Here is a 54820-nt window from a genome sequence, read left to right as displayed (position 1 = left end):
ATTTCTCTTGCGGGGCGTCGCATTCGGGGCAGCGCCAGTCGGCGGGAAGATTGGCGAAGGCGACGCCCGGCGGAATCTGCCAGACGGGATCGCCCTCGGCCGGATCATAGACATGCCAGCACACGCCGCATTCCATGCGCGCGTCCGGGGCGATATCGCGAAGCGTTTCGTCGCTCATGTGAAATAGGCCTCGTGAATCTCGCGCAGACGTTCCGCCGAATCGTGGAAATCCTCGTCGGCGGCGCAGGCCGCGGCGGGCGTGTCGCCGATCTCCAACGTGTCGAGGATGATCGTACCCATGGCGTTGAAGAATTGCACCGACCACACATTGCGGGCGCCGGTCGCGGTGATCTTGGCGGAGCCATAGCCGCGCGATATGAGCTGCACGGGTCCATTGCCGAGCGTGAGCTGCAAATGCTCCATGTCGATCTCCGACACGGGCAGCAGCGAGAAATTGATGACATGCGCCGGATCGCCGGCTTTATGCGCGCGCATACGGGCGTCGATCTCGGCCAGCATGGGCATCACATTCATCGCGCCTTCCGGCTCCGCGCCTATGGCGATGCTCTCGGCGGTGATTTCCGCTGCGCGCTCGACGACATGGGGAATGGCGGCGATCTCGAGATAATCGGCGGTGAGCCGTCCCTCGGCGTCGGTGAAGCGCACGCGCCACAGGCCCGCCATGGAGGCCTCGAGAATTTGCGCGGTGACGCCGTCGGGGAGGGCGGCGACGCCGCTCACCTCGCCCTCGCCGAGCACCTGGCCGATGAGCTCGCGCTCTTTCGCCTCATAATCGGTTATGTCGAAGAGCTTGCTCGGCGCATCGGCGCGTTGCGCGGCGAGCGCATCGGCGAGCTGCGGCAGCAGAGCCGCCGCGCGGGGGCATTCGGCGACGGCCTGCTCGCCGGTCGCGGTCGCGAGAAAAGCGATGACGCTGCGCTTGGTCTCCGCCTCGGCGTCATAGCCGATCGGCATGACCGTCATCGCTTCGTCGGCGCCGTCGGGCGAAACCCAGAATCCGGCTTTCATGAGCTCGTCTCCCCTTCCGTGAAGGTGATGCGCACGCGCGGCTCTTTCGCCGGCGCGGCCTGCAATTGCAGCAGCGCCTCGATCCGCGAGAGATATTCGGACCAGTCATAGACTTTCGGCAGCACGCCGAGAGTCTCGCTTCCATAGGTCACGACGAGGCTCGGATAGACGCAGACGCTGAAGCGTCCTTCCAGCGCCTTCTCGGCTGTGGGCGCGATGATGGCGGCGCGCAGCCTTCCGGCGAAGGCTTTGACCAGCTGTGGAAAGATGATCGCCACGTCATGGGTCTCGCTGCGCTGGTCCGGATCGCCGCCGAAGAAGAGCAGCGTATGCGCGCTCGCGGCGGGCGGCGCGGCCAGAAAAGCGTCGATATTGGTCTCGTCCAGCAGAGCGACGCCGGATTTTTCGCTCAGCGCCAGCTGCAACGACCCGGACATGCGGTCCTCCCATTTTATTTTTGCCGAGGAGGCCGCAATCGCCATGCCATGGGCGGCCCGCGAAGGCGACGAGCTAGGCGACTGAGTCGAAAGAAGCTTTCCAGCTGGAGCCAAAGATTCGACGAGCTATATCTGGAAGATAGCTTATCATTCTGGATAGAGGACTTCCAGCGCCGTCACTTCCGCAGGAATTCCGGCAGCTGCGGCTCGCGATCGACCAGATCGGCGAAAAGGTGATCGACATTCTCGCCGGCGAGGGCCTTTTCCACCGCATCCAGAGCGTCGTCGATCTGCGCGGCCTCGAGCGGGTCCAGCACGCGGACGGCCGTGCCGACATGGACCAGCACCTTGGTCCCGGCGGGTTGCGCGCCGACCAGCGCCATGGAGACGCTCTGCCGTTCGCCGCGCCGCTCGCATAGCGCTTCGAAAGCGTCGCCTTCGACGACGGTCATGGGAAAGCCGACGCACATGCTCGCGATTCCCTCAGCGCCAGGACGACGCGCGCCAGGGCTTGAACCAGATGCCTACGGCGACGACCATAGCGCCCCAACCGAGCGCCATCGCCATGGCGAGCAGATGATCCGGCTCGGTGAAAATATGGGCGATGTCATAGGCGAGATCGTTGGGATGCGCGCCCGGATGCGCCATGGCCGTCGCCGGAAGCAGAAAAGCGGCGGCCGCAGCCGCAAAACGGATCGCCTTCATGGTCTCGTCTCCTCATCGGCGGCGCCGAGGCGCCTCTCATAGGCACTGTGGTCTAGGTCATGCCCCAGCAGGCGCTGGAAGCTCTGCGCGCTCTCCGCGCGCGGGCGGAACTCGACGCCCCATTCTGTCAGAGTCGCGACCGCTGCGTCGAGCGCCGGCTCGATCGCGGCGACGACCGGAGGCGTCAGCGGGCCGCCCCAATCCTCGAGGTCCTGCGGCTGGCAGCCGATCAGCGCGAGGCGCGAGGGATAGCGGCCGAGCAGATCAGCCGCGGAGAGCACCTCCTGGAAGCCGGTCTGATGCAGGCTCATCTTCTTCGCGCCCATGAAGCGCGGCACTTCTGCGTCGCGCACAACGCGCAAGGTCGCGGGCTCGAGGCCGTAATCTATGGCGTCGAAGACGAGCAGCTGGTCGCAAGCCTCGACGAATTGCACCAAATAGAGCCCCTGTGTGCCGCCGTCGAGCACCGTCACCTGCGGGCCGGTCTCATAGCGAGCGTGGAACTCTTCGACGGCGCGGACGCCGAAGCCTTCGTCCGCCCAGAGAATATTGCCTATGCCGAGAATGAGAGTGCGCATGGCGTCTCCTCGGTTGTCGCTCGCCCCGTCGCTGCGCGGCGGCTCACTTGTCCGCCTCGTCGCGGAACACGCGCTCGCCGGAGATCATCGAGGAGATGAGGCTCTGGCGGGAGACGATATCCTCGCGCACGGCGGTGTAGATGTGGATGATCACGAAGAGAATGACGCCCCACATGGCGAGATGATGCCAAGTATGGACGTCCTGGCTGTTCGGCCAGATCGCGAACACCCAGCCGAACAGCTTGTACTGCCAGCTGTCGCGGCCGGCGCCCTCGGAGTAGAGCGCGAAACCCGTCACCACCAGAAAGGCCAAGTTGAGCATGAAGAGATGCATCACCAGATGGCCGAGCGGGTTATGGCCGATGTATTTCTTCGGCTGCTTCACCAGAAAGGCGTACCAGCCGGCCTCGTAGAGCACGCCCGACAGCCATTTGCGGTCCCACACCGGCAGATAGAAAATCTGCTTGGCGTGCTCATTGCCGACGAAAGCCCAATAGATGCGCAGCAGCAGCGCCACGGCGAGCACATAGCCCGCCGAGAAATGCGCGAAGCGAATATAGCCCATCAGGAACTGCGAGCTCGCTTCGCCGGGCGTCGAAGGCAATGGCGAGGCGATGAAATAGCCCGTCGTCGCCAGCACGACGATCGCCGCCGCATTGATCCAGTGCCAGAGCCGCACCGGCGCCTCATAGACATAGACGCTCTGCAGCTCGGCGGCTTTTTCGCCGTGAGCGTCGAGCACGCCATGGATTTGCGTCGCCTCGGTCATGACCTCGCCTCCTCAGCGAACCTTGACTTGCGTCATCTCCTGACCGTCCTCGCTCATCACGTGAGTCGAGCAGGCGAGGCAGGGGTCGAAGGAATGGATCGTGCGCAGAATCTCGAGCGGCTTCTGCGGATCGGCCAGCGGCGTGTCCATCAGCGAGGCCTCGAAGGCGCCGATATTGCCCTTGGGATCGCGCGGGCTGCCGTTCCAGGTCGTCGGCACGACGCACTGGTAATTCTCGATCTTGCCGTCTTTCACCTTGATCCAATGGGCGAGCGCGCCGCGCGGCGCCTCGGTGAAGCCGAAGCCCTTGGCCTCCTTCGGCCAGGCCTGCGGGTTCCATTTGTCGATATTGGCGGTGGAGGAATCGCCAGCCTTGATATTGGCGATCAGCTTGTTCTGGAAGTGCTCCATCTTGCGCACGGCCCATTGCGCCTCCAGCGCGCGCGCCGCCGTGCGGCCGAGCGTCGAGAACAGCGCCGTCACCGGCACGCCGAGCTTCTTTAAAAACTCGTCGGTCGGCTCCTTGAATTCCGCCTTGCCCTGGGCGTAGCCGACGATATAGCGCGCCAGCGGCCCCACCTCGACGGCGTTGCCGCGCCAGCGCGGCGCCTTGATCCAGGAATATTTGCCGGCTTCGTCCAGCTCCTGAATATTGGTCGGCGTGCCCTTGGCGTTGGGGCCGAGCTTGTAATTGGGCTCGGTGACGCCGTCCCAGGGATGCAGCCCCTTGGTCTCGTCTGGATATTTGTACCAGGAGTGGGTGACGAACTCCTGGATCTGCTCGGGGTCGGTGTGATCGACGGGGAAAATCTCTTTCAGATTGCCGTTGAGGATCACGCCGCGCGGCAGGCCGAGATTGCCGGGAGAAAAGTCATTGGCGTGCTCGGGAATATCGCCATAGGCCATGACGTTCTTGCCCGAGAGGCCGCCGCCATAGAGCCAGTCCTTGTAGAAGGAGCCGATGGCGAGCACATCCGGCACATAGACTTTCTCGACGAAATCGATCGACTGCTGAATGATCGAGGTGACGTCGTTGAGGCGCTCCATATTGATCGCGCCGACTGCGCCGGTTCCGTCGACATTGATCGCGCAGGGCACGCCGCCGACCAGCCAGTTGGGATGCGGATTCTTGCCGCCGAAGATCGTCTGGACCTTCACGATCTCCTTCTGGAAATCGAGCGCCTCGAGATAATGGGCGACGGCCATGAGGTTCGCTTCCGGCGGAAGCTTATAGGCCGCATGGCCCCAATAGCCGTTCTTGAACGGCCCGAGCTGTCCCGACTCGACGAATTTTTTCAGGCGGATCTGCAGATCCTTGAAATAGCCGGGCGAGGACAGCGGCCAATCGGAGATGGACTGCGCCAGCGCCGAGGTCGCCTTGGGATCGGCGGAGAGCGCCGAGACCACATCGACCCAATCGAGCGCATGAAGATGATAGAAATGCACGAGATGATCGTGCACCTGCAGCGCCAGCTGCATCATATTGCGGATGGAGTTGGCGTTCTCGGGGATGGTGATGCCGAGCGCGTTCTCCACCGCGCGCACCGAGGTGAGCGCATGCGTGCCGGTGCAGACGCCGCAGATGCGCTGCGTGAAGGCCCAGGCGTCGCGCGGATCGCGGCCCTTCAAGATGACCTCGATGCCGCGCCACATTGTGCCGGTCGAGACCGCGTTGCGGATCACATTGTTCTTGTCGACATTGACCTCGACGCGGAGGTGTCCCTCGATGCGCGTGACCGGATCGACGACGATGCGCTTGCCGGAATTGTCGAGATTGAAGCCGTTCGGCGTCTGAATGCCCATGATCGCGTTTCCTCGGCGTATTTTGTTTGTCCCGGTCGATCGGCAGAAGCTTCCCTCATCCGTAAGGAGCGGCCGAAGGCCGCGTCTCGAAGGACGAGGGAAGCGTCACGCGCTCCCTCTGGAGTGCTTCGAGACGCCCGCTGCGCGGGCTCCTCAGCATGAGGGCGCGGGGGGCGCCTGCTCAAATCACCCTTCGTGCTTGGTCGTGATGCGCTTCACCGCGGTGACGCCCGCATGGACGGCGACAGCGCCGCCCACGACGGCCGCGGCCGCGAGGCCCACCTCATCGGCGTTATGCTCTATGCCGAACTGGTTGATCTTGGTCAGCCGGTCGTAGAAGGAGCCCTTGTCCCAGAAATCCTCTTCCGAGCAGCCGATGCAGCCATGGCCGGACTGGATGGGGAAGGAGACGCCGCCGTTCCAGCGCACGGTGGAGCAGGCGTTATAGGTGGTCGGACCCTTGCAGCCCATTTTGTAGAGGCAATGGCCCTTGCGCGCCGCCTCATCGTCCCATTCCTCGACGAATTGGCCGGCGTCGAAATGCGGGCGGCGGTAGCATTTGTCGTGGATGCGCTGCGAATAGAACATTTTCGGCCGGCCCTGACGGTCGAGCTCCGGCAGCCTGCCGAAAGTGGTGACGAAGGTGACGACGCCGGTCATCACCTCGGCGATGGGCGGGCAGCCCGGCACTTTGATGATCGGCTTGTCCTTGATGACCTTGTCGATCGGCGTCGCCTGCGTCGGATTGGGCTTGGCCGCCTGCACGCAGCCCCAGGAGGCGCAGGCGCCCCAGGCGATGATCGCCATGGCGTCCTCGGCCATCCATTTCAGCTTCTCGACGAAGGGCTTGCCGCCGTCGATGCAGAACATGCCGCCTTCGTTCAGCGGCGGATTGCCCTCGACGGCCAAAATATACTTGCCCTTGTACTTTTCCTTGGTCTCTTCCAGTATCGCCTCGGCCTGATGTCCGGCCGCCGCCATGATCGTGTCGTCATAGTCGAGCGAGATCATCGACAGCACGACGTCTTTGGCGAGCGGATGCGCCGAGCGGATGAAGCTCTCCGAGCAGCAGGTGCATTCGAGCCCATGCATCCAGATCACCGGAATGCGCGGCTTGGTCTCCAGCGCCTGCGCCATTTGCACGGCGGCGCTCTGGCCGAGGCCGAGGCTCGCCGCGGTGAGCGAGCAGAATTTGGTGAAGCTGCGGCGCGTGACGCCCTGACGGCGAATGACGTCGTAGAAGGTTTCGATGGCGGCCATTTCCTTCCCCACCCTTGTGCAATGCGGCATTCGCGCGACGGCGCCGCTTGGGGAAAGAACGGCAAGATGCGGGCCAGCGCGAGGGTAAGGAGAATCTTTCCAGGCTCTCAGGCGATTGCCGAAAATCTCTTCGCTCGCGGAGGGCGCTATGAGGAGAAGCGACTTTCCAGTCGCGGAAAGCGTCTAGACAGTCAATGCGCCGTGCAGACCATGCAGGGATCGAAGGAGCGCACGATATGCTGCACCGCGACATTGGTTGCGCCGTCTTCGCCCACAGAAAGGCCCGCTAGCGCCTGCTCCAGCGGGCCGGGATTGCCGGCGGCGTCGCGCGGCGAGAAATTCCAGGTCGTCGGCGCGATGATCTGATAGCGCTCGATCTGCCCGTCGCGGAAGCTCGCCCAATGGCCGAGCGTCCCGCGCGCCGCCTCGACGAAGCCGACGAAGGCGCCGTCGGCGAGCGGCGCGTCGGGCGCGCAGTAGGGCTCGCTCGGCGTCAGCGCGCGGGTCCAATCCTCCATCGCCTCGATGAGCAGCGCGATCTCCAGGACGCGCGCGACGATGCGGGCGAGGACAGTGGAGCCGCCGCCCGCGAGCAGGTCGCGGATCAGCGGATGGCCGGCGACCGCCTGGCGCGCCAGCGCGCCCACCTCTACAGCGCGGCCTTCGAGCCGCGGCGCCTTGGCGAAACTATAGGCCCCCTCGCGGTGAATATCCGGCAGCGTGTCGGAAAGGGCGGGATCGGCGGCGGTGTCGCGCATATAGGCGTGCGAGACATCCTCCTCGATATGATCTAGCGGCGGTGCGCGCAGCCCGCCCGTCTTCGTGTCGAGGAGACCGGCGGGGAAGCGATGGCCCTCCGGCCCGAGATAGGCTCCGGCGGAGAGCAGCAGGCCGGGACCGCGTCCCATCTCCGCGAGGCGAAGATCGCGGGCGATGCGGAGGAATGCGGAAAAATCGCCGGCGGAGCTGTCCGCGAAGCGATCGAGTTCCTCGGTCGAGGAGAGGGCGGTCACGGCCTCGAGCGGCGCGGCGAAGAGTGTGCGCTCGAGGAAAGTACGAAAATCCGCGAGCAGGGCGCGCAGCCGCATCTCATCGCCGAGCGCCAGCGCCCGCGTGACGCCGCCGGCGCGGAAGGCGAGGCTGTGCGGCCATTTGCCGGCGATCAGCCCCATCGTCTCCAATAGGCGCGCGCGCGCCGGCAGCGCCTCGCGCAGCGCCGCGCCGGAGACCGCCTTGAAGCGCGCCTCGGCGGCGGCACGCCAGGGCAGTCCGGCATAGGCGGCGCGGGCGAAATCCGGCATGAAGAAAACGTAGAAATGCGTCAGATGGTCGGCGATATTCTCCGCCGCATGGGCGATATTGGTGGCCAGAAGCCCATTGGGCGCGGGCGCGATCGGCTGGGCGGCGCGCAGCACGGCGGCGGCGGCCAGAGATTGCGAGACCGAGCATATGCCGCAGATGCGCGGCGCGATCGCCAGCGCGTCGGCGGCGGGACGGCCGAGCAGCAATTGCTCGAAACCGCGATAGAGCGAGGCCGAGACGCGCGCCTCGCGCACCACGCCATTCTCGACATCGAGCGTCACCTCGAGATCGCCCTCGACGCGATTGAACGGCCCGACGACGATGCGGCTCATGTTTTTTTCTTCTCGGTCCCAAGTTTCTTCTCGGCGCTTGGCGTCGGCGCGCGGGCGACGCGGTCGCTGCGGGCGTTCTCGCGCACGCGTTTGGGCGTCGCCGATTTGGAGAGGGCGGCGAGCGCCACGAACCAGGCTTTCGGCATATCGAGCGGCAGGCCGACCGGAATGCCGCCGATCTTGGGCGTGCGATGGAAGCCGCGCGTCGCCTCGAAGCCCGGCGAGGTGCAGGCGATGCAGGTCGAGCCCGCCTGCGTGCAGGAGCCGCCGCCGTTCCAGGAGCGCTGATTGCAGTCGCCCACCGCCTGCGTCGCCTTGCAGCCCAAATGCTCCATCAGGCAGCCGCGCTCGGAGACATCCTCGGCGCTGGCCTTGAACTCGTAGAATTCATTGCGGCTGCAGCCGTGATGGGCGAGATGGTCGGCGAAAATGCGCGGCCGGCCGTAATCATCCATATCGGCCTGCGTGAAACGGCCGAGCGAGAGCGCGAGCAGCGTCTCCATGATCCAGCCCGGATGCGGCGCGCAGCCGGAGACATTGACGACCGGCAGCCCTTTGACCGAGCGATAATCCGGCCCCAGCGCCCCGCCGATGTCGACGCCCGAATATTGCAGCCCGCTGGCGTCGGTGGGGTCTGGCGCGCCGGCCGGCACGCCGCCGAAAGCGGCGCAGCTGCCCACCGCCACGCAATAATCGGCGCGCGGCGCCAGAGCGCGCGCCCAATCCAACATGCTGCGGCCGGTGCCGGAGAGCTTGTTGAAAAGGCCGGTGCCCTCCGGCCCATGCAGGATAGAGCCCTCTATGCAGAGCGCGCCGAGCTTCTGCTCGCCGCGCTCGACGCGGGCGAGAATGGCGCGGGCTTCCTCGCCCGTCTCCTCGCTGACGCTCGGATGCCAGAGGAGACGTATGCCGAAGCCGCGCAGCTCCTCGAACCAGCCGGAAGCGCCGCGCTCCAGCGTCGCCATCGTGCAGCCGCCGCAGCTGCCGGCCTGCAGCCAGAGCAGAGTGAAATCGTCGTGCGCCTTGGTCATCTCACGCCGATTGTAGAACAATCGGCGAGTACGCCCAAATCTCTCAAAATTGCGCGTGCAGCCGCAGGCCGAAGACATTGATCGGCCCACGCGCGGCATTATGCGCGGGATTGCCGATGAACTGATAGTCGAGCGTCAGCTCGACTCCGTCGCGAACATTGTATTTGTAATAGGTCTCCAGCACTTTTTCGCCGGCGTAGGAGAGCCTGCCGTCGCCGATATAGACGCTGGTTCCGCCGAGGCCGAAATAGCTCACGCGCGGGCCGGCGAGGCCGGAGAACACCATGGCGCCGCCGATCTCGTCCTTGTCGCGGCCCCACAGCGCGCCGGCGGCCGTGAAGCCGGTCGAGAGCGAGCGGTCTATATCGGTGTAGTCCACCGTCTCGAAGCGCCCGTCGGACATGCTGGCGCGCAGGAAAAAGCCGATCTCCTTAGAGAGCTGCTGCTGCACATTGACGCCGCCGCCGACCTTCACATGGCGCTTGCGAATCCATGGATTGTTGACGTCCGGCGGAAAATTGCCGGTGAGATAGGCGAAGTCGATGGCGTCCTGCACCTTGGCGAGATTGCCATTGTCGGCGAAGGCCAGGAATTTGATCACGCCCGGCTGCTCGAAAAGATCGTAGCGCGCCTCGAATTCGGCGACGCCCATGAATTGGCGGCCGATCTGCGGTTCGATAGAGGGACCGTTGGGAATCTCGGAGAGCTGGAACAGGCCGCCGCGCGCGGTCCACCAATCCTGCTTCCACTCCAACGCCGCGCCATAGGTATAGCCCCAGGAATCGGCGGCGTAGTCGAAGGCGCCGAGCGTGTTGACGCCGAAATTCAAGAAGCCCGTCGTCGGATCATGGGCGTATTTGTTGTCGTCGAAAATATCGGGCACGCTGAACTTGCCGATGGTGAGGATCAGACGATCCTTGTCCACCTTGCCCGACAGCTGGTTCTGCGTCGATTCCAGCACCTCGTTATAGGAGCCGGTTTCCGGGTCCTCGACTTTCTCGCCGCCGTCGAGCCCGATGATCTGGCGCAGGAAATAGCGCTGGAAGCGCATATAGGGCGCGGCGCGTCCGACCTTGGCGACGGCTCCGTTCACATAAGAGGCGGCGCCGACGGAATTGGCGAGGCCATAGCCGAGATCGACCTCGGGATTGAGATAGACGGCGGCGCCTTTCCAAAGGCGCAGTCCCATGAAGAGATTGCTCGTCGAGCCGGCGTCCGCGAGGCCTTTGGGCGGGAAGCTGCGCGCGCCGGTATAGAGCGCCGGGAATTTGGGATAGCCCTGCACGACGGCGGTCGTCTGACCGTGGAAGCTGTAGAGCTCCTCGCCGTTCTTATCGTCTTTCTTTTCCGTCTTTTCCTTGTCTTTCGCCTTCGCCGCGCGCTCGCCTTTCTCGCCGCGCTTTTTCGCTTTCTCGTCGTGGCCCGCGGCGTCCTCGCTCTTCGCTGCGTCGGACGCCTTTTCGTCTTCGGTTTCCGCGCCTCCGCGCGCCTCGTCCTGCGGATCGAATCGGTAATTCAGGCCGAGCCGCAGCACATGCGCCGCGCTGCGCTGGCGCGCGCCGAATTGGAAAGAGAAATTATTGTCGTAGACGCGGCGCTGCGATTGCTGATCGACGTAGAGATATTCGAGCCGCGCGGAAAAATGATCGTCGAGCGCCTGCTCTATGCCGGCGCCGACCGCGAATTTCATGCGCGCGGAGGTCGAGACCGGCGCGAAGAAAAGTCCGAGCGGCCCGGCGCCATAGAAGATGAGATTGGAGGCGCCGCGCCAGCCGCCGGCCGCGACGCCGCCGGTGGCGTAGACGAGCCTGCTGTCGAAGGCGTAGCCGAGGCGTCCGCGAATGCTGGCGAAATAATCGCCGTTCTCGTCCGATGTCAGCCCATAGCCGGCGACGCCGAGCGCGCCATAGGCGGCGGGCGCCGGAAAAATCCCGGTGGAGGCGCGGCGCAGGCCGAGAAAATTCAGATCGGTCTCGAGGCCGTAGACCCAAGGGCCGCGCTGCCAGTCATAGCCGATCTGCGCGCCGAAGCTCGCCCCGGCGCGATCGCGATCGGGCGCCGCGAGGTCGAAGGCGCGGCTGGTGAAGCCGCTGCCCGCCTCCAGCGTTCCGCCGCTCGCAATGGGAATGGCGCCGCCGGCGTTCAGTCCGATATGCAGTCCTGCCCAGGTGAAGGCGGGAGGAGGAGCGGAGCTGGTCTTGGACGGCTTGTCGGCCGCTCGCGCAGGGCTCGAGAGGATCAGCGTCGCCAAAAGGGCGAGTCGTATGGGCTTCATCGGCTCGTCGTCGATCTTTTCCGCGATTCGCATATTGTCAGAGATTCATGTCGCACGCGCGAAAGGGCATACGAGCGAGACCCTTACATTCGAGCCGCATGACGCTTTGATGACGCCGCCGGCGTCGGCGGAATGCCGTCGCGCGCCGCAAGGCGCGCGACGAAATGAAATGCGCGTCTTCGGCGACTCTGCGCATCCTCGTCCTCGGCGCGGCCGAGCGCTTCGGTCCCCTTTTCCCAGAGGCAGACGGGCCGATGAGAGGCCGGATCGATCGTCCAGGCGGCGCGCGGCTGCGTGCGCCGTCCGTCGAGGCGCAGATTTCCGAGGCGCAAATTCCGAAGGTCATTCGGCGCCGCGACGGCGACGAATGCGCTCGCGCGACGCGCGGGGAGATGCGGATAGGGGCGGGGGAAAATCTTCATCGCTCTCGTCCTTCTGGCCGGTGTGGCGGCCGAAGGCGTGAGCGGCGAGCAGAGCCTCAGGCTCGAACGGCGCCTCTCACGCGGTCCTCGCGGCCGCGGGCTTTCGTGTGAGGCGCGACGCGCGCAGACGAGGCTGCGGCGGCGACGCCGAGGCTGTGACTGCCGAGGCTACTGCCCATGAGTCCTTCGCGAGTGTGGTTGACGCCGCGCGACTCGAAAGTCGCGCCGACGCTCTTGGTTTTGATGCGCGGGATTTCGCTTGTCAACGATAAATGGCTTGTCGACGATAAACGGATTACAACAAGGCCAGATGCGATCGGAACGGCTCTCGGCGACGCTTTCGTCATCTGGCTCGCTTCTTGCCATGCTCTGCTCACGAAGGCGCATCGTGCGGCGTGAGCGGCCGTTCGCCGAAACCCGAGGGAGAGCGAAAACGTGCTTTCGAAGGTGGCGAAATTCGACGAAATGGGCGGCGTCGACGGCGCGACGCGTATTCCATATGAAAAGCTCGCCAAATGGCTCACCTCGGTGGAGCCCGAGTTTCTCGCCTCCCGCCGGGCGCAGGCGGAGCTGCTGTTTCGGCGCATCGGCATCACCTTCGCCGTCTATGGCTCGCAAGAGGCGACCGAGCGGCTCATTCCCTTCGACATTCTGCCGCGCATCATCGCCCGCGCCGAATGGGCGCAGCTCGAGAAGGGCCTGATTCAACGGGTGAAGGCGCTCAATCTATTCTTGGCCGATCTCTACGGCCCCGGCGAGATTTTGAAAGCGGGCGTGGTTCCCTCCGAGCTCGTCTATCGCAATCCCGCCTTTCGGCCGGAGATGGCGGGACGCCGCGTGCCGCACGACATCTTCGTGCATATCGCCGGCATAGACATCATCCGCACCGACGACGACGGCTTCTATGTGCTGGAGGACAACGCCCGCACGCCGTCGGGCGTCTCCTACATGCTGGAGAATCGCGAGGTGATGATGCGGCTGCTGCCGGATCTCTTCGCGCAGCACCGCGTCGCGCCGATCGAGAATTATCCCGATCAACTGCTGGCCACTCTGCGCTCCGCCGCGCCGCGCGGGGCGGGGGCCGATCCAGTGAGCGTGCTGCTGACGCCCGGCCAATATAATTCCGCCTTCTACGAGCATTCGTTCCTGGCCGACAAGCTCGGCATAGAGCTGGTCGAAGGGCGCGATCTCTTCGTCAAGGACGATATCGTCTATATGCGCACCACGGAGGGGCCGCGCCGCGTCGATGTGATCTACCGCCGTATAGATGATGATTTCCTCGATCCTTTGGCCTTCCGCCCCGATTCCGCTCTGGGCGTCGCCGGCCTGATGGGCGCCTATCATGCAGGCAATGTGACGCTCGCCAATGCAGTCGGCACGGGCGTGGCCGATGACAAGGCCATTTACACCTATATGCCGGAGGTGATCCGCTTCTATCTCGGCGAGGAGCCGCTGCTGAAGAATGTCCCCACCTGGCGCTGCCGCGAGAAGGAGGCTCTGGCCTATGTGCTCGACCATTTGGGCGAGCTGGTGGTGAAAGAGGTCAATGGCTCGGGCGGCTATGGAATGCTGGTCGGCCCTCACGCCACAAAGGCGCAGATCGCGGAATTCGCGGCCAAGCTCGCCGATAATCCCACCAATTTCATCGCCCAGCCGACGCTCGCCCTCTCCACCTGCCCGGTTTCGGTGGCGAGCGGCGTCGCGCCGCGCCACGTCGATCTCAGGCCCTTCGTGCTCTATGGGCCCAATGGCGCGAGCGTGGTGCCCGGCGGCTTGACGCGCGTCGCCATGAAGGAGAATTCTCTCGTCGTGAATTCGAGCCAGGGCGGCGGGACCAAGGACACATGGATCATCGACGATGCGCCGCTCGCGCGCGCATGACGAATTCGAAATAAGAACAGCGCGCCGAACCGACGGGATCTCATGCTCTCACGCACCGCCGACAACCTCTTCTGGCTGGCCCGATATATGGAACGCGCAGATTTCCTCGCGCGAATTTTGCAAGCGTCCAGGCGTCTCGCCACTCTGCCCCGCGCCTATGGCGGCGTGGAGACCGAATGGGAGAGCGCGCTGCTCTCCTCCGGCGCGGCGCCCGCCTTTCATGCGGCGGGGCTGACGGTCGACGAGGCCAATGTCACGCAATTTCTGGCCTTCTCGCCCGATAATCCGAGCTCGATCCGCAATTGCATCGAGCTCGCCCGCATCAACGCCCGCGCCGTGCGCACTGCGCTCACCGTGGAGATGTGGGAGGCGATCAACGGCGCCTTCCTCGAGCTCGAGGCCTTCGAGCGCGCGAGCCGCTCCGCCGAGGAGGTGACGCGCTTCCTCGATTTCGTGAAACAGGTCTCCGCCGCTTACGACGGCGGAGCGCATAGAACAATGCTGCGCAACGACGCCTATTGGTTCTCGCGCGTCGGCCTCTATCTCGAGCGCGCCGACAACACCGCGCGCCTTCTGGACGTGAAATATCATGTGCTGCTGCCGGAGACCGAGGCGGTCGGCGGCTCGCTCGACTATTTCCAATGGACTGCGATATTGCGCGCCGTCTCCGCGCACACCGCCTATCATTGGGTCTATCGCGACAGCCTCAAGCCCTGGCTCGTCGCCGATCTCCTGATCCTGCGGCCGGAAATGCCGCGCTCGCTCATCGCCTGCTATGAGAGCGTCGTGCAAAATCTCGATCGTCTCGGCAAATCGCATGGCAAGCAGGGCCCGGCGCAGCGCCACGCCCGCGCCGTCTTCGGCCAGCTCGAACATGCGACGATCGAGAGCGTCTTCCATAATGGGCTGCATGATTTCATTCAGAGCTTCATCGCCGACAATCATCGGCTGGGGACGCTGGTCTCGGAGCAATATCTTTTCTAATATGTCGTCGCTTCGAAGCTCCCCCTCGCGGTGAAAGATGCACATAAGAGTAAGGCGCGAGACGATTTTTCGCTACGCCGAGCCGGTCAAGGCGGCGATTCAGAAATTGGCGCTGACGCCGCGCAACTATGACGGGCAGCATGTCCTCGACTGGCGCATCGATGTCGATCGCGACTGCCGCCTGCGCGCATGCGAGGACGCTTTCGGCAATGTGGCGCACAGCATTTATGTCGACGGACCGCTGGAGGCGCTGACGACCGTGGTCGAGGGCTCGGTCGAGACCTTCGACACGGCCGGCGTCGCGCGCGGCGCGATCGAGCGTTTCCCGCCGGAGCTCTATCTGCGCGAGACGCCGCTGACCGAGGCGGATCAGGCGATCTGCGATTTTGCGCTGGCGGCCGCGCGTCCGTCCGACACGCTGTCCAAGCTCCATGCGCTGGTCGGCGCTCTGCACGAGGCTCTCGTCGTGGAGGAGGGGGCGGCGAGCGGCGCCGCGGCCGCGGCCGATGTTTTCGCGCGCCGTCGCGGCGCGGCGCAGGATTTGGCGCATGTCTTCATCGCCGGCGCGCGCAGTCTCGACATCCCCGCGCGCTATGTCTCCGGCTACGCCCTGCGTCCCGACGCCGGCGCCGCCATCCATGCTTGGGCGGAAGCGCATGTGGCGGGGCTCGGCTGGGTGGGCTTCGATTCGACGCGCGGCGCCTCGCCGGACGAGAGCTATGTGCGCGTCGCCGTCGCGCTGGATCATCTCGGCGCGGCTCCCGTTCGCGCCGCTCATTCCGGCGGTGGCGAGGAGACGATGGAGGTCGAGGTGAGCGTCGCCCGCGCGCAGGGCCAGTTCCAGAGCCAGTCCTGAGCCGGGGCGGGCGGCGACGGCTTCGGTCTTTCGGCTGTCATTTTCGGGTTGACAGCGGGGACGCAAATTCCCCATATGCGCCCTGCTTCATCGGCCCTCTCGCGGGGCCGTCGCTCGCGGGGCCTTTCTTCGGGGTCCATCGAGAAGCTGGGGGAATGTCCCGAGCGGCAAAGGGGGCGGACTGTAAATCCGCTGGCTATGCCTTCGTAGGTTCGAGTCCTACTTCCCCCACCATTCGACAGCCTGCCGCTCTCCAGCCTGCCTCCGCGGCGAAGAAAAAGCTCACGCCGCGCTCGCCGGCTCCGCCCATTTTTCGTCGCCGCCTTCCAGCATCCGCCGCAGCTCCGCCGCCGGCGCCGGGCGGCTGAACAGAAAGCCCTGCATCTGCGTGCAGCCTTCCTCGCGCAGGCGCGCCAGTTGCTCGGGCGTTTCCACGCCCTCGGCCACGGTCGCGACGCCGAGGCACTGCCCGATTCCCGCCACCGCGCGCACGATCGCCCCGCACTCGTGATTTTCCGGCAGCTCCTTCACGAAGGAGCGGTCGATCTTGATCTTGTCGAAGGGGAAGGAGCGCAGATAGCTGAGGCTCGAATAGCCGGTGCCGAAATCATCCATCGATATGCATACGCCGAGGGCGCGCAATTGATGCAGAACGGCGAGATTGGCGTGATTTTCGGCGAGCAGCACCGATTCTGTGATCTCGAGCTCGAGCCGCTGCGGCGCGAGCCCGCTCGTCGCCAGCGCCGAGAGAACCGACTGCACCAGCGAGCGCGAGCGAAATTGCGCCGGAGAGAGATTGACGCAGACGCCGATCGGCTCCGGCCAGCTCGCCGCCTCGCGGCACGCCTCGCGCAGCACCCATTCGCCGATCGGCGTGATGAGGCCGGTCTCCTCGGCGAGCGGGATGAAGTCATTGGGGGACACGAGCCCGCGAACGGGATGGAACCAGCGCAGCAGCGCCTCCGAGGCGACGATGCGATTGGCCCCTATGTCGACGAGCGGCTGATAATAGATCTGGAACTCGCCGGCCGGGAGCGCATGGCGCAAATCCGCCTCCAGCGTGCGCCGCACGAGGATGGAGGCGGCCATCTCCGGCTCGAAGAAGCGATGCAGGCCGCGCCCGTCGGCCTTGGCGCGATAAAGAGCGATGTCGGCGTTTTTGAGCAATATGTCGGCGTCGCAGCTGTCGATGGGCGCGACCGAAATGCCGACGCTGGCGCCGACCGCCACCGCATGGCCGTCGATCTCGTAGAGGACGCTCACCTCATTGACGATGCGCTCGGCGAGCCGATCTGCCTCCGCCGCGCCGGCGCCGAGCTGAACGATGGCGAATTCGTCGCCTCCGACGCGCGCCACCATATCGCCCGGCGCCAGAGTGAGGCGCAGGCGCTCGGCGACGGCGACGAGCAGCCGGTCGCCGATCGGATGGCCGAAGGCGTCGTTGACATCCTTGAAGCCGTCGAGATCGAGATAGAGCACGGCGAGGCGATCCTCGCCGCCCTCGAGCCGTTGCAGGCCCTCGGTCAGCCGCGCGCGGAACAGCACGCGATTGGCTAATCCGGTCAGCGGATCGTGATGGGCGAGATGGGCGATGCGGGCGGCCTGCTCGCGCTGCTCGGTGACGTCGACGATGGCCAGCAAGATAGCGGAGCGATCGTCGAAGCTGATCTCGCGCGCGTAATTCTGCACTTTGATCATGCGTCCGTCCGCCGTGCGATTGGCCCAAATGCGGTCCGAGGGCCGGCGAAGGGCCGGATTCTCATGGGCGATCGTCACCGCCGGCCATTCCTCCTCCGCATAGAGATCGAACAAGGTCGAGCCGAGAAACTGCTCGCGCTCATAGCCGTAATGGGCCACCGCCGCGTCATTGACGGCGATGATGCGCAGGCTCTGCGGATCATGCACCCACATGGGCATGGGATTGCTCTCGAAGAGCAGGCGGAAGGAGGCTTCGCGCGCCTTCAGCGGAGTCACGTCGGTGAGCGTGACGCCGATCAGATCGCCCATGGGCGCGGCGGCGAGCCGAAGATGCGACGCCTCGCCCTCGGCCGAGCGATGCGAGACCTCGAATGTGTCGGGAATCGCCGAAAGGAAAATGGCCGAGAGCCGTTCGAATGTCCCGTCCGTCATCCAGGTCGGCGCGATCTCGCCGAGCCGCCGCCATTGCAGATCGCGCTCCGCGCCGCCGAAGAGGCGGCTGGCGCTGGCGTTGAGGCTCACAATGACGAAATCGATTATGTCGCGGCCGGCGTGGACGGCGGCGAGCGTCGTGAGCCCGTCGTCGGTCGCGCGATAAATGGCGTCGACGAGATCATATTTCGCGGCGCGCTCGCGCGCGAACACCAGGAACAGCGAGTCGCCCCAATGGCTCGACAGCGGGAAGGCGACGATCTCGCTGGTCCGCACCAGCCCGTCGCGAATGCTGCGCGCGATCGTCGCCGCCGGCGTTCCGCGCGTCGCGGCCGTCGCCAGCGCCTCGCCTATGGGATCGCGGTAATTGCGCTCGAGTCCGTCCAGCCGCAGGCCGCGCAGCGACGCGCCGAGCCATGCCTCGAAGGCGCCGCCGCCATAGAGAAATTCGAAAGCGCCGTCCGCCGCGCGTCCGGCCAGCGCCACATCGTCGGCGAGACGGCCGAGGCTGCCGAGCGCGATCTGCTCATAAGGCGGCAGGCCGCCCGTCGGAGCCTCGACCTGCCATTGGAAGCACAGCTCGTCCACATCGCGAAATTCGGTGACGACGCCATATTGGGTGGCGATCTCATACATGGCTAGGCTCAACTCCGCAGGCCTTCGGCGCAGGTGAAATTGACCGGAAGCTTTGAAAAAACAGTAAAATTTTCAATGATTTAATGGGAAGCGCGTCATTTGTCGGTCATAAATCCGACGAAGCCTTTGATCAGACAGCGGAAAATTTGTGATCGGCGCGTTTCGTCGTGCGATTTCGCTTCCCATGATTTTCATAACTCGCGATCCGGCATAGGCTATAAAGCCTCTTTCGTCCGAAAGGCGGGCGGAGAGCGACGATCGAACGGACCAAATGTCATCCAATCGCAAAGCAGCTACGCCGAAGGAGGCTCCACAGGAGCCGTTCAAGCGCGCCGTCGCCGGCGCGATGCGCGCCATGGCCAAGCGCTCGGAGCTGGAAGTGTCCTTCTCGCCGGAGCGCGCCATGCTGCTCGGCGGCGACGACAAGGCCAAGGCGCGCCTGCCGGAGCCGCCGCGCAAGCTCACCGCCCATGACGCCGCCATCGTGCGCGGCCACGCCGATTCCATCGCCCTGCGCCTCGCCTGCCACGATGAGGCGATTCACCGCCGCGCGCAGCCGCAATCGCCCGACGCCCGCGCCGCCTTCGACGCGTTGGAGCAAGCGCGCGTCGAATCGATCGGCTCGCGCCGCATGGACGGCGTCGCCGCCAATATCGGCGCCATGCTGGACGATCGCTTTCAGCGCGCGCGCTTCTCCGAGATCGAGACCCGCGAGGACGCGCCGCTCGAGGACGCTCTCGCGCTCATCGCGCGCGAGCGGCTCACCGGCATCGCTCCGCCGCCTCATGGCCAGAAGGTCGTCGACCTCTGGCGGCCCTGGATCGAGGAGCGCGCCGGCGAGGATCTTGACAGGCTGTCGAGCGCGCTCGAGAATCAGCGCGGCTTCGCGCAGCTCGCGCATCGGCTGCTCGCGTCGCTCGAGCTCGAGGGCGAGAGCGCCGGCGGCGAGGAGGACGCCGAGGAGCCGAGCGAGGACCAGCCGCAAAATCCCGACGAGGCCGAGGGCGAGGAGACGGAGGAGGAGAAGCAGTCCGGCTCCTCCGAGATGGACACGGCCTCGGCCTCCGAGGAAGCGCTCGAGAAGGGCGAGAGCGAGGCCGCCGAAATTCTCGACAGCGAGATGCTGGAGGAGATCGAATCCGGCGACGTGGACGAGGCGATGGAGACGCGCCGCCCGCAGGTCTCCTCCGCCGATCGCTCCGGCGGCGAATACCGAGCCTACACCACGCGCTACGACGAGACGGTGAAGGCGGAGGATTTGTGCGACGCCGAGGAGCTGGATCGCCTGCGCTCCTATCTCGACAAGCAGCTCTCGCATCTCTCCTCTGTCGTCGGCCGGCTCGCCAATCGCTTGCAGCGCCGGCTGATGGCGCAGCAGAATCGCGCCTGGGAGTTCGATCTCGAGGAGGGGATGCTCGATCCGGCGCGCCTGCCGCGCGTCGTCATCGATCCGCAGCAGCCGCTCTCCTTCAAGCGCGAGAAGGACACGAATTTCCGCGACACGGTGGTCACTCTGCTGCTCGACAATTCCGGCTCCATGCGCGGCCGGCCGATCACAGTGGCGGCGACCTGCGCCGATATTCTCGCCCGCACGCTGGAGCGCTGCGGCGTGAAGGTGGAGATTTTGGGCTTCACCACCAAGGCCTGGAAGGGCGGGCAGTCGCGCGAGACCTGGATCGCCGACGGCAAGCCGCCGAACCCCGGCCGCCTCAACGACATACGCCACATCGTCTACAAGGCCGCCGACGCGCCCTGGCGGCGCGCGCGCCGCAATCTCGGCCTGATGATGCGCGAGGGCCTCTTGAAGGAGAATATCGACGGGGAGGCGCTCGACTGGGCGCATCGCCGTCTCATGGCGCGGCAGGAGCAGCGGCGCATATTGATGATGATCTCCGACGGCGCGCCGGTCGACGATTCTACGCTCTCGGTCAATCCGGGCAATTATCTCGAGCGCCATTTGCGCCATATCATTCAGGAGATCGAGACCAAATCGCCGGTCGAGCTGATCGCCATCGGCATCGGCCATGACGTGACGCGCTATTACCGCCGCGCCGTGACCATTGTGGACGCGGAGGAATTGGGCGGCGCGATGACGGAGAAGCTCGCCGAGCTGTTCAGCGAGAACGCCGCTCCCGCTCCGGCGCGCGCGCCGCAACGCGCGGCGCCGCGACCGCGCGTGCTCGCCGCGGCTCCTTGAGAGGGGACGAGGCGCCCTCTCCCTCTCCCTCTCCCTCTCCCTCCGCCGCTGCGGGAGAGGGAAGGTGGCGACGTTACGCGAAACGTCGATGAAGCGTGAAATCTGGTCCCTCTTCCGCGCAGCGTGGGCGGGCTGGAAAGGGGGCGCCGCTCGCCGCCGAACGGCTCTCGTAATTCACCGAATGGTGAATAAGTTTAATGCGCGTTAATTTTGTCACCAGCGCTCGACCGCGCCGAAAACGACTCGGCGGGGAACCTTCAGGGCGGCTGTTGCATTGATATTTCGGCGCGACCGTCGGGTGCGCGTGCAGTGACGATCGAACGTTCGAGCGATCGACCGTCCGGGAGTGACGAAGGAGTTGCGTATGATTTCCCTTGGCAAAGTTCGAAATGCGGGATTGCCCGCGGCGTCTCACGAGCCGCTCGACGTCCAGAGGGTTCTCTGCGTCGCCGCGATCTTCTCGCTGGCCTCCCTTCCCCTGCTGCTCAGCGTCGCTTTGTCGATCTGGGGCTGACACGCCCGGAGCGATCGCCGGCGCGCGGCTGGGGGGGGGCCGGCGCCGGCGAGGGCGGCCGAAACAGGAAAGACCCCACGCTCTTCCCAGAGCGCGGGGTCTATTTGTCTTTGCGCCGGATCGTCTTTGCGCCCGAAGAGACCGAGCCCTTAAAGGTCCGTTTCCCGTGGCGTCGAGATCAGGCGGTCGCTGTGGCCAGCTTCTTGACGATCTCGCGCTTCAGCGCGCGGGCGTCGTCGGAGAGCTCCGTGTCGCGCGCCTTGACGAGGAAGCCGTCCAGGCCGCCGCGATGCTCGACCGAGCGCAGCGCCGCCGCCGAGACGCGAAGGCGGACGGAGCGCGCCAGCGCGTCCGAGGCCAGCGTCACATTGACCAGATTGGGCAGAAAGCGGGTGCGCGTCTTGCGATTGGAGTGGCTGACGAGATTGCCCGTCTGCACGCCTTTGCCGGTCAGTTCGCAACGGCGGGACATTGTCTTTTTCCTTTCGATCGGCGCGGAGCGCGGGGGCCCGCGCCATTCGATGGCCGTATGATATGAAATTCGCGCAAAGGCTCCACGCCCCGGGAGGCAGGCCCTTGGTTGGGCGGTCTTATAGAGGCAGGGGCGGCGAAAGGTCAACAGGGGATATCGCCACGATGGCGTTGCTGTGAAGCTTCGGCGAACCTGCGAACCATCAATGCAGCGAGCGCGTCGGCGGCGCCTGCGGGGTCGGCGGCGGCTCGCTCTGGACCATCAGCGGGCTCGCCTGATGATGCACCAGCCGCCACGCGCCATCGACGAGCCGGAAGCTGTTGGTGGCGACGAGCGCCGCCTGGCCGACCATCTCGATGCAGACGATGCGTCCCTCGGAGCCGCAGAGCAGCGCCCGCTCGCTGCGGCGCAGAACCGGGTCCTGCATGGGGTTGCGCAAAATCTCGCGAAAGGAGGCCAGCACCTGCTCGCGCCCGAAGATCGGCGGCCAGCCGGGATGGATGCAGCAGATTTCCTCATCGCCCCAGATCGCCGCCATCCCGTCCGGGTCTGCGGCGACGAAGGCTCGATAATAAGCGGCGTTGGCCGCGAGTAGAGACGCCTCGTCCGACATGGGCGCGAAGAATGCGCCCAGCTCGAGCCGATGGCAATAAGGGATGACGAGGAAACGCATCGCGAAAGCCGTCGCGCGTCGCAGCGGCGCCCTTGACGCCGCCGGGCGCCGCCCGATTTTCCCCAGCGGAGCCGCATCCGCGGTCAATGGGGGGCAATGGATCATGAAAATCGGCGGCTTTGCGATCGTCCTGCTCGCCGGCGCGCTCGCCGCCGCTCCCGCCGAGGCCAAGCGCGCCTCCCGCCAGCCACAGGCCTATGCGCAGCCGGCCGTCCCCGCCTATGCCGCTCCCGCTTATGCCGTCCCCGCGGCGCCCGCTCGCCCCGCGCCGGTCTGGGGCGCCGACGGCTATCGCTTCGATCCGCCGGGCGCCGGCTCCGCCTTCGCGCCCTCGCCTTTCGGCTATTGAGCCCACGCCCTCGCGCTTCCGCTGTCGCGCGTCGGGACAATAGGCTGGACATTCGCCCCGTTCTGCGGTCTATGCGTCTCGCCATTCGAGACCGGGGCTCCGCTCGCGCCCGCCGTCCCGGTATCACCGAAAAGCTTCTCCAAGCTCGGCGTTACGCGGCGCTGCGCATTCGCGCGCCGGAACGCGTGAGGAACGGACAGAAAGGTTAGGAATTTCCCATGGCCGCCAAATCGATCCTTCATATGTTGAGCACGCTGAAGCATATGAGCCCGTTCGACGTCAACATGGCGATCGACGCGGGCTTCGACGTGGCGATTCCTTATACGAATGTCACTCTCGACGAGGTGACGGCGCTGGTGCAGGACGCGATGTTCTCCCGCGCGCCCTCGGCCGCCCTGCGCACCGGAATTTTCTTCGCCGGCCGTGACGCCGTGCTCGCGCTCGACATGCTGGACGCCGCCGAGAAGGCGTTGCTGAAGCCCTTCGAAATTTCGCTCTTCGCCGATCCTTACGGCTCCTTCACCACCGCCGGCGCCATGGTCGCCTTCGTCGAGAAGGTGCTGCGCGAGAAGAAGGGCCGCGAGCTGAAGGGCGCCAAGATCGTCGTCTATGGCGCGACCGGCGTCGTCGGCTATTCCTCCGCCGTCATCGCCGCGCTCGAGGGCGCCGAGGTGACGATCGTCGGCTATAGCGGCCTCGAGCGCGTGACGACGCAGGCCGAGGAGATCGAGAAGCGCTTCGGCGTGAAGGTGACGCCCGCCGACGGCAGCAAGGCCGAGCAGGTGCGCGCCCTCCTCGTCGAGCATGAGATCGCGCTCTGCGCGGCCCGCGCCGGCGTGCAGGTTCTGTCCGCGGAAGATCTCGCCGCCGCCAAATCGCTGCTCATCGCCGCGGACGTCAACGCCGTGCCGCCGCTCGGCGTCGAGGGCGTCAAGCTGCACGACAAGGGCGTCGAACTGCCGTCGGGCGCGCTCGGCATCGGCGCGCTCGCCATCGGCGACATCAAATACGGAACGGAGGCCGGTCTCTTCCGGCAGATGACCACTTCCGACAAGCCGCTGCGTCTCGACTTCCGCCACGCTTTCGCGCTGGCGCGCAGCCTGCTCTGAGCCGCTCGAATCTGGATCGGGTCTCGTCCCGACGGTTTCGTCCCGACTTGCCGCCGTCATGCGAAAATGATTGATGACGGCGGCGCGTCTTCCCTCGCTCGGATTCCCCCAGCGATATGCCATGAGGAAAAGAAAATGGCCGTGATCAACAAGCTTTTGGTCGGTGAGTCGCTCGTTGGCGAAGGCAATGAGGTCGCCCACATCGACCTGCTGATCGGACCGCGCGGCAGCGCCGCCGAGACCGCCTTCGCCAATGCGCTGGTCAACAACAAGGACGGCTTCACCACGCTGCTCGCCGTCGTTGCGCCGAACCTGCTGGCCAAGCCGAACACGATCCTCTTCAACAAGGTCACCATCAAAAACGCCAAGCAGGCCGTTCAGATGTTCGGACCGGCCCAGGCCGGCGTCGCCAAGGCCGTCGCCGATTCGGTCGCCGAAGGCGTGATCCCGGTCGCCGAGGCCGACGACCTGTTCATCTCGGTCGGCGTGTTCATCCATTGGGAAGCGAACGACGACAAGAAGATCCAGGAGTACAACTATCAGGCCACCAAGGAAGCCATCGCGCGCGCCGTCAAGGGCGAGCCGAAGGCCGCCGAAGTCGTCGCCAAGCGCAACGACGTGAAGCATCCTTTCGGCGCCAACTGACGGCTTCGACCGGATCATTTATCGTCGGGGGAGCCGTTCGCGGCTCCCCTTTTGCTTTTTGAGAGCGCGCGCAGAATTCCCTCTCTCCCGCGTGCGGGAAGAGGGGCTCGGGGCGCGAGCCGGAAACGGAAAGGCTCATGGCCAGCGTCATCGGCTTCGACATAGGCGGCGCGCATCTGAAAGCGGCGCGCGCCAGCGACGGGCGGATCGTCGAGGTGCTGCTGCTGCCCTGCAATCCGCATTATGGCCTCGCGCGGCTCGAGGGCGCGATAGAGGAGGCCGTCGCGCGGCTCGGCGCGGCCGATCGTTTCGCCGTCACTATGACGGCCGAGCTCTCCGACGCTTTCGAGACGCGCGCCGCCGGCGTCACGACCATCGCCTCGGCGGTCGCCCGGCGGGTGAAGGGCGCGCAGACGCTGTTCTACGCCGGGGAGGCCGGCCTGCTCCCCTTCGACGCGCTTCGCGGCGCCGAGCAGGCGATCGCCTCCGCCAATTGGCGGGCGAGCGCGGAGCTGGTGGCGCGGCGCATTCCCGAGGCGCTGTTCATCGACATGGGCTCGACGACCACTGATCTCGTCCCCATTCGCGGCGGCCGCGTCACCGCGATCGGCGGCGGCGACGCCGCGCGTCTCGCCAATGGCGAGCTGCTCTACACGGGCCTGTCGCGCGGCGATCCGCTGGCCGGCGTGACCCTCGCGCCCATGGCCGGCCGCTGGACCCCGCCGGCGCGCGAAAGCTTCGCCACAATGGCGGATGTGCGCCGCGTGACCGGCGATCTCGCCGCGGAGGACGCCGAGCCGACCGCCGACGGGCGCGGCAAGAGCGTCGCCGAGTCGATCGCGCGCCTCGCCCGTCTCGCCGGCCGCGACGCCGCCGAGGCGACGCCGGCGCAATGGCGCGCCTTCGCGGATTTTCTCGCCCGCGCGCAGATGCGCTCGATCGAGGATCAGATCGCGCTGCTGCGCTCGCGCGCGGCGGTGGCGGAAGACGCGCCCGTCGTCGGGGCCGGCGTCGGCCGAGCGCTCATCGCGCGTCTCGCCGGGGCGGAGGGCCGCGCCTATCGCGACATCGCCGATCTCATCGATGCGACGCCGGACGTCGTGCGAGAGGCCGCCGATTGCGCGCCGGCCTGCGCGGTAGCGCTGCTCGCCTCCGGTTGAGCGCGTTCTATTGCGCAGCGGCGGTGCGCGCGAGCAAGGCGCGCACGCGCGTCGTCAGCTCCTCGAGCGTGAAGGGCTTGCGCAGAACTTCTATGTTCGATGCGGGATCGAGGCTGTCGAGCGATTTCCCGGCATAGCCGGTGATGAGCAGTATGGGGAGATCGGGACGCGCGGCGCGGGCGGCTTCGGCGAGCTGGCGTCCGCTGACGCCCGGCAGGCCGACATCCGTCACCAGAAGGCGCAATTTCTCATCCGATTCGACGACCTCCAGCCCGGCGCTTCCGTCATCGGCCTCTATGACCTCGCAGCCCATCTCTTCGAGCGTGTCGGCGATCTGCATTCGCACCTCCAGCTGATCTTCGACGAGCAGCGTTTTTCCGCAGGGCGCGGCGGGGCTCTCCGGCGTCCGCTCCGGGGCGACGACGGCTTCGGCCGGCGCGGCATTCGGAGGGTCGCGCCCGGGCAGATAGAGGCGCACGGCGGTCCCTTTTCCCGGCGCGCTGTCTATGCGCACGAAGCCGCCCGATTGCTTTATGAAGCCATAGATCTGCGAGAGGCCGAGGCCGGTGCCGCGCCCCACCGGCTTGGTCGTGAAGAAAGGCTCGAAGACATGCGCCAGCACGTCGCAGCTCATGCCGGCGCCATTGTCCGTCACGCTGATCTCGACATAGTCGCCGGGCGCGATGTCGGGTTCGCCGGCGTCGGCCTCGCGGCGGCGATCGGCGGTGGCGATCTCCAGCACGCCGCCTTTGGGCATGGCGTCGCGCGCGTTGATCGCGAGATTGAGCAGCGCGCTCTCGAGCTGCGACGGGTCGCATACGACATTGCGCCGACAACGACCGAGACGCAGATCGAGCTCTATGCCGCCGCCCAGCGTTCGCCGCAGCAGATCTTCGAGCCCGACGACGAGCCGGTCCGGCGCGACGACGCGCGGCAGCAGCGTCTGCCGGCGGGAGAAGGCGAGCAGCCGGTCGATGAGATTGGCGGCGGAATTGGTCGCTTTGCGAATGGCGCCGATGGAAGGGCCGATCTCCTCGGCGCGGCCGCGCGCCAATTGCCGCTCGATGACGCCGAGCGAGCCGAGGATCACCTGAAGCACATTGTTGAAATCATGCGCTATGCCGCCGGTCAGCTGGCCGATCGCCTCCATCTTCTGCGCATGGGCCAGCCGCGCCTCGCTCTCCAGCAATGCGGCGTTGGCCTTGCGCAGCTGATCGGGCGAGGGCAGAGCGAGAAAGCTCGGCAGCCACCACCAGAGCGCGACCGAAGTGCCGACCGAGACGATCGCCGTCGCCGCCTTGACGATCCCCTGCACGCCATAGAGCGGCTTCCATAGCGTGACGACATCCAGCCAATGGGTGGCGCCGCAGAGCAGGATGAAGGCCGCGAACAGCCACAGCAAGGGTCGAAAGACGAGGTCGGCGCGTCTCTGCCCGATGATGACCAGCGCCAGCGGGATGGAGAAATAGGCGAGCGCGATCAAGCCGTCGGAGATTGCGAAGAGCCAGATCAGACCCGGCTCCCAGAGGAGGCAGAAACCATGCGGCGTCAGATTGTCGACGCCGAAGAGCCATTCGCTCAATGCGGACATTGGAGTCACTCCACCACCGAAAAGATTGCGGTGGATGGGGAAAAAACAACCCATGTCCCGGCGGCGGCGAAACCCTCCGCTCGCGCGGGCCGAGCCCGAAAAACGGCACAAGTCTAAGAAATTAATGCAGAAGTCTCGGCAATATGCGGAATTTGGGCTGGCTTCGGCCGGGCGGCCGCGACGCTGCGCCGCGGGCCCGGCCGTTCACGGGCGCTCAAATATAAGCGTAGCCGGCGAGCATGACGCCCGAGGCGGCGAGAGCGAGGCCGCCGTACCATGGCCATTTGCGGCCGCGGGTGATGATCGCGATCGTCGCTATGGCGATGGCCGCATGAAGCAGCGTCACCGCCATCGTCAGAATGTGATGGCGATGCTCGTGATGCTCGGCCTCGTGAAGATGCTCCTCGACGCGATGCTCGAGCGCCTCGGCGTCGGTCTTGATCGCCTTGGTCTCGTCGTCATAGCGCTTGGCCTCGCGGGCGAGCTGATCGGCCAGCGGCCCGCCCTGCTTGGCGGCGACTTCGTTCACGCTCTTCTTGATGCTCTTGGCCTGAAAGAAGGCCCATTGATCGCTGGCCTTGCTCTGGCTGAGCGCAGCGGCGTTCTGCGCGCCGAGCGTCGCCGCGGTCTCGATCGTCTCCAGACTGCCGATGGTCGCGGCGACGACAGCGAAAATCGCGATCGTCAGCGACACTTGCGTCATGAAAGGCGTGCCCTCATGGGCGACATGCTCGGCATGTTCGGCATGTTCGAGATGTTCTGTCGTCATAGCTTCGGACATGGGTCATCCTTCATCGAAAATTCGCGTCGAAATTCGCGCGCTGGGCGCGCCGCCCGTCCGGCTCCGCCGAATCGGTCATTCCGGCTGTGTTCGAAGATAAGTCTCGATCTTGGCCGTCACCAGCTCCCACGCTTCGCGCTCGGCGGCTCCGGCCGTCTTGTCGATCGCGATACGGAGATAGGCCAATTCTGTGTCGATTTTTTCGCGGGGAATCATGCCGAGCCGCGTCGCCAGAATGGCGGCCTCGACGACCGCCGCCTGGGCGCGGTTCAGCCCCAAAAAGGGCTTGTGAGAGACGATTTTTCTAATCTTACAGAAGAAGCGAGGGCGCTGAGGATCGCCCTCGTTGCGCGCCACTTCCAGCTCGGCGTGCGTGAGGGCGGCGGAAAGGCGCGGCGCCGACCAACCCGGAACGGCCTCCATCGGCCAGTCGCTCTTGCCGCAGACGCAGCCGGCGAAAATTCGCACATCGTCGATGAAGCTCGCCGTGGCGAAAGGCGCGGCCTCGAGATTGGTCAGCGTCGTCGAGGGACGGAAGGGCGCGATGACCCAGAATTCGTCCTGCTCTATGAGGCCGAGCGGCGCGATGTGATGCTGGCCCGTGGGGCCGACCGTGGTGACGATGCATTCGCGGATCATCGGCATCGGACGCTCCTGCTGGCCTTCATCGAAAGCTCGGGGTCGCCTCCTCCCCAGCCCTCCCTCGCTATGCGTGAGAGGGGGAGGGGGCGCTCGCTCGCGATCATCTAGTTTTTCGCCTTGCGCAGCGTATGTCCGGCTTCGCGTAGGCGCGTCTCGTCCTCCTGCGATCTATCCGAAGCGCAGCCGAAGTCCAGCGGCTCGTCCTGCCGATAGCGCTTGCCGAGACGAAAAGCGATTTCCGCCTTCATCAGTTCCGCGCCGAGATAGAAGGCGTGGGCGCCGTCCTTCTCGACCCCGAGCTCGGGAAAGAGCGACATTGCGTCCTGCGCCACGCGATGAAAGCCGCGTGCGTAAATGTGAATGCCGTCGGCCGCGACCTCTATGCGGAAATTCTCGTCGCGCAATTCGCGCGCGAGCTCGGCGATCTCCTCCGGCGTCGCGGCATAGGGGCGCTTGTCGTGGATCTGCAGCAGCGCCTCGCTATAGCCCTTGGGCAGAGCGGCGTCGGCGCGCGCCGCGAACAACATGCGCCGCGCCGCGTCATGCTCCTGCACCGTGCGGCGCGTATGCGGGCTCACCTGCACGGTGAGCAGATGGCGAATGTCCAGCTCCGAGCAGAGGCCCAGCAGAACGGCGGTGACACCCGAGGAGTCCGCGTCGGTCAATTCGGTCAGATTGCCCGTGCCCATCATCATTTCGGCGCCCGGCTCGCGGCGGCGCGTCTCGACATAGCGCTCTATGGAGGCGGCGAGGCCGAAGTGAATGGGATCGAGGATCGGATCGAGAATGTAGGAAATGCCGCGTCGCTCGGCGATGCGCGCGGCGTGTTGCAGAGAGTCGAGATCGCCGTGCGGATTGGGCACGAGAATCGGAACGAGCGGCGAATTGTCCGGCAGTATCGAGAGCGTATGCTCGTCGAGGCTGAGCAGATGATCGGCGCCGGCGCGCGCGCCGCGCTCCAGCTCCTCGCGTTTGGCCGAATCGAGGCTGACGGAAAAGCCGCGCGCTTTCAGCGCGACGATCGTCTCTTCCAAATGCGGAAAGGGCGTGTCCGGCAGGCAGCCGAGATCGATGACGTCGGCGCCCGCCTCTTTCAGCAATGTGGCGCGGGCGATCACTTCGTCGACGCTCATGATGGAGGCGTCGACGATCTCGGCGAAAATGCGCATGTCATGGCGCGTCAGATCGGCTTTGCCGCCGCGCTTGCCGAAATAGGCTGGAAGATCGGCGATCTCCTCCGGCCCGCGCTCGAAAGGGGCGCCGAAGGCCTCCGCGAGGGTGGCGAGATCGGCGCGGCAGCGTCCGGGCAATATGACGCGATCGGCCGCGAGCGGGCGTGGCAGGCGGCGCAGGATGATCTCCTGCGTCATCAGCGCCGCAACCTTCACGCCAATGTCGTGGATGCGCCAGTTCCTCGCCTCCTCTCCGAAGCCCGCCAACATGCGCTCGAGGCGCGGCAGAGCGAGATGGCCGGTGAGGAACAGCAGGCGCTCAGACATTCCCGATCGGCTCCCGAGCGGCGAGCTCGCGGCGCCGGCGCTCGACGGCCTCGTGCAGGGCGGCGAGGCTCTCGGCGACCTGCGTCCCCTCGAAGGTTTTCAATTTGTCGGTGTTCTCGAGGTCGATGCGGCGCGGATAGACCATCACCTTGCGATCGGGCGCCTGCGTCTCCAGCTCCGGTGCCGTATCGCAGGCGAAGACGACCGTCGGCACGCGGCATTTGCCGGCCTGGGCGAAGACATTGGTCGCGAGATTATCGGAGATGCCATAGACGAATTTGGCGACCGTGTTGGAGGTCGCCGGCGCCACGATCAGCGTGTGATAATAGCTGTGATAGAAGCCGCCGACCGGAACCGAGCTCGCCGTCGTGTCCTTGAACACGCGCACATGGTCCGGCATGTCCTCGAGCCTGTGCTTGTACATGCGGATGACTTCCGCCGCCGCCCGGCTGACGAAGAGGTCGACATGGTCGAGCGAGCGGATGATGTCGAGACATTCGGTGAAGAAATGTCCCGAGCCGGTGAGCGCCCAGCCCCAGCGCGGCGTGACGACCTTTTTCATGATGCGATGCTTTGCTCTCTGGTGAAATCGAAGCGCGCGCCGGGAAGGCCGCCGCGCGCGAAAGTTTCGGCCGCCTCGCGCAAGGCTGCGGGGCCGGCGATGTAGACGTCGAGCCCGCGCGCATAATGCGCGAAGCAGGGATCGACGATCGATGCGGCGCCCCCACCCTCCCCTTCAGGGGGAGGGTCGGACCGCGGAGCGGTCCGGGGTGGCGTCATCCCCACGTCTGCGGGCGTCACCCCCACCCGAGCGCCTGCGGCGCTCGACCTCCCCCCTCTAGGGGGAGGTGGGAAATCGACGCTCTTGATCAGCAATAGCGCGCGCGCTCCCGCCTCATGCGCATACCAGGCCGCGAGACTGTCGGACGTCATGTCCCAGCTCGCTGGAATCTGGGGATCGGCGCGCGTCATCGCAACCGGGCTCCACACTGCGACCTCGCCGCGGGCATGTGTGGCCGTCGCCTCCTGCGGCGTCGCGGCGGGAAGGAGGCCCGGCTCGAGGTCGCATAATGCGCGCCCATATTGCTCCATCGCCATTATGGCCATGTCATGCGCCGCCGCGTCGGAGAAGCGCAGCGTCTCTTGCGCGCTGCGCACCGCATCGGCGAAAGGGCCGCCGCCGGGAACGATGGTCAGAGGGCCGGGATAGCGCCGCAGCGCAGCCAGCCATTGGCGCAAGGCGGGGGAGGCGGCGAGGCTTCCGCCGAGCTTGACGACGAGAGGCCGCGTCTCAGCGCTCGGGCTCGGCGGCATCGGGAAGGCCCGGAAAGAGGTTGTGAACCTTGGCCGTCTCGGCCTGGCGCTCGCGGCGGATGCGAATGCCGACCGCGCCCGGCGCGACGTCGAGCTTCTCCACCTGCACGGTCAGCGCCTGCACGCGCTCGTGCCGCAGCACCAGCTCGGCCAGACGCTCGGCGATCGTCTCCACGAGCTCGATATGGCCCGAGGCGAGGATCATCTTTATCGCGTCCATGATGACGTCATAGGAGAAGACATTGCGCATGTCGTCGCCGCCGGCGGAGACGCGCGTCACATCGACATCGACGTTGAAGCGCACCCGCTGCGTGCGGCCGCGCTCGAAATCATAGGCGCCGATCTCGACCGGAATGACGAGATCGCGCACGAAGACATGGTCGATCTCCCGCGTGCGCTCGCGGCTCTCGAGATAGCCGCGGCCGACGACCAGCGACCAATCGACATTGGCGGCGAGCGCCGAGCCCTTGCCGCTGGCCCGCGCCGGGCCGCCGGGGATGAGGTCGCGGATCAGCGCGACGGCCGCGGCGTCCAGCGCGCTCTTGCGGTCGTGGTCGCGGCACAGCGCGCCGCGAAAGCCCATCACATCCACGCCCGTCACCAGAAGGCGCGGCACGTCCGGCGCCTCCAGCGAGCCGGCGAGCCCCGCCTCGAGGCCCAGCGCATGGCAGCGCTCGACGAAGGAGGAGAGCGCGCCAATGTCGAAATGCTCGATGAGCCTGCCCTTGCCCTTATGCGCCGTGTCCAGCAGCGCGCCGGAAAAGCCCGCCGCGGCGAGGCGCGGCAGCACGTCGAGGTCCGGCCCGAGATCGGCGAAGAGCACGGCGACGAGCCGCACGCGCTGCGCGATCGGCGCCAGAGCCGCGATCAGCGCATCGGCGTCGGGCGTCGCCGGCAGCGCGAATTTGACGAAAGCGACGCCGAGCGCGGCGGTCTCCTCTATCGCCGCTCGCGCCAGAGCCGGATCATGCGACAGCTCGACGACGGCGCTGACCGGCCGGCGGCCGGCGACGGCGCGCAGGATCGCCGCGACCTCGGCCGAAGGCAGAGCGCCGAGAGCGCCGCGGGCGGCGTCCTTGCAATCGATGACGTCCGCTCCGCCGGCGGCGGCGATCTCGGCTTCCGCCACGCTGGCGACGCTCGTCAACATAAGGGTCATCGATCAGGCGCTCTTTCGATCTCGCCTCGGCCCGCGGCGGGAGAGGCAGGACGCTTGTGGAGCAATTTCTTCCGAAATCCAAGTGGCGCCGCAGGCGAATTCGAGTGGGCGTCCGCGGGTGGGCTCCTTATCTTTCGGCGAGCGCCTGCGCGAAAAATAGAGACGACGGAGCGGCCCCATGAAAATTCTCATCGTGCTCACATCACATGATCGGCTCGGCGACACCGGCCGCAAGACCGGCTTCTGGCTGGAAGAGCTCGCCGCCCCTTATTACGCCTTTGAGGACGCCGGGGCGACGATCACGCTGGCCTCGCCGAAGGGCGGGCAGCCGCCGCTCGACCCCAAAAGCAATGAGCCGGACTTCCAGACCGACCTCACGCGACGCTTCGAGGCGGATGCGGCGGCGAAGGCGCAGCTCGCGCAGACGGTCCCGCTCGCCGACGTCCGTCAGGAGGATTTCGACACGGTCTTCTACCCCGGCGGCCATGGTCCGCTCTGGGATCTCGCCGAGGATGCGCATTCGATCGCGCTGCTCGAATCCTTCATTCGCGCGGGAAAGCCCATCGCCCTCGTCTGCCATGCGCCGGGCGTGCTGCGCCATGTGGGCGCGCCGGACGGACGGCCGCTGGTCGCGGGCAAAAAGGTGACGGGCTTCGCCAATAGCGAGGAGGAGGCCGTGGGCCTCGCCGGGGTCGTGCCGTTTCTGGTGGAGGACGAGCTGCGCGCAAAGGGCGGGCTCTTCTCGAAAGGCGCCGATTGGGCGCCTTATGTGGTGCAGGACGGATTGCTGATTACCGGACAGAATCCGGCGTCCTCCGGTCCGGCCGCCCGCAAGCTGCTGGAAGCGCTCGCGAAAGGGTGAGGCTCTTTCCGGCGCGGACCCTCATCCGACCCGGCTTCGCCGGGCCACCTTCTCCCGCAAGCGGGAGAAGGGAGAGGCGCCGCCTCACTCTATGACAGAGCCGTTCAGCGCCAGCACGCCGGCGGCGAGATAGAGCGAGCCGGCGATCAATATGCGCGGCGGAACCGCATAGCTGCGCTGCGCGATGATCGCCAGCGCCTCCTCGACGCTCTGCGCCGCCGTCGACCTCATGCCCTCGGCGCAGGCGAGCGCGGCGATCTCTTCCGGCGGCCAGCTCTTGTGCTCGCCTTCCACCGGCACGGCGACGACCTCGCCGGCGAGGCCGACGAAATGCCGGACTAGCGCGCGAATGTCCTTCGTCACCTGCGCGCCGCAGACGAAGACCAGCGGCCGGGCGTTCTTCTCCTCGAACTCGGCCATGGCCTCGGCGAGCACGCGGCCGCCGTCGTCATTATGGCCGCCGTCGAGCCAGACTTCCGAGCCCGGCGGAACCAGATCCGCCACCCGTCCGCGCGAGAGCAATTGCAGCCGCGCCGGCCATTCGGCGCGGGTGAGGCCCGCCTCGATATGTTCGGCGCCGATATGCGGCGCCACGGCGCGCAGCGCAGCTATGGCGCCGGCGGCGTTGGCCTGCTGATGCCGGCCGGGCAGGCGCGGCAGCGGCAGATCGAGCAGGCCGCGCTCGTCCTCATAGACGAAGCGGCCATTCTCCTCGCGAATATGGAAATCCTCGCCGGCGATGGAGAGCGGCGCGCCGACGCGCCGCGCCTCGCGCTCCAGCACGTCGCGGGCGCCGTCATGCTGCTGAAAGCCGATGATCGCGGGCGCGCCGCGCTTGAAAATGCCAGCCTTCTCATAGGCGATTTTCTCGATCGTATCGCCGAGAAACTCGGGATGATCGCGCGAGATAGAGGTGATGATCGTCGCCTTCGGGCTCGCGATCACATTGGTCGAATCATAGCGCCCGCCGAGGCCCGTCTCCAGCAGCAGCCAATCGGCCTTCTCCTCGGCGAAGAGCATGAAGGCGGCGACCGTCGTGATCTCGAAGAAGGTGATGGGCCGCTGGCCGTTGGCGCGCTCGCACTCCTCCAGCGCGCGCGTCAGCCGCGCGTCGTCGACGAGCGTTCCGGCGAGGCGGATGCGCTCGTTGAAGCGCAAGAGATGCGGCGAGGTATAGACGTGAACGCGCTGGCCGGCGGCCTCCAGAATGGCGCGCAGAAACGCCAGCGTCGAGCCTTTGCCATTGGTGCCGGCGACATGGATGATCGGCGGCAGCCGGCGCTCGGGATGGCCCATTTCGGCCAGCAGCCATTCGGTCCGTCCGAGCGACAGATCGATCTTCTTGGGATGAAGGTCCAGCAAGCGCGTCAGAATCGCGTCGCGCTGATCCATGATATCGGCTTTCGTTCCGTCAGGCCGCGCGGCGCGGCGCTTTGGTCAGCAGCGCGCAGAGCCGGGCCAGCGTCTCGCGCATTTCCGTGCGCGGCACCACCATATCCACCATGCCGTGGTCGCGCAGATATTCGGCGCGCTGGAAGCCCTCGGGCAGCTTCTCGCGAATCGTCTGCTCGATGACGCGCGCGCCGGCGAAGCCGATGATCGCGCCGGGCTCGGCGATGTGAATGTCGCCCAGCATGGCGTAGGAGGCGGTGACGCCGCCGGTCGTCGGATTGGTGAGCACGACGATATAGGGCAGGCGCGCCTCGCGCAGCCGGCGCACGGCGATTGTGGTGCGCGGCATCTGCATCAGCGAGAACATGCCTTCCTGCATTCGCGCGCCGCCGGAGGCGGTAAAGATGATGAAGGGCGTGCGCTTTTCTATCGCGTGCGTCATGCCGGCGATGATCGCCTCGCCCGCCGCCATGCCGAGCGAGCCGCCCATGAACTCGAAGTCCTGCACGGCGACAGTGACGGCGGCGCCTTCGAGCTTGCCATAGGCGATCGTCACCGCGTCCTGATGGCCGGTCTTGAGGCGATATTCCTTGATCTTGTCGACATAGCGCTTGATGTCGCGGAATTTCAGCGGATCGCTCGGCACGTCCGGCGTCGGCGCCACCTCATGCTCGCCATTGTCGAAGAGGCTGGCGAGCCGCGCCTCCACCGGTATGCGCATGTGATAGCCGGAGCCGGGCACGACATAGAGATTGTCCTCTATGTCCTTGTGGAACACCAGCTGGCCGCTCTCCGGGCATTTGACCCAAGCGTTCTCCGGCGCCTCGCGCTTGATGAGAGCTTTGATCTTGGGCGGAACGACGTTGGAATACCAGTTCATGACCAGAGCCTCGCGAGCGCCCCCAAGGCGGATTTCAGCGAGAAGGGCTCGTCCTTCTTCGCCTCTTGCGCCCGCGCGCTGCGCACGCCGCGGGAGAGATCGGCGACGAGGCTCGTGACCGCCTCCACCGTCCGCGGACCGGCGCGATTTTCCGCGTCGAGCGATTTGGCCAGCGCATCGACCAGCGCCGTGCCCACCACCACGCCATCGGCGTAGCGCGCAATGGCGGCGGCGTTCGCCGCCGTCTTGACGCCGAAGCCGACGGCGATGGGCAGAGGCGTGCTGCGCTTGATGCGCGCGACCGCCTCCGACACGCCCGAATAATCCGAGAGCGCCGCGCCGGTGATGCCGGTGAGCGACACATAATAGACGAATCCGCTCGTGTTTTCGAGCACTTTGGGCAGGCGCTTGTCATCCGTGGTGGGCGTCGCCAGGCGGATGAAATTGAGCCCCGCCGCGCGCGCCGGCAGGCACAGCTCGGCGTCCTCCTCGGCCGGAAGATCGACGATGATGAGCCCGTCGACGCCGGCCGCCTTCGCCTCCTCGAGGAAAGCGGGCACGCCATGCACATAGACCGGGTTGTAATAGCCCATCAGCACGATCGGCGTCGCCTGATCCTGCGCGCGGAAGGCGCGGACGAGTTCGAGCGTCTTGTTCAGCGTCATGCCCGACTTCAGCGCCCGGAGGCCGGCCGCCTGAATCGCGGGGCCGTCGGCCATGGGGTCGGTGAAGGGAATGCCGAGCTCGATCACGTCGGCGCCGGCCTCGGGCAGGCTCTTCAATAGAGCGAGCGAGGTCTCGAGGTCCGGGTCGCCGGCCATGACGAAGGTCACGAGGGCGGCGCGGCCCTCGGCGCGCAGGGCTTCGAAGCGGGCGTCGATGCGTGTGGTCGTGGCGGCGGAAGTCATGGCCGCAGGCGATAGCATAGGGGAGGGCGAAGGGGAATGGCGGGGTTGGGCGTCATTCCAGCAATGTCGAGAGCCGGGCGATCACCTCATTGACGATATAGTCGGGAGCGCTCTCGAGCTTGCGGGCGCCGCGGGCGCGCAGATCCAGCGTCCGCGCCTGATCGCAGCGGACGACGCCATCGGTCGAAAGTCCGCTGCCCGTGAGCGGAACCGTGAAGCCGGTTGCGCGAGCGAAACCGCCCCCGCCGGTGATCGGCACGCAGAGCGGGGCTCCGGTGTGCCGGTTGAAGCGGCTCGCCGAAACGATCATCACGCAACGGCGGCCTTTTTGCTCACGACCTTCGGTCGGATCGAGATCGACGAGGTAGATATCGCCTCGATCCATCAGAGAAGTTCGCGGCCGACGGGCGGCGAATTCATCCAAGCTTCGTCTCGGTCGGAGACAGAAGGAGCCTCTTCGGACAAAAGCTCGTCGAGGGAATAGCGGCGCTGGGGTTGCGGCTCGATGATCAGGCGGCCGCCCTCGACCGAAAGGCCGACGGTCGATTCGGCCGCGAGCTCGAGCGCGTTGAGCATGGCGGGCGGAACCGCCACCATGATCGAGCCGCCGACTTTTCGTAGCTTGGCCGTCTGCATAGTCCTGCCTTTTAGAATTATACAAAAATATAACCCTAGCCGGACCCGCCGGCAAGCTCACATCCCGCCCAAATGCTCCGCCACGGCGAAAATATCCTTGTCGCCGCGTCCGCACAGATTCATCACCATCAGATGATCCTGCGACTTCTGCGGCGCCAGCTCCATGACCTTGGCCAGCGCATGGGAGGGCTCCAGCGCGGGGATGATGCCCTCGAGCTTGGAGCAGAGCTGGAAGGCGGCGAGCGCTTCCTTGTCGGTGGCGGAGAGATAGGTCACGCGGCCGATGTCGCGCAGCCAGGAATGCTCCGGGCCGATGCCCGGATAATCGAGGCCGGCGGAGATCGAATGGCCTTCGAGAATCTGGCCGTCGTCGTCCATCAGCAGATAGGTGCGATTGCCGTGCAGCACGCCCGGCCGTCCGCCCGCCAGCGAGGCGGCGTGGCCGTTCTCGACGTCCAGGCCATGGCCGGCGGCTTCCACGCCGTAAATCTCCACCGAAGCGTCGTCGAGGAAGGGGTGGAACAGGCCGATGGCGTTGGAGCCGCCGCCGATGCAGGCGACCAGCGAATCGGGAAGCCGACCTTCCGCCTCGAGCATTTGCGCCTTCGCCTCATTGCCGATCACCGATTGGAAATCGCGCACCATGGCGGGGTAGGGATGCGGGCCGGCGGCGGTGCCGATGCAATAGAAAGTGTCGGAGACATTGGTGACCCAGTCGCGCAGCGCCTCGTTCATCGCGTCTTTCAGCGTGCGCGCGCCGGACTGCACCGGGCGGACCTCGGCGCCCAGCATTTTCATGCGGAAGACATTGGGCTTTTGCCGCTCGACATCGACCGCGCCCATATAGACGACGCAATCGAGGCCGAAGCGCGCGCAGGCGGTGGCGGTGGCGACGCCGTGCTGGCCGGCGCCGGTCTCGGCGATGATGCGCTTCTTGCCCATGCGGCGGGCGAGCAGAATCTGGCCGAGCACATTGTTGATCTTATGCGCGCCGGTGTGGTTCAGCTCGTCGCGCTTGAAATAGATTTTGGCGCCGCCCTGGCCGCCCACCGCCGCCGTGAGGCCGCGCAAATATTCGGTCATGCGCTCGGCGTAATAGAGCGGGCTCGGCCGGCCGACATAATGCTTCAGCAGACTGTCCAGCTCGGCCTGGAAGGAGGGGTCGGCCTTGGCCTCCCCATAGGCGCGCTCGAGGTCGAGGATGAGCGGCATCAAGGTCTCGGCGACGAAGCGGCCGCCGAACAGGCCGAAGCGGCCATTCTCGTCCGGGCCGTTGCGGAAGGAATTGGGGGTCTGCTCGTTCAACGCCGTTCGTCCTCGGGGCTGTTCGCTGCCGGTCTCTTTCAGAGCCGACTCTCATAGACGTTCGGCTGTCAGGATGAAAGCGTCGGCGTCCTCTCGTTTGAAGTCGATGTCCCCTGATCGCGCGGGGACGCTCGATTCGGACGCGGGGAAGAGACGGAGCCGCTCGCTCGGAGTTCGCGCATGTTGCAGCGAATTACTCTCGAAGATAAACGAAAGGGGACCTTTTCGGTCCCCTTCGCCTTTCACTCTCCTCGCGGAGAAACGGACACCCTTTCGGGGCCGCAGGTAACGTTACATCTAGCGATGGTCGCTAATTCCGTCAACGGAAAACTCGTTGTTCGAGAACGCGGGCGGCCTCCATAAAAGTCAATCGAGCTTTGGAAGCCAAGCCATGAGCTTATCGATTATCACCTGAATTCCTGAATATCGAGCCGAGGCGTGTTCTTTCCCCAGAGCATCTGAAGTCTGGCCGTCGAAACCGTGTGGGGGTGGTTGCAGACGACGTAGGAGACCTTTCCCTTCTCGATCTCGAGCGACAGCTTGTGCGCCCATCTCCCGCTCTCGCCTTCCTGTGGGTCTGTGGATGTGGGGAGGACGAGGCAGTGCCCAGTGAGCGTATGCTTGAACGACACAATGACGGCAGGGCGTGTCTTACCCATTTCGGGCAAAATGGGCTCCATTCCGAAGTCGCACCAATAAATTTGGCGAATGGCCGGAACGGCTTTAATTCGCGGGCGAATACGGCGAGGCTTGTATTCAGAACCGGTTCCGGCGGATTTTATTGCATTACCGGGCGTCTGCGGCCTTTCTTCATCGTTCATTTTCGAGAATGCCCCCGATAAATTCGATCGTTCTACGCAAACGCCGGCGAATTTCGTGCGCTAGAAAAACGCTCCGCCTTTTCGCGCCGCCGCGACGAAGGCCGCGATCTTCGCTTCGTCCTTCACGCCCCGCTCGCGCTCCACCCCGGACGACACGTCCACCGCCGGCGCGCCGGTGAGCCGCAGCGCCTCCGCCACATTGGCGGGGTCGAGGCCGCCGGAGAGCATCCAGTCGCCGCTGCTGTAGCCGCGCATCAGCTCCCAATCGAAGACGGTCCCGGCCCCGCCGGGGACGGCGGCGTTCGGCGCGGGCTTGGCGTCGAAGAGGAGAATGTCGGCGACCTCCCGAAAGGCCGCAGCGCTGGAAACATCCGCGGCGCCGGCGACGCCGATCGCCTTGATGACGGGCAGGCCGAAACGCGCCTTCACGGCGGCGACGCGCTCTCGCGTCTCCCGGCCGTGCAATTGCAGAAGATCCGGCGCGAGAGCCGCCACGATGGCGTCGAGCGTGGAGTCGTCCGCGTCGACGGTGAGCGCCACTTTGCGGATGCGTTCCTGCGCGACCCGGCCGAGTTCCCGCGCCGTCTCGAGCGTGATGTGGCGAGGGCTTTTCTCGAAGAAGACGAAGCCGGCCATATCCGCGCCGGCGGCGATCGTGGCCTCGAGCATCGGCAGGGTGGACAAGCCGCAGATTTTGACGATCACGCCGGCCAAGCTTCCCTCTCGCGGCTTCCGTAACGGGGCGGCTACCCTATCATGATCCGCTCGGGCCTGAAAAACGCCATATCCTCGAGGCGAAGTCGCCGCAGCCGGCGATCTCGGCCGCCGGTTTGCGCAGTCGAGCTTTCGTGTTAGACGGAACGTTCCGACGCTGTGTTTCTCGCGCGTCGAAGCCGGGCGGCCTCCGCGCCGCTCTGTCGAAGAGCCGGTCCCTGGAAGGAACAGCTTTCTTGTCCATTCCGCTTCGCTACATCATGTCGATCGGGGGCTATATCCTCCGCCAGCATCTCGCAGGCCGGAAGCGCTATCCGCTGGTGCTGATGCTCGAGCCGCTGTTTCGCTGCAATCTCGCCTGCGCCGGCTGCGGCAAGATCGACTATCCGGACCATATTCTCGACAAGCGCCTCTCGGCGCAGGACTGCCTGGCCTCGGTGGACGAATGCGGCGCGCCGGTCGTCGTCATCGCCGGCGGCGAGCCGCTGCTGCACAAGGAGCTGCCGCAGATCGTCGAAGGCATAATGGCGCGCAAGAAATTCGCCATCGTCTGCACCAATGCGCTGCTGCTCGCCAAGAAGATCGATCAGTATAAGCCTAGCCCCTATTTCACCTGGTCGATCCATCTCGACGGCGACGAGGAGATGCATGATCGCGCGGTGAGCCAGACGGGCGTCTACAAGCGCGCCGTCGAGGCGATCAAGCTGGCGAAGTCGAAAGGCTTCCGCGTCACCATCAACAGCACCTTCTTCCAGGACGCCGATCCGGCCCGCGTCGCCGATTTCTTCGACGAGGTGAAGCGCATCGGCATAGACGGCATGACGGTGTCGCCGGGCTACGCCTATGAGCGCGCGCCCAATCAGGCGCATTTCCTCAATCGCGCCCGCACCAAGGAGCTGTTCCGCGGCATTCTGAAGCGCGGACGCGGCGGACGTGATTGGTCCTTCGTGCAGTCGGGCCTGTTCCTCGACTTTCTGGCCGGCAATCAGACCTATCATTGCACGCCCTGGGGCAATCCGGCGCGCACCGTCTTCGGCTGGCAGCGTCCCTGCTATCTCCTGGGCGAGGGCTATGCTCAGAGCTTCAAGCAGCTGATGGACGAGACCGATTGGGACTCCTACGGCGTCGGCAATTACGAGAAATGCGCCGATTGCATGGTCCATTGCGGCTTCGAGGCCACGGCGGTGAAGGACGCCGTCGCGCGTCCGTGGAAGGCGGCGCTGGTCGCTCTGCGCGGCGTGAGGACGGAAGGCGATTTCGCGCCCGACATCTCGCTCGAGAAGCAGCGGCCGGCGCAATATGTCTTCGACAAGAATGTCGCGACGCTCTCAGAGCTCCGAGAGGCCGAGGCTAAGGAGCGGGCCGAGAAGACGCCCACAGCGGCCTAAGGTCGCCGAGGATTTGCGAAAGTCCAGACCGGCGAGAATGAGATCGCCGATCTGGCGCGGCTCGCGGGCGAGATCGCGAAACACGGCGCGGAAATCGACGCCGCCGTCCGGCGTGACGGCGGAGGTGGCCAGCGGCGGCAGCGCCCGCGCCGCCGGATCGTTGACGACGCGCACCACGGCGAGTGGCAGGCGCCGGCGCTCAGCGAATTCCGCGGCGATATGCGTCTCCATATCGACGACGGCGGCGCCGGTCTTTTTTCGCAGCGCCGCCTTTCCCTGGGGATCGAGCACGGGCGCTTCGACGCCGGCGATGACGCCCGCGACGATTTTGCCGCCCGAGGCGCCGAGGCCTTCGCTCAAAATGGACGAGAGCTCGGCGCTGGTCTCATAGCGCTTGTCCTCCGCGACGACGGAGGAGCCGATGACGACGTCGCCCGGCCGCAGCGCCGGATCGAGTCCGCCCGCTATGCCGAAGCTGACGACGCCGGCGAGCGCGAAGCCCTGCGTGCGCTCGAGCGCGGCGCGCAGGCCCTCTGTGTCGGCGCCGCTGCAAATCGGCACCAGACCTTCGCCCTCGGCGCAGGCGCGCTCGCTGAGCAGCCCCGTGATGATGAGGAAGCGCGGGGGCTCCACCTCATCCGGGCCGTCCAAGCGACGATTAGAGTCCGGTCTGGACAATTTTGCTGTTGCCCCTCTCGAGGTTACGATAGCGCGCGAGCGCCCACAGCGGGAAGAATTTCGCGTAGCCGTGATAGCGCAGATAGAAGACGCGCGGGAAGCCCGTGGCGGTGAAGCGCTCCTCCTTCCACAGTCCTTCCTTGTCCTGATTGGCCTGCAGATAGGCGACGCCGCGGGCGACCGCCGGATGGCCGACCTCGCCCGCCGCCATCAGCGCCAGCACGCCCCAGGCCGTTTGCGAGGCCGTGCTCGGCGCTTTCTCATAGCCGCGATAGTCGAGCTTATAGCTGTCTCCATCCTCGCCCCAGCCGCCGTCCTCGTTCTGGATCGCGACGAGCCAATCGACGGCGCGGCGCATGGCGCGATGTTCCGGCTTCAGCCCGGCGGCGTTGAGCGCGCAGAGCGTCGACCAGGTCCCGTATATATAGTTCATTCCCCAGCGGCCGAACCAGCTGCCGTCCGGCTCCTGCTCGGCGAGGAGATAATCGACGCCGGCTTTCATGCGGGGGCTGGTTTCGATCGTGTCGCCGAGTTGCGCCAGCATGGAGACGCAGCGGGCCGAGACGTCCGATGTCGGCGGATCGAGCAGCGCGCCATGATCGGCGAAGGGAATGTGGTTGAGATAATAATATTCATTGTCGGCGTCGAAGGCGCCCCAGCCGCCATTCTTGCTCTGCAGCCCCTCGACCCATTCGCGCGCGCGGGCGATGCGCTCGTCATAGGGCCGGTCGGAGCGGCCGGCGTAGGAGCGATCCATCGCCGTCACCACCACGGCGGTGTCGTCGACATCGGGATAATAGGCGTTGGCGTATTGGAAGGCCCAGCCGCCGGGGCGCACATTCGGCCGCTGCACGGCCCAATCGCCCTTCACATCCAGCACTTGCAGCGGCGCGAGCCAATCGAGCCCGGCGCGGGCGCGCGCCTCCTCCTCCTCGCCGCCGACCTCGAGCAGCGTATGGCAGGCGAGCGCCGTGTCCCACACGGGCGAGACGCAGGGCTGGCAATAGGCCTCGTCTTCCTTGATCACCAGCAGGCGCTCGATCGATTCGCGCGCCAGTCTCACCCGCTCGTCATCGGCGGGAACGCCGAGCACGTCATACATCAGCAGGCTGTTGACCATTGCGGGGAAAATGGCGCCGAGCCCGTCGACGCCATTGAGCCGCTCGGTGACGAAGGCTTCCGCCGCTTTTATCGCGCGCCGGCGCGGGCCTTTCGGAAACAAAGGCTCGGCGGCGCGCAGCAGTCTGTCGATCGCGCCGAACATCGCGACCAGCGCCGGATGCTGATGCGCGCCGGTCGGCCATTTCTTCACCTCGTTCGGCGGGGTGGCGAAGAGCTCGCCGATATGTACGCCGAGGCGATTGACCGCCTGCGGCTTCAGCGTCTGCAGCACCAGCAGCGGCACGAGGACGGTGCGGCCCCAATAGGAAATCTTGTCGATATGGAAGGGAAACCATTTCGGCAGCAGCATGATCTCCACCGGCATGGCCGGCACGCCGCGCCAGGGAATCTCGCCATAGAGCGCCAGCAGCGCGCGGGTGAAGACATTGCTGCGCGCCGCGCCGCCATGGGCGAGGATCGCCTCCCGCGCCTGCTTCATATGGGGCGCGTCTCTATCGTCGCCGATCATTTTCAGCGCGAAATAGGCCTTCACGCTGGCGCTCATATCGAAGGCGCCTTCGTGGAACAAAGGCCAGCCGCCATGCGCGCCCTGAATGCGGCGCAGATAAACGGCGATTTTGCCCTCGAGCGCGTGATCGATCGGCTCGTCGCGGAAATGGCGCATCAGCACATATTCGGCGGGAATGGTGGCGTCGGCCTCGAGCTCGAAGCACCAATGGCCGTCGCCTTTGGCGAGCGCGCGCAGCGCGCCGGACGCGCGCGCGATGCTCTGGTCGAGCGCGTCGTCGCGCTTCGGCTCGATCGCAAGGGCGGCGGTCATATCTTCGCGCTCCATCGCAGTTCGGTCATCACGATCCCTTCGTCTCTTTTTTCAAAAGAATGGTCTATCCGCGTCACAGACGCGCGACGCGCAGCGCCGGAGCCTCCGCGCCGTTCGGCGGCTTGACGACGATCTCGACGTCCTGCCCCAGCGCCACCAGAAAACGCAGCAGCCGCTCGACCGAGAATTGGCGGAAATCGCCGCGCAGCATTTTGGAGACGTCCGGCTGCTTGACGCCGAGCAGGCCGGCGGCCTCCACCTGCTTCAAGCCGCGCTCCTTCATCAGCCGGCCGATCTTGCCGATGAGCTGCGCTTTGAGCGCGTTTTCCGCGCCGTAGGGCGAGGTTTCATAAGTCTCAGGACAATCCCGCATCTTCGCCGCTCAGTGCAGGAAAAGCTTGTAGAAGAGGGCGACCTCGAATGCGAGGGTGAAGCCGAGCATCCATTTTACCAATGCGAACTCGCCGTCGAGACGGGCAATCTTCATGTCGAGCCGGTGATCGACTGCGTCGATCTTCGAGCCGAGACTATGTTCTAAGCTGTCAATTCTCCCGCCGAGCTCGTGCTTTGCAGCCTCGAGGTCGGACTTCACGCTGTCGATGCGCGCGCCGAGCTCGGACTTCACGCCACCGATCTGTGCGCCGAGCTCGTGCTTCGCAGCCTCGAGGTCGGACTTCACGCCGTCGATGCGCGCGCCGAGCTCGGACTTCACGCCACCGATCTGTGTGCCGAGCTCGTGCTTCGCCGCCTCGAGATCGGCCTTGGTGGCCGCCTGCGAGTCGATGAGCTCGGCGAGCGCCGTCACTTGCTCCGTCGAGAAGCCGGCTGCTTGGAGCTTCAAGATTGCCGATGCGCTCATCTCGCCGCTGGTCTCCGTCTGAAATTCCTCTCGTTCAATATGGTGATCTAACCATATCGTCAAGCGTCGGATCAGGCTGGCTCATCGCTTGCTACCCGATTTCACGGGTCCGCTCCGGGTCGCACGGAGCGTGGATGTTTGTTCGAAAGGGGTCAGCCCATGGACGATCTGTTTGTGATTTGTCGCACAGGCCACATAGAGGACGGCCAAGCCCATGGCTTTGTCCTGATGCGCGCCTATGACAACGGCGACACCAATCCGTGGCCGATCCTCATCACCCGCAAGGGCAACAATTTCTACGGCTTCGAGAACTCCTGCCCGCATGAGCAGATGCGTCTCGACACCTCGCCCGGCAATTTCCTCGACGAGTCGGGCAATTTCATCGAATGCGGGCGGCATCACGCCCAATTCGATCTCGACACCGGCCATTGCTTCATCGGCCCGTGCCAAGGCGGAAAGCTGACGCCTCTCTCGCTCGTGATCGACGATGGCGACGTCTGCATCACCGGCGTGATGCTGGCGGACGAGTGAGGACGGGCGCCGCGCCCGAGAGAGGGGCTCGGGCGCGAGCGCCCAAGCATAGACCTGGGACAGCAAAGACTGGGGACAGGAAGGATATTCCATGACGGACATGGCGGAACTGCAAAAGCGCAAGCAGCCTCTCAATCTGGCGATCGTCTATGTCGATCCCGACGCCTTCATCGCCAATTATGTGGGCTGGCTGGAGATCACGACCTTCATCACCGCGCTGCGCGCCGGCGATGTGACGGTTCCCGCCGATGGCGTGACGCCCAAGCTCACGGACCAGCAATTGAAGGCCGCCGCGGCGGTGACTTACGGCGGCGACGCGGTCTTCGCCTTCTTCATGACGGCCGCGCTCAAGGGCGACAAGGCGGCCGCCGACAAGGTCGAGGCGGCGCTCACCGAGGCCCTGGGCAAGGACTTCCCCGGCTCGACCTCGCTATGGGCCTTCCGCACGCCGATGGACCCGCCCATCAGCCTCGAGGATCACGTCGGCGCCGCCGGCAAGAAGATGCTGCTCGGCGACATTCCGCCGCCGCCCATGCGCGCCAAGGAGAATTGGAACGCGGGCATTCGCTTCTTCGAAGCTGCGCGCAAGTCCAACTTCGTCCATGAGATCATGTATCCGCTGGCGCTGTGGAGCCGCGAGCGCTGGACGGAGACGCTGGAGAAGGGCATCTCCTTCCTCACCCATATCGAGGACAACGTCCCCGTGCTGCGCGAGGTGCTCGAGGAAAAGCGCAATGATCAGGCATTCGTCGCCAATCTGCTGCTGAAATTGGCGCCCGCCATCGACCAAGAGCTGACCGAGGATATGGAGGGCTTCCTGCGCTCTCTGGCGCGCCGCAACTGAACCGGCTCGAGCGCGGCGTATGACTTACTGTCATACGCCGCGGCTAGCCTCCCTCCTCCCGATTCGCCGCCGGCGCGGGAGAAGTGGGAGGCCATGATGATCAATTCGCCGCTGCTCGTCTCGGTGACGATAGAGCCCAAGCACGAAGATGATTGGGAAGAACTCGTCGAAGCGCTGGCGCGCCTCTCCGCCGGCGCTTCGGGACTGCGCATCTCGGACCTCGATGTGATCGACGGAACGCGCGCGCTGCTCGAGGCCGCCAGCGAGGAGCGGCTGAAAGAGACCATCGCCCGATTTCTGGAGCTGTCGCCGGTGGAGGCGATCGTCGGCGCGCCGCGCGTCGCCTATCGCGAGCGCCTGTCGCGCCGCCAGGAGATCGATTTCACCCATAAGCGGCCCGGCCAATACGCCCGCGTGAAGCTGGTCTTCGATCCCGATGGCGCAGGCGGCGAGATTTTTGAAAATCGCGCGCCCGCGAGCGCGGTCCCGGCCGAATTCGTCGATGGCGTGGAGCGCGGCGTCGTTTCCGTGGCGGGGACGGGCGTCATTCTCGGTTGTCCGGTGGTGGAGATGAAGGCCGTGCTGGTGGACGGCGCCGGCCATGGCTCGGATTCATCGGTGCTCGCCTTCGAGATCGCCGCGCGCGCCGCGACGCGGGAGGCTCTCGCCAAGAGCAGCGAATTGCTGGAGCCGATCATGAGCGTCGAAGTCACGGCGCCCAATGACAGCGCGGAAGCGGTGATCGCGGACTTGCGCGGGCGGCGCGCGCAGGCGCTGAAGGCGCAGCAGGGCGACGAGACCACTCGGATAACGGCGACCGCGCCGCTCGCGGAACTGCTCGGCTATGGCGAGGCGCTGAGCGCGCTGACCAAGGGCCGCGCGAACTCTAGTTTGCGGTTCGTCCATTATGCGCCGACGACGCCGGGCGATGACACGCCCTTCCGTCCCGCCGCGGCCGTGCGGCCGAGCGCCGCGGTCTGAAAAAGCGCCGGCCCGAAAGCTCCGGGCCGGCGAATGTCGATCAGCGCGAGTAGAACTCGATGACGAGGTTCGGCTCCATCTGCACCGGATAGGGCACTTCGGAGGGGAGCGGCACGCGCGTGAGCTTGGCCGTCATCTTCTGATGGTCGACCTCGTAATATTCCGGCACGTCGCGCTCGGAGAGGCCGGCCGCCTCGAGGACGATGAGGATCTGCCTGGAGCTCTCCTTCACCTCGACGACGTCGCCCGGCTTCACCAGATAGGACGGAATGTTCACCCGGCGGCCATTCACCGTGATGTGGCCGTGGTTGATGAACTGCCGCGAGGCGAAGACGGTCGGCACGAATTTGGCGCGATAGACCACGGCGTCGAGACGGCGCTCGAGCAGGCCGATCAGATTGTCTCCCGAGTCGCCCTTCAGCCGGATGGCCTCCGCATAATATTTGCGGAACTGCTTCTCGGAGATATTGCCGTAATAGCCCTTGAGCTTCTGCTTGGCCTTGAGCTGCGTGCCGAAGTCGGAAGGCTTGCCCTTGCGGCGCTGGCCGTGCTGGCCGGGGCCGTATTCGCGACGGTTCACCGGGCTCTTCGGGCGGCCCCAGATGTTCTGTCCGAGACGGCGGTCGATTTTATATTTGGCTTCGGCGCGCTTCGTCACTTGCCGGCGTCCTCTTTTTTTCGCAGCCTCGCACAAGCGCGAAAACGAGACGCCGCGCCCGGCCTCGGTCAGAGGCCAGCGTCGCCGAACCACGTTCCCGCGCGACGAGGTCATGCCTCTCGCGTCAAAAGAACGCGCCCTCCTCTGCCGGAATTCCGGCCGACAGGCCTTTTTTACGAAAGGCCACGGGTGCGGGCCGGCGAAGGTTTCCCCGCGCCGGACCTGGGGTGATTATCCGCGCCCTTGGCGGAAGTCAACAATTTTGCGCCGAGCGCGATTTCGTCATGCGGCCGGAAGCGGCGATCGCGGGCGCCTCGCGCTTTTCACGGATTGCCGACGAAATCCGCCGTCGCTACGACTTTGGGCGGCTCTGACCGGTTCAGCGGGGGGAGACGGCATGTCCGATTGGCGTCGCCGATTGTATGACCATTATGTCTCGAGCGAACAGGGCGGGGCGAGCTCTTCGAGCGGCTACCGTTCCGAAGCGCCATTCATCAATCATCTGATTGCGCGCCACCTCCCGGCCGACCGCGATATTCGTATTCTGGATTTGGGGTGCGGCGCCGGCGGCGCGATATTTTGGCTGAAAAAGGCCGGCTATCGCAATGTGGCGGGCGTCGATTCCTCGCCGGAAATGGTCGCCGCCGCCGCAAAGGGCGGCGTTCACGAAGTGAAGCTCGGCGATTTGCGAGAAGAATTGAAAAACACCGCCGACAACTCTGTCGATCTCGTCATCGTCATCGACGTTCTGGAACATATGAGCCGGGAGGTTTTGTTCGAGGCGTGCGGCGATATTTTCCGGGTGCTGCGGCCGGGCGGACATATCATCGCCCATGTCCCCAATGCCGAGGGCATTTTCGGCTCACGGAGCTTATATGGCGATCTGACCCATGAATTGGCCTTCACCTCGACGTCCGTGCGACAGCTCTTTCTGACGATCGGCTTCCGCGAAATCGAATGCTATGAGGACAAGCCCAGGCCACATAATTTGAAAAGTGGTCTCAGAGCGCTCGTCTGGCAGATCGGGTCGACCCTGTTTCGCGCGCTCCATGCAGCGGAGACGGGGTCGTTCGACTGCATTTTGTCGCAGAATCTACTGGCGATCGCGAAAGCGCCGAGAACGTTTTCGAGCGAACCGGGAACCGGTTCGCGTGAAGAAAACACGACCGAACAAAGGGCGATCCGAACCGGAGCGACTTGAGGCCTCGTTTCGTTCAGGGCCCGGGAAACAGCGCGTCGGTCTTGCCGCTCAAACGATAGGCGACGAGGCCGACCCACTCATGCGTGGCGAGATCGGTCAGGCGGAGCATATCCGCCGCATTTTTGTGAAGGCTGATATCCGTCCAATATCCCCGCGTGCGATAGGCGACAGGGTAGGGGATCGCCGGAAATTCGACGCGCCGGAAAATACCGACCGAGCGCGGCATATGCATCGCCGATGTGACCAGGAGCCAGCGTTCGCCCGGCTTCGGCGCCGCCAGCTCGCGAGAGAAGACGGCGTTCTCGAAAGTATTGCGCGATTTGTCCTCGAGGATGAGCCGCGCCGGATCGACGCCCATTTGCTCGAAGAAACGCCCGGCGACCTGCGCCTCGGAATAGGGCGAGCCGCGCAGCGCCGCCGAGCCGCCAGTGAAGAGGAGGCGCGCTTTCGGATAGCGGCGGGCCAATTCGACGGCGGCGGTCAGGCGCTCGGCGGCGTCATTGAAGGCGACGCCGCCGCGCGCCATGCTGATGTTCTCGTCGAAGGCGCCGCCGAGCACGATGATCCCGTCCGGCGCGGGGCTATCGGGCGCCGGCCGCGCGAAGCGATTCTCCAAGGGGAGCGCCAGATAGATCGCGAGCGGCGAGAAGGACATGACGACGAGGGCGAATATCCCCGCCGTCGCCAGCGCACGGCCCGTCTTGGCGAAGCGCGTGAACAGCAGAACGACGCCGCTCGCGGCCAGCAATATGGCGACATGCGCCGGATTGAAGAAAAATTGGCCGATCTTGGAAAGAAGAAAGAACATCGTCGCTCGCAATGGCCGGGGCGGTCGGCGGGCGCGCTGTCCGCGCCCGCCGTCGTTCGCATGGCTCACATATTCGGATAATTCGGGCCGCCGCCGCCCTCCGGCGGAACCCAATTTATGTTCTGCGCCGGGTCCTTGATGTCGCAAGTCTTGCAGTGCACGCAATTCTGCGCGTTGATGACGAAGCGCGGATCGCTCTTCGTCGCCTCCTCCGCATAGACCACCTCATAGACGCCCGCCGGGCAGTAGAGCCGCGCCGGCTCGCCATAGATCGGCAGATTCTTCTCGATCGGGATCGAAGGATCGGCGAGCTTCAGATGGCACGGCTGATCCTCCTCATGGTTCGTGTTGGAGACGAACACGGAGGAGAGCTTGTCGAAGACCACTTTGCTGGTGAGCTTCGGATAGACGATCGGCGTCACCTGCGAGAGCGGCTTCAGGCAGGCGTAATCCGGCTTGCCATGCTTCAGCGTGCCGAAGATCGAGAAGCCGAACAGCTCATTCGTCCACATGTCGAAGCCGCCGAGCGCAATGCCGAGCTTGGTGCCGAATTTCGACAGCAGCGGCTTCACATTGCGGACCGGCTTCAAATCCTTGCCGATGTCGCTCGTGCGCCAGGCGGCGTCATAGGCCGAAACCTCGTCATGCGCGCGGCCTTCCGCCAGCGCCGCCGCCACATGATCGGCGGCGAGAATCCCGGACAGCACGGCGTTGTGCGAGCCCTTTATGCGCGGGACATTCATGAAGCCGGCCGAGCAGCCGATCAGCGCGCCGCCGGGGAAGGTCAATTTCGGCACGCTCTGCCAGCCGCCCGAGGTCAGCGCGCGCGCGCCATAGGCGAGGCGCTGCCCGCCTTCCAGCACCGGCGCGATGGCGGGATGCGCCTTGAAGCGCTGGAACTCGTCGAAGGGCGAGAGCGTCGGATTGGAATAGTTGAGATAGACGACGAAACCGACCGAAACCAGATCCTCGTCGAAATGATAGAGGAAGGAGCCGCCGCCGGTGTCGTCGGCGAGCGGCCAGCCGACCGAATGCTGCATATGGCCGGGGCGGTGCTTCTCCTTGGGGATGCGCCACAGCTCCTTGAGGCCGATGCTGAATTTCTGCGGCTCGCTGTTCGCGTCGAGCGCGTATTTCTTCAGCAGCTGCTTGGCCAGCGAGCCGCGCGCGCCTTCCGCGATCAGCGTATATTTGCCGCGCAGCTCCATGCCGCGGGTAAAGCTGTCCTTGGGCGCGCCGTCGCGGCCGACGCCCATATCGCCCGTGGCGACGCCCAGCACCTCGCCCTTTTCGCCATAGAGCAGCTCCGCGCCGGCGAAGCCCGGATAGATTTCGACGCCGAGCCCCTCCGCCTCCTGCGCCAGAAAGCGCACGACGTTGGCGAGCGAGCCGATGAACTTGCCTTCATTGCTCATCAGCTTCGGATTGATGACATGCGGGATGGTGACGGCGCTGGTCGAGGTCAGCCAGAACATGTCGTCGCTGGTCACTTTTGTCTTCAGCGGCGCGTCGTCGCGGCCGCGCCAGTCCGGCAGCAGGCGGTCGAGGCCGATCGGATCGATGACAGCGCCGGAGAGGATATGCGCGCCGGGCTCCGAGCCCTTCTCGATGACGACGACCGAGAGGTCGGGCGAAATCTGCTTGAGGCGGATCGCGGCGGAGAGGCCGGCCGGGCCGGCTCCGACGATCACGACGTCGTAATCCATAGCTTCGCGCGGGGGCAATTCTTCTGTCTCAGCCATCGTCTTTCCCATTTCCGGGCGCGGTCCCTTTCGGGCGCAGTTCGAGGCGCGAGGGGCAGGCCCTCGCGTCGGCGAATTTTAGAATGAGAGCGATTTCATGTTTTTTCGAAAGAGGAAACCCCCGGGCCATGGATTTGGGGCAAGTTTTTCGCCCCGCGCTCGGCGACGGCGCATCGAATGCACCTATCCTCCTCGCCCCCGCGACGTCATGGCCGGGCTCGTCCAGGACGAGCCCGGCCATGACGGCGGATGGGTGTCGCGGTTAGCGCGTAGGCTCGAATCTCGTCGACGCGCCATTTCGAGACATTTTGACTTACATGCAAGCTAACTTCCGGCTGATTTTGGGATCGTGCGAATTGTGCGCCTATGAGGAAGCTGCCCGTTTACGCGTCTTCCGCCACGGCGCTTGCATGGTCGTTTCCGCACTGGCTCCGAGGGCAAAAATTCGCTAACATTGTCGTTGCGTTTGTCGTTGCGTTTGTCGTTGAGAGTCTTTGCGGCCGTGTGTCGACGCATCTGCTAGCGCGGTGCGGATGGGGATACCCAGAAGTTTTTGTACGACTGAGCGTCCATTTCACGAAATTTGTTCAATGCAAGGGAGTGTGAAATGATACTTCGAATGCTTATTCTCTCTGGTGCCGTCAGTGCTTGGTCGTTCCTTACGCCAGCTATGGCGCAATCTTCCCATCCGACTTCCGAAACTACCAAACCCATTCCTTTGGATCCATCGAAATGCCACTCAAAAGGGAAGAAGACGTTCTGCCCATCTTTCACCTTAACAGAGCTGCAATTTGAAGCGTACCAAAAGAAAATTAAAGGGACGCTTAATCTTACGACTCCATCAATTACCAAGGGCGTTGGTCCAGGAGAAGGGTGCCCATCATACTGTGTTAACATCAATGGGCTTTGTTCATGCCCGAAAGTCATCCCGCCTAGAGTCTTAGATTCTGCCGAATTTGAAGCGCTGAAAGAGGCAGCAAAGATTAAATAGTGTTTTGCACTGTTGTAGACTAGCAACGGCGCAGTGCTTAGAAATGTTTTGATATTTTCGTGAATGCCATTAGCCGGCTACGCCCGAGAGGGTAAGAAAAATGAAATTTCGATCGATCCATTTTTTTTCTGCTTTTATATTGCCCTGTTTCTTGCCCTGTTTCTTGGTGGGTTGCGGCATCAGGACTCCTGACATTGCAGAGCCTTGGGATCAAGATATTCCGGCAGGCACATTTGGAAGCGAGCAGAAGCAGAAATTTTCCGCAACCGCTCAAATAGAATACGAGGTAAAGAAGCGTATATTTTGTGATCTCAAAGAGGCCGTTCAGGCTGCAAATGCCCTTACAGCAACAGAAGGAAAAAAAACTCGACCATTGCTACCTAATGATTGGGGAGTGCAGGTAAGTATTAGTCTTGCAGTTGATGAAATTTTAGCGCTTAATCCAGGTATAAATTTTAATACGCCCATCCATAACGGAATTGTGAATTTTGTTGGAGAATATATAGGCCCGGCTACTATCGCTGGCGGTGGATTATTTACTGGTGCTCCGGCAGCACAGACTTATGGGCCATTGAGCCTATCACAAAGCTATGCTCTTGGGCTCGGAGGCACGCTTTCGTCTACTGCTTCTCGAACTGATACCTTCAACCCCTATTGGTCGGTCGGGCATTTGATGGAACCGAACACCGAGACATCCGATTGTCGGAGGGATCCATTTGTCGCCAAAGGCGCGACTCCGGCATCAAGTTCGCCGTTCATTTTAGAAAGCGATTTGGGAATCAAAGACTGGCTCGTTGGCGCAATGATAACGAATACCACCTTGCATTCCGTCGATGTTCCTCAATCCTTTTCAGTCGCAGATTCTAAGTCCAGTGCGGGAAAATCTCGGATGAAACCTTCCGGGAAAAGTTCACCTAAAAAATCCCTAGGTTTTACTAAAGGTCAGGTAGACACTGTTACTTTGGAGCTCAAATTCCTAATTGTATCAAGCGGGAATATAACCCCGACTTGGAGACTCGTGCGCGTGAGCGCCAACATAGGGAACCTACCCCTTTTTAATACGGGGCGGACACGCACGCACGACGTCATTATAACAATTGGCCCAAACAATGAAACCTCAGCTTGGGCCTTCAACTCCGCGCAGATTGGCCGAGCTGTTGGAGCAGCTACGAGAACTCCCATCCCACTACAGTGAGACGATGAAGTGCAAAGCGGTGGCGCCAATTGTTTATCGAGAAACTTCGATCGCTACTTTGACGCTGAGTGAAAGACGGAGCTTGGCGGTAGCCTGTCGACGAGCCTCTGAGCGGCCAGGGGCAAGGGGTCGGATTGTGCGGTCGGGCGCTCAAGGACAGAACGGATATGGGTTGGCGGCTCGTTGTAGCCGCGCGACGCGCAACTTTGCGCTTCGCCGCCAACGGAGGGGCTGCTTCTGATCACAAGCCGAATCTCCCGACCGCCGGCCCCTTGACGCATCCTGAAAATATTCCTATATCTGCCCTCGCTCCCGCCGACGCAAGGGCGCGTTTCTCGGGTCAGGGAACGCGGGCGGGGGCCGGCTCCATCCGGGACGGCGACCCCCGTCCATGGACAGGCGGCGCGTCGCCGGAACGGCGTTTCTCTCCCGTCCATAGGGAAGAGCGAGAGCCGTTCCGTGAGCCCAAGCCTTCGGAAGCGATCGGATCTTGAATGCGAAAGCCCAGGATTCGCGGGTCTGAATGCGCCTCGGGACGTCGACGAGAAGGCAAAGCCGCGTTTCGGGACGCTCCGGAACCGACAGAATTTTTATAGCGCTGCGGCCGAAAGGGGCCGGAGCGTCCCGAGCCGCCCCTCCTCCCCCGCCGCCGCGAGGCGCCGGGCGCTTCGGCGCGAGAGGATGATAATCCTATTTCGAAGCCGTCGCGCATGGGATAAACGGGAAGGGCGTTTCCACCTCCCCCTCGAGGGGGGAGGTCGAGCGCCGAAGGCGATCGGGAGGGGGTGACTCCCCGAGTCTTTGCCGTTGCACCCCACCCCGTCCGGCTTCGCCGGTCGACCCTCCCCCGGAAGGGGAGGGTGGAGCGGGGTTGGACCGAGATTTGTCGCCGGAAGAGGCGTTTCCACCTCCCCCTCGAGGGGGGAGGTCGAGCGCCGAAGGCGATCGG

The 54820-nt window shown here is 65.0% G+C and carries 56 protein-coding genes and 1 tRNA gene (1 of these 57 cut by a window edge); 19 read left to right on the top strand and 38 right to left on the bottom strand.

Features of this window, described 5'->3' with window-relative positions; genetic code table 11:
• The 13 genes from KP010_RS07120 to KP010_RS07060 all read right to left on the bottom strand — a co-directional run.
• Positions 1 to 178, bottom strand: the 5' portion of a protein-coding gene (locus KP010_RS07120; RefSeq protein ID WP_142863842.1) for a rubredoxin. It extends 20 nt beyond the left edge of the window; 178 of the gene's 198 nt are visible here — the first part of the coding sequence; the start codon lies at positions 176 to 178; its stop codon lies beyond the left edge, outside the window.
• Complete coding sequence (locus KP010_RS07115) at positions 175 to 1029, bottom strand: hydrogenase expression/formation protein (RefSeq protein WP_108917026.1); 855 nt, start codon at positions 1027 to 1029, stop codon at positions 175 to 177. The genes KP010_RS07120 and KP010_RS07115 overlap by 4 nt, the downstream gene beginning before the upstream one ends.
• Entirely contained in the window at positions 1026 to 1466 is a 441-nt protein-coding gene (locus KP010_RS07110) for a hydrogenase accessory protein (protein ID WP_244594651.1), read from the bottom strand. Before KP010_RS07110 ends, KP010_RS07115 begins: the two co-directional genes overlap by 4 nt.
• Before the next feature lie 176 nt (positions 1467 to 1642).
• Complete coding sequence (locus KP010_RS07105) at positions 1643 to 1936, bottom strand: HypC/HybG/HupF family hydrogenase formation chaperone (RefSeq protein ID WP_142863843.1); 294 nt, start codon at positions 1934 to 1936, stop codon at positions 1643 to 1645.
• Positions 1937 to 1949: 13 nt separating this feature from the next.
• Positions 1950 to 2171 (bottom strand): hypothetical protein, encoded by a 222-nt coding sequence (locus KP010_RS07100; RefSeq protein ID WP_216280702.1) that lies wholly within the window; start codon positions 2169 to 2171, stop codon positions 1950 to 1952.
• On the bottom strand, positions 2168 to 2749 hold the full coding sequence (locus tag KP010_RS07095; protein ID WP_142863845.1) for a HyaD/HybD family hydrogenase maturation endopeptidase: 582 nt from the start codon (positions 2747 to 2749) through the stop codon (positions 2168 to 2170). Before KP010_RS07095 ends, KP010_RS07100 begins: the two co-directional genes overlap by 4 nt.
• Positions 2750 to 2792: 43 nt before the next feature.
• Positions 2793 to 3518 carry a Ni/Fe-hydrogenase, b-type cytochrome subunit gene (gene cybH / locus KP010_RS07090; protein ID WP_142863846.1) on the bottom strand — a complete coding sequence of 242 codons (726 nt, stop codon included), beginning with the start codon at positions 3516 to 3518 and terminating at the stop codon, positions 2793 to 2795.
• A 12-nt stretch (positions 3519 to 3530) separates the two neighbouring features.
• Positions 3531 to 5321, bottom strand: coding sequence for a nickel-dependent hydrogenase large subunit (locus KP010_RS07085; RefSeq protein WP_142863847.1), 1791 nt, complete (start codon positions 5319 to 5321; stop codon positions 3531 to 3533).
• Positions 5322 to 5507: 186 nt separating this feature from the next.
• On the bottom strand, positions 5508 to 6581 hold the full coding sequence (locus KP010_RS07080; protein WP_142863848.1) for a hydrogenase small subunit: 1074 nt from the start codon (positions 6579 to 6581) through the stop codon (positions 5508 to 5510).
• Positions 6582 to 6772: 191 nt separating this feature from the next.
• Complete coding sequence (locus KP010_RS07075) at positions 6773 to 8215, bottom strand: nickel-dependent hydrogenase large subunit (protein WP_142863849.1); 1443 nt, start codon at positions 8213 to 8215, stop codon at positions 6773 to 6775.
• The gene (locus KP010_RS07070; RefSeq protein WP_142863850.1) at positions 8212 to 9246 is read right to left on the bottom strand and encodes a HupU protein; all 1035 of its coding nucleotides are present in this window, start codon (positions 9244 to 9246) and stop codon (positions 8212 to 8214) included. The genes KP010_RS07075 and KP010_RS07070 overlap by 4 nt, the downstream gene beginning before the upstream one ends.
• 43 nt (positions 9247 to 9289) lie before the next feature.
• Positions 9290 to 11554, bottom strand: a complete 2265-nt coding sequence (locus tag KP010_RS07065; RefSeq protein ID WP_142863851.1) for a carbohydrate porin — start codon at positions 11552 to 11554, stop codon at positions 9290 to 9292.
• Between the two features lie 50 nt (positions 11555 to 11604).
• A complete protein-coding gene (locus KP010_RS07060; RefSeq protein ID WP_216280701.1) occupies positions 11605 to 11943 on the bottom strand; it encodes a hypothetical protein in 339 nt (112 codons plus the stop codon).
• 465 nt (positions 11944 to 12408) lie between these two features.
• Here KP010_RS07060 and KP010_RS07055 point away from each other — a divergent pair, with 465 nt between their 5' ends.
• From KP010_RS07055 to KP010_RS07040, 4 genes are all read left to right on the top strand, one after another.
• Positions 12409 to 13824 (top strand): circularly permuted type 2 ATP-grasp protein, encoded by a 1416-nt coding sequence (locus KP010_RS07055; RefSeq protein ID WP_207783352.1) that lies wholly within the window; start codon positions 12409 to 12411, stop codon positions 13822 to 13824.
• Between the two features lie 42 nt (positions 13825 to 13866).
• Positions 13867 to 14808, top strand: a complete 942-nt coding sequence (locus KP010_RS07050; protein ID WP_108917014.1) for an alpha-E domain-containing protein — start codon at positions 13867 to 13869, stop codon at positions 14806 to 14808.
• Positions 14809 to 14845: 37 nt separating this feature from the next.
• Positions 14846 to 15664 (top strand): transglutaminase family protein, encoded by an 819-nt coding sequence (locus tag KP010_RS07045; RefSeq protein WP_142863855.1) that lies wholly within the window; start codon positions 14846 to 14848, stop codon positions 15662 to 15664.
• A 149-nt stretch (positions 15665 to 15813) separates the two neighbouring features.
• Positions 15814 to 15898: transfer RNA gene (locus KP010_RS07040), tRNA-Tyr, on the top strand.
• Positions 15899 to 15946: 48 nt separating this feature from the next.
• On the opposite strand, the gene KP010_RS07035 is transcribed toward KP010_RS07040, so the two are convergent.
• Positions 15947 to 18430: a bifunctional diguanylate cyclase/phosphodiesterase gene (locus tag KP010_RS07035; protein WP_142863856.1), complete on the bottom strand. Its 2484-nt coding sequence runs from the start codon at positions 18428 to 18430 to the stop codon at positions 15947 to 15949.
• A gap of 271 nt (positions 18431 to 18701) precedes the next feature.
• Here KP010_RS07035 and cobT point away from each other — a divergent pair, with 271 nt between their 5' ends.
• Entirely contained in the window at positions 18702 to 20627 is a 1926-nt protein-coding gene (cobT, locus tag KP010_RS07030) for a cobaltochelatase subunit CobT (protein WP_142863857.1), read from the top strand.
• Between the two features lie 364 nt (positions 20628 to 20991).
• Positions 20992 to 21141, top strand: a complete 150-nt coding sequence (locus tag KP010_RS07025; protein WP_166142148.1) for a hypothetical protein — start codon at positions 20992 to 20994, stop codon at positions 21139 to 21141.
• A gap of 178 nt (positions 21142 to 21319) precedes the next feature.
• Here KP010_RS07025 and rpmB read toward each other — a convergent pair whose 3' ends face one another.
• Positions 21320 to 21613, bottom strand: a complete 294-nt coding sequence (gene rpmB, locus KP010_RS07020; RefSeq protein ID WP_108917009.1) for a 50S ribosomal protein L28 — start codon at positions 21611 to 21613, stop codon at positions 21320 to 21322.
• Positions 21614 to 21815: 202 nt separating this feature from the next.
• Complete coding sequence (locus tag KP010_RS07015; RefSeq protein WP_244594649.1) at positions 21816 to 22286, bottom strand: nuclear transport factor 2 family protein; 471 nt, start codon at positions 22284 to 22286, stop codon at positions 21816 to 21818.
• Between the two features lie 103 nt (positions 22287 to 22389).
• Here KP010_RS07015 and KP010_RS07010 point away from each other — a divergent pair, with 103 nt between their 5' ends.
• From KP010_RS07010 to KP010_RS06995, 4 genes are all read left to right on the top strand, one after another.
• Positions 22390 to 22635 carry a hypothetical protein gene (locus KP010_RS07010; protein WP_108917008.1) on the top strand — a complete coding sequence of 82 codons (246 nt, stop codon included), beginning with the start codon at positions 22390 to 22392 and terminating at the stop codon, positions 22633 to 22635.
• Between the two features lie 218 nt (positions 22636 to 22853).
• Entirely contained in the window at positions 22854 to 23744 is an 891-nt protein-coding gene (locus KP010_RS07005) for an NAD(P)-dependent methylenetetrahydromethanopterin dehydrogenase (RefSeq protein ID WP_108917007.1), read from the top strand.
• Positions 23745 to 23879: 135 nt separating this feature from the next.
• On the top strand, positions 23880 to 24389 hold the full coding sequence (fae, locus tag KP010_RS07000; protein WP_216280700.1) for a formaldehyde-activating enzyme: 510 nt from the start codon (positions 23880 to 23882) through the stop codon (positions 24387 to 24389).
• Between the two features lie 137 nt (positions 24390 to 24526).
• On the top strand, positions 24527 to 25549 hold the full coding sequence (locus tag KP010_RS06995) for a hydantoinase/oxoprolinase family protein (protein WP_142863858.1): 1023 nt from the start codon (positions 24527 to 24529) through the stop codon (positions 25547 to 25549).
• A 7-nt stretch (positions 25550 to 25556) separates the two neighbouring features.
• Here KP010_RS06995 and KP010_RS06990 read toward each other — a convergent pair whose 3' ends face one another.
• The 7 genes from KP010_RS06990 to KP010_RS06960 all read right to left on the bottom strand — a co-directional run bounded on the left by KP010_RS06990 (position 25557) and on the right by KP010_RS06960 (position 32535).
• Positions 25557 to 27140, bottom strand: a complete 1584-nt coding sequence (locus KP010_RS06990; protein ID WP_142863859.1) for an ATP-binding protein — start codon at positions 27138 to 27140, stop codon at positions 25557 to 25559.
• 214 nt (positions 27141 to 27354) lie between these two features.
• On the bottom strand, positions 27355 to 27921 hold the full coding sequence (locus KP010_RS06985) for a DUF4337 family protein (protein WP_108917004.1): 567 nt from the start codon (positions 27919 to 27921) through the stop codon (positions 27355 to 27357).
• A gap of 75 nt (positions 27922 to 27996) precedes the next feature.
• Positions 27997 to 28566: a DUF447 domain-containing protein gene (locus tag KP010_RS06980; protein ID WP_108917003.1), complete on the bottom strand. Its 570-nt coding sequence runs from the start codon at positions 28564 to 28566 to the stop codon at positions 27997 to 27999.
• 101 nt (positions 28567 to 28667) lie between these two features.
• Positions 28668 to 30062: a DUF6513 domain-containing protein gene (locus KP010_RS06975; protein ID WP_142863860.1), complete on the bottom strand. Its 1395-nt coding sequence runs from the start codon at positions 30060 to 30062 to the stop codon at positions 28668 to 28670.
• Positions 30055 to 30624 (bottom strand): flavoprotein, encoded by a 570-nt coding sequence (locus tag KP010_RS06970; protein ID WP_142863861.1) that lies wholly within the window; start codon positions 30622 to 30624, stop codon positions 30055 to 30057. Before KP010_RS06970 ends, KP010_RS06975 begins: the two co-directional genes overlap by 8 nt.
• A complete protein-coding gene (locus tag KP010_RS06965) occupies positions 30621 to 31376 on the bottom strand; it encodes an aspartate kinase (RefSeq protein WP_142863862.1) in 756 nt (251 codons plus the stop codon). The genes KP010_RS06970 and KP010_RS06965 overlap by 4 nt, the downstream gene beginning before the upstream one ends.
• On the bottom strand, positions 31354 to 32535 hold the full coding sequence (locus tag KP010_RS06960) for a (5-formylfuran-3-yl)methyl phosphate synthase (RefSeq protein WP_185966557.1): 1182 nt from the start codon (positions 32533 to 32535) through the stop codon (positions 31354 to 31356). Before KP010_RS06960 ends, KP010_RS06965 begins: the two co-directional genes overlap by 23 nt.
• A 178-nt stretch (positions 32536 to 32713) precedes the next feature.
• On the opposite strand from KP010_RS06960, the gene KP010_RS06955 reads away from it, so the two are divergent.
• Positions 32714 to 33397, top strand: coding sequence for a type 1 glutamine amidotransferase domain-containing protein (locus KP010_RS06955; protein ID WP_142863863.1), 684 nt, complete (start codon positions 32714 to 32716; stop codon positions 33395 to 33397).
• Between the two features lie 84 nt (positions 33398 to 33481).
• On the opposite strand, the gene KP010_RS06950 is transcribed toward KP010_RS06955, so the two are convergent.
• The 8 genes from KP010_RS06950 to KP010_RS06915 all read right to left on the bottom strand — a co-directional run bounded on the left by KP010_RS06950 (position 33482) and on the right by KP010_RS06915 (position 40053).
• On the bottom strand, positions 33482 to 34789 hold the full coding sequence (locus tag KP010_RS06950) for a folylpolyglutamate synthase/dihydrofolate synthase family protein (protein ID WP_142863864.1): 1308 nt from the start codon (positions 34787 to 34789) through the stop codon (positions 33482 to 33484).
• 19 nt (positions 34790 to 34808) lie between these two features.
• A complete protein-coding gene (gene accD, locus KP010_RS06945) occupies positions 34809 to 35669 on the bottom strand; it encodes an acetyl-CoA carboxylase, carboxyltransferase subunit beta (RefSeq protein ID WP_108916997.1) in 861 nt (286 codons plus the stop codon).
• A complete protein-coding gene (gene trpA / locus KP010_RS06940) occupies positions 35666 to 36577 on the bottom strand; it encodes a tryptophan synthase subunit alpha (protein ID WP_142863865.1) in 912 nt (303 codons plus the stop codon). Before trpA ends, accD begins: the two co-directional genes overlap by 4 nt.
• A gap of 52 nt (positions 36578 to 36629) precedes the next feature.
• On the bottom strand, positions 36630 to 36962 hold the full coding sequence (locus KP010_RS06935; RefSeq protein ID WP_142863866.1) for a type II toxin-antitoxin system PemK/MazF family toxin: 333 nt from the start codon (positions 36960 to 36962) through the stop codon (positions 36630 to 36632).
• Entirely contained in the window at positions 36962 to 37213 is a 252-nt protein-coding gene (locus KP010_RS06930; RefSeq protein ID WP_142863867.1) for an AbrB/MazE/SpoVT family DNA-binding domain-containing protein, read from the bottom strand. The genes KP010_RS06935 and KP010_RS06930 overlap by 1 nt, the downstream gene beginning before the upstream one ends.
• A 57-nt stretch (positions 37214 to 37270) precedes the next feature.
• Entirely contained in the window at positions 37271 to 38518 is a 1248-nt protein-coding gene (trpB, locus tag KP010_RS06925; RefSeq protein WP_142863868.1) for a tryptophan synthase subunit beta, read from the bottom strand.
• A gap of 407 nt (positions 38519 to 38925) precedes the next feature.
• Complete coding sequence (locus KP010_RS06920; protein WP_142863869.1) at positions 38926 to 39339, bottom strand: type II toxin-antitoxin system PemK/MazF family toxin; 414 nt, start codon at positions 39337 to 39339, stop codon at positions 38926 to 38928.
• 60 nt (positions 39340 to 39399) lie between these two features.
• The gene (locus KP010_RS06915) at positions 39400 to 40053 is read right to left on the bottom strand and encodes a phosphoribosylanthranilate isomerase (RefSeq protein ID WP_142863870.1); all 654 of its coding nucleotides are present in this window, start codon (positions 40051 to 40053) and stop codon (positions 39400 to 39402) included.
• Positions 40054 to 40289: 236 nt separating this feature from the next.
• On the opposite strand from KP010_RS06915, the gene hpnH reads away from it, so the two are divergent.
• The gene (gene hpnH, locus KP010_RS06910; protein WP_216280699.1) at positions 40290 to 41441 is read left to right on the top strand and encodes an adenosyl-hopene transferase HpnH; all 1152 of its coding nucleotides are present in this window, start codon (positions 40290 to 40292) and stop codon (positions 41439 to 41441) included.
• Here hpnH and KP010_RS06905 read toward each other — a convergent pair.
• From KP010_RS06905 to KP010_RS06890, 4 genes are all read right to left on the bottom strand, one after another.
• Positions 41382 to 42092, bottom strand: a complete 711-nt coding sequence (locus tag KP010_RS06905) for a phosphorylase (protein WP_246659942.1) — start codon at positions 42090 to 42092, stop codon at positions 41382 to 41384. The genes hpnH and KP010_RS06905 overlap by 60 nt on opposite strands.
• Positions 42093 to 42099: 7 nt before the next feature.
• A complete protein-coding gene (gene shc / locus KP010_RS06900) occupies positions 42100 to 44061 on the bottom strand; it encodes a squalene--hopene cyclase (RefSeq protein ID WP_142863872.1) in 1962 nt (653 codons plus the stop codon).
• A 73-nt stretch (positions 44062 to 44134) separates the two neighbouring features.
• The gene (locus tag KP010_RS06895) at positions 44135 to 44434 is read right to left on the bottom strand and encodes a helix-turn-helix domain-containing protein (RefSeq protein WP_142863873.1); all 300 of its coding nucleotides are present in this window, start codon (positions 44432 to 44434) and stop codon (positions 44135 to 44137) included.
• A 9-nt stretch (positions 44435 to 44443) separates the two neighbouring features.
• Positions 44444 to 44920, bottom strand: coding sequence for a hypothetical protein (locus tag KP010_RS06890; RefSeq protein WP_216280698.1), 477 nt, complete (start codon positions 44918 to 44920; stop codon positions 44444 to 44446).
• A 159-nt stretch (positions 44921 to 45079) separates the two neighbouring features.
• On the opposite strand from KP010_RS06890, the gene KP010_RS06885 reads away from it, so the two are divergent.
• The 3 genes from KP010_RS06885 to KP010_RS06875 all read left to right on the top strand — a co-directional run bounded on the left by KP010_RS06885 (position 45080) and on the right by KP010_RS06875 (position 47276).
• Positions 45080 to 45451, top strand: coding sequence for a Rieske (2Fe-2S) protein (locus tag KP010_RS06885; RefSeq protein ID WP_142864263.1), 372 nt, complete (start codon positions 45080 to 45082; stop codon positions 45449 to 45451).
• A gap of 91 nt (positions 45452 to 45542) precedes the next feature.
• Positions 45543 to 46295 (top strand): hypothetical protein, encoded by a 753-nt coding sequence (locus KP010_RS06880; RefSeq protein ID WP_142864264.1) that lies wholly within the window; start codon positions 45543 to 45545, stop codon positions 46293 to 46295.
• Between the two features lie 93 nt (positions 46296 to 46388).
• A complete protein-coding gene (locus tag KP010_RS06875) occupies positions 46389 to 47276 on the top strand; it encodes a TetM/TetW/TetO/TetS family tetracycline resistance ribosomal protection protein (RefSeq protein ID WP_142864265.1) in 888 nt (295 codons plus the stop codon).
• A gap of 40 nt (positions 47277 to 47316) precedes the next feature.
• Here the strand turns inward: KP010_RS06875 and rpsD are convergent, their stop codons facing one another.
• Positions 47317 to 47934, bottom strand: coding sequence for a 30S ribosomal protein S4 (gene rpsD, locus KP010_RS06870; protein ID WP_216280697.1), 618 nt, complete (start codon positions 47932 to 47934; stop codon positions 47317 to 47319).
• Between the two features lie 227 nt (positions 47935 to 48161).
• On the opposite strand from rpsD, the gene KP010_RS06865 reads away from it, so the two are divergent.
• Entirely contained in the window at positions 48162 to 48308 is a 147-nt protein-coding gene (locus KP010_RS06865; protein ID WP_158271796.1) for a hypothetical protein, read from the top strand.
• 23 nt (positions 48309 to 48331) lie between these two features.
• Positions 48332 to 49135: a class I SAM-dependent methyltransferase gene (locus KP010_RS06860; protein WP_185966591.1), complete on the top strand. Its 804-nt coding sequence runs from the start codon at positions 48332 to 48334 to the stop codon at positions 49133 to 49135.
• A 13-nt stretch (positions 49136 to 49148) separates the two neighbouring features.
• Here KP010_RS06860 and KP010_RS06855 read toward each other — a convergent pair whose 3' ends face one another.
• Together KP010_RS06855 and KP010_RS06850 are read right to left on the bottom strand one after the other, a co-directional pair.
• Positions 49149 to 49943, bottom strand: coding sequence for a YdcF family protein (locus tag KP010_RS06855; RefSeq protein ID WP_142864267.1), 795 nt, complete (start codon positions 49941 to 49943; stop codon positions 49149 to 49151).
• A gap of 65 nt (positions 49944 to 50008) precedes the next feature.
• Positions 50009 to 51685, bottom strand: a complete 1677-nt coding sequence (locus KP010_RS06850) for an electron transfer flavoprotein-ubiquinone oxidoreductase (RefSeq protein WP_185966592.1) — start codon at positions 51683 to 51685, stop codon at positions 50009 to 50011.
• Between the two features lie 619 nt (positions 51686 to 52304).
• Here KP010_RS06850 and KP010_RS06845 point away from each other — a divergent pair.
• Together KP010_RS06845 and KP010_RS06840 are read left to right on the top strand one after the other, a co-directional pair.
• The gene (locus KP010_RS06845; RefSeq protein ID WP_142861332.1) at positions 52305 to 52676 is read left to right on the top strand and encodes a hypothetical protein; all 372 of its coding nucleotides are present in this window, start codon (positions 52305 to 52307) and stop codon (positions 52674 to 52676) included.
• A 100-nt stretch (positions 52677 to 52776) separates the two neighbouring features.
• A complete protein-coding gene (locus tag KP010_RS06840) occupies positions 52777 to 53871 on the top strand; it encodes a hypothetical protein (protein ID WP_142861331.1) in 1095 nt (364 codons plus the stop codon).
• The last annotated feature ends 949 nt before the right edge of the window (positions 53872 to 54820 follow it).

Source organism: Methylosinus sp. KRF6, from assembly GCF_018887255.1.
GTDB lineage: Bacteria > Pseudomonadota > Alphaproteobacteria > Rhizobiales > Beijerinckiaceae > Methylosinus > Methylosinus sporium.
This window is presented reverse-complemented; position numbering and strand designations above follow the sequence as displayed.

Excerpts from the sequence above, each read along its gene's own strand:
- KP010_RS07050 (WP_108917014.1), top strand. The coding sequence starts at position 13,867 with ATGCTCTCACGCACCGCCGACAACCTCTTCTGGCTGGCCCGATATATG.
- accD (WP_108916997.1), bottom strand. The coding sequence starts at position 35,669 with ATGAACTGGTATTCCAACGTCGTTCCGCCCAAGATCAAAGCTCTCATC.
- KP010_RS06955 (WP_142863863.1), top strand. The coding sequence starts at position 32,714 with ATGAAAATTCTCATCGTGCTCACATCACATGATCGGCTCGGCGACACC.
- KP010_RS07080 (WP_142863848.1), bottom strand. The coding sequence starts at position 6,581 with ATGGCCGCCATCGAAACCTTCTACGACGTCATTCGCCGTCAGGGCGTC.
- trpA (WP_142863865.1), bottom strand. The coding sequence starts at position 36,577 with ATGACTTCCGCCGCCACGACCACACGCATCGACGCCCGCTTCGAAGCC.
- KP010_RS07105 (WP_142863843.1), bottom strand. The coding sequence starts at position 1,936 with ATGTGCGTCGGCTTTCCCATGACCGTCGTCGAAGGCGACGCTTTCGAA.
- KP010_RS06855 (WP_142864267.1), bottom strand. The coding sequence starts at position 49,943 with ATGTTCTTTCTTCTTTCCAAGATCGGCCAATTTTTCTTCAATCCGGCG.
- KP010_RS06880 (WP_142864264.1), top strand. The coding sequence starts at position 45,543 with ATGACGGACATGGCGGAACTGCAAAAGCGCAAGCAGCCTCTCAATCTG.
- KP010_RS07010 (WP_108917008.1), top strand. The coding sequence starts at position 22,390 with ATGAAAATCGGCGGCTTTGCGATCGTCCTGCTCGCCGGCGCGCTCGCC.
- KP010_RS06920 (WP_142863869.1), bottom strand. The coding sequence starts at position 39,339 with ATGAACGATGAAGAAAGGCCGCAGACGCCCGGTAATGCAATAAAATCC.
- KP010_RS06970 (WP_142863861.1), bottom strand. The coding sequence starts at position 30,624 with ATGAAAAAGGTCGTCACGCCGCGCTGGGGCTGGGCGCTCACCGGCTCG.
- KP010_RS06850 (WP_185966592.1), bottom strand. The coding sequence starts at position 51,685 with ATGGCTGAGACAGAAGAATTGCCCCCGCGCGAAGCTATGGATTACGAC.
- KP010_RS06980 (WP_108917003.1), bottom strand. The coding sequence starts at position 28,566 with ATGCCGATGATCCGCGAATGCATCGTCACCACGGTCGGCCCCACGGGC.
- KP010_RS06965 (WP_142863862.1), bottom strand. The coding sequence starts at position 31,376 with ATGCCGCCGAGCCCGAGCGCTGAGACGCGGCCTCTCGTCGTCAAGCTC.
- KP010_RS07015 (WP_244594649.1), bottom strand. The coding sequence starts at position 22,286 with ATGCGTTTCCTCGTCATCCCTTATTGCCATCGGCTCGAGCTGGGCGCA.
- KP010_RS07045 (WP_142863855.1), top strand. The coding sequence starts at position 14,846 with ATGCACATAAGAGTAAGGCGCGAGACGATTTTTCGCTACGCCGAGCCG.
- fae (WP_216280700.1), top strand. The coding sequence starts at position 23,880 with ATGGCCGTGATCAACAAGCTTTTGGTCGGTGAGTCGCTCGTTGGCGAA.
- KP010_RS06960 (WP_185966557.1), bottom strand. The coding sequence starts at position 32,535 with ATGACCCTTATGTTGACGAGCGTCGCCAGCGTGGCGGAAGCCGAGATC.
- KP010_RS07035 (WP_142863856.1), bottom strand. The coding sequence starts at position 18,430 with ATGTATGAGATCGCCACCCAATATGGCGTCGTCACCGAATTTCGCGAT.
- KP010_RS06985 (WP_108917004.1), bottom strand. The coding sequence starts at position 27,921 with ATGTCCGAAGCTATGACGACAGAACATCTCGAACATGCCGAACATGCC.
- KP010_RS06990 (WP_142863859.1), bottom strand. The coding sequence starts at position 27,140 with ATGTCCGCATTGAGCGAATGGCTCTTCGGCGTCGACAATCTGACGCCG.
- KP010_RS07025 (WP_166142148.1), top strand. The coding sequence starts at position 20,992 with ATGATTTCCCTTGGCAAAGTTCGAAATGCGGGATTGCCCGCGGCGTCT.
- KP010_RS06890 (WP_216280698.1), bottom strand. The coding sequence starts at position 44,920 with ATGAGCGCATCGGCAATCTTGAAGCTCCAAGCAGCCGGCTTCTCGACG.
- KP010_RS06875 (WP_142864265.1), top strand. The coding sequence starts at position 46,389 with ATGATGATCAATTCGCCGCTGCTCGTCTCGGTGACGATAGAGCCCAAG.
- KP010_RS07075 (WP_142863849.1), bottom strand. The coding sequence starts at position 8,215 with ATGAGCCGCATCGTCGTCGGGCCGTTCAATCGCGTCGAGGGCGATCTC.
- KP010_RS07005 (WP_108917007.1), top strand. The coding sequence starts at position 22,854 with ATGGCCGCCAAATCGATCCTTCATATGTTGAGCACGCTGAAGCATATG.
- KP010_RS07085 (WP_142863847.1), bottom strand. The coding sequence starts at position 5,321 with ATGGGCATTCAGACGCCGAACGGCTTCAATCTCGACAATTCCGGCAAG.
- KP010_RS06895 (WP_142863873.1), bottom strand. The coding sequence starts at position 44,434 with ATGCGGGATTGTCCTGAGACTTATGAAACCTCGCCCTACGGCGCGGAA.
- KP010_RS07115 (WP_108917026.1), bottom strand. The coding sequence starts at position 1,029 with ATGAAAGCCGGATTCTGGGTTTCGCCCGACGGCGCCGACGAAGCGATG.
- KP010_RS07100 (WP_216280702.1), bottom strand. The coding sequence starts at position 2,171 with ATGAAGGCGATCCGTTTTGCGGCTGCGGCCGCCGCTTTTCTGCTTCCG.
- KP010_RS07095 (WP_142863845.1), bottom strand. The coding sequence starts at position 2,749 with ATGCGCACTCTCATTCTCGGCATAGGCAATATTCTCTGGGCGGACGAA.
- KP010_RS06840 (WP_142861331.1), top strand. The coding sequence starts at position 52,777 with ATGAAATTTCGATCGATCCATTTTTTTTCTGCTTTTATATTGCCCTGT.
- KP010_RS07060 (WP_216280701.1), bottom strand. The coding sequence starts at position 11,943 with ATGAAGATTTTCCCCCGCCCCTATCCGCATCTCCCCGCGCGTCGCGCG.
- KP010_RS06935 (WP_142863866.1), bottom strand. The coding sequence starts at position 36,962 with ATGGATCGAGGCGATATCTACCTCGTCGATCTCGATCCGACCGAAGGT.
- KP010_RS07070 (WP_142863850.1), bottom strand. The coding sequence starts at position 9,246 with ATGACCAAGGCGCACGACGATTTCACTCTGCTCTGGCTGCAGGCCGGC.
- cybH (WP_142863846.1), bottom strand. The coding sequence starts at position 3,518 with ATGACCGAGGCGACGCAAATCCATGGCGTGCTCGACGCTCACGGCGAA.
- rpmB (WP_108917009.1), bottom strand. The coding sequence starts at position 21,613 with ATGTCCCGCCGTTGCGAACTGACCGGCAAAGGCGTGCAGACGGGCAAT.
- KP010_RS07065 (WP_142863851.1), bottom strand. The coding sequence starts at position 11,554 with ATGCGAATCGCGGAAAAGATCGACGACGAGCCGATGAAGCCCATACGA.
- KP010_RS07110 (WP_244594651.1), bottom strand. The coding sequence starts at position 1,466 with ATGTCCGGGTCGTTGCAGCTGGCGCTGAGCGAAAAATCCGGCGTCGCT.
- KP010_RS06950 (WP_142863864.1), bottom strand. The coding sequence starts at position 34,789 with ATGGATCAGCGCGACGCGATTCTGACGCGCTTGCTGGACCTTCATCCC.
- KP010_RS06860 (WP_185966591.1), top strand. The coding sequence starts at position 48,332 with ATGTCCGATTGGCGTCGCCGATTGTATGACCATTATGTCTCGAGCGAA.
- shc (WP_142863872.1), bottom strand. The coding sequence starts at position 44,061 with ATGACCGCCGCCCTTGCGATCGAGCCGAAGCGCGACGACGCGCTCGAC.
- KP010_RS06845 (WP_142861332.1), top strand. The coding sequence starts at position 52,305 with ATGCTTATTCTCTCTGGTGCCGTCAGTGCTTGGTCGTTCCTTACGCCA.
- KP010_RS06975 (WP_142863860.1), bottom strand. The coding sequence starts at position 30,062 with ATGTCTGAGCGCCTGCTGTTCCTCACCGGCCATCTCGCTCTGCCGCGC.
- KP010_RS07055 (WP_207783352.1), top strand. The coding sequence starts at position 12,409 with ATGGGCGGCGTCGACGGCGCGACGCGTATTCCATATGAAAAGCTCGCC.
- KP010_RS06885 (WP_142864263.1), top strand. The coding sequence starts at position 45,080 with ATGGACGATCTGTTTGTGATTTGTCGCACAGGCCACATAGAGGACGGC.
- KP010_RS06995 (WP_142863858.1), top strand. The coding sequence starts at position 24,527 with ATGGCCAGCGTCATCGGCTTCGACATAGGCGGCGCGCATCTGAAAGCG.
- KP010_RS06930 (WP_142863867.1), bottom strand. The coding sequence starts at position 37,213 with ATGCAGACGGCCAAGCTACGAAAAGTCGGCGGCTCGATCATGGTGGCG.
- cobT (WP_142863857.1), top strand. The coding sequence starts at position 18,702 with ATGTCATCCAATCGCAAAGCAGCTACGCCGAAGGAGGCTCCACAGGAG.